The sequence below is a fragment of the Kitasatospora humi genome (assembly GCF_020907985.1).
GTDB lineage: Bacteria > Actinomycetota > Actinomycetes > Streptomycetales > Streptomycetaceae > Kitasatospora > Kitasatospora humi.
Genome location: NZ_JAJJPA010000041.1, coordinates 1 through 55739, shown reverse-complemented (window position 1 = coordinate 55739; position 55739 = coordinate 1). Strand labels below are relative to the sequence as shown.

Here is a 55739-nt window from a genome sequence, read left to right as displayed (position 1 = left end):
GGCTTCGCTGGCGGCCGGCCGGGTCCCGATGTACGAGCCCGGGCTGAGCGAGCTGCTGGTCAAGCACGTCGCCGGGCACCCCGGTTCGACGGGGCGGCTGCGCTTCACCTCCTCCTGGGAGGAGGTCGGCGAGTTCGCCGACGTCCACTTCATCTGCGTCAACACCCCGCAGCGCCGGGGCGAGTTCGCCGCCGACATGTCCCACGTGGACGCGGCCGTGGACGCCCTGGCCCCGCAACTGACCCGCCCGGTCCTGGTGGTCGGCAAGTCCACGGTGCCGGTCGGCAGCGCCCGCCGGCTGGCCGAGCGGCTGGCGGCACTGGCACCGGCGGGTGACGGTGTCGAGCTGGCCTGGAACCCGGAGTTCCTGCGCGAGGGCTTCGCGGTGGGCGACACCCTGCACCCGGACCGGATCGTGATCGGGGTGCGTCCGGGCGGCCGGGCCGAGGAGCTGCTGCGCCAGGTCTACGCGACGCCGCTGGCGGACGGCGTGCCGCTGGTGGTCACCGACTACCCGACCGCCGAGATGGTCAAGGCCGCCGCCAACTCCTTCCTGGCCACCAAGATCTCCTTCATCAACGCCATGGCCGAGGTCTGCGAGGCGTCCGGCGCGGACGTCACGATGCTCAGCAAGGCGCTCTCCTACGACGAGCGGATCGGCGGCCGGTTCCTCAACGCCGGCCTCGGCTTCGGCGGCGGCTGCCTGCCCAAGGACATCCGGGCGTTCATGGCACGGGCCGGCGAGCTCGGTGCCGACCAGGCGCTGACCTTCCTGCGCGAGGTCGACTCGATCAACATGCGCCGCCGCTCCAGGATGGTCGAGCTGGCCCGCGAGCAGTGCGACGGCGGCTTCCTGGACCGGCGGGTCGCGGTGCTCGGCGCCGCCTTCAAGCCGGACTCGGACGACATCCGGGACTCCCCCGCGCTCAACGTGGCCGCCCAGATCCAGCTGCAGGGCGCCCAGGTGACGGTCTACGACCCGCGCGCGATGGACAACGCCCGCAAGATGTTCCCCTCGCTGGGCTACGCCGACTCGGTCATCGAGGCGGTCACCGGCGCCCATGTGGTGCTGCACTTGACGGAGTGGCAGGAGTTCCGCGAGCTCGACCCGGCGGCGCTCGGCGAGGTGGTCGCCCGTCGGCGGCTGCTGGACGGGCGCAACGTGCTGGACGGCCCGCGCTGGCGGTCCGCGGGCTGGAGCTACCGCGCGATGGGGCGCCCGTTCAGCGAGTGACGCGGCGTCAGTCGAGCAACCGGCGCTTGTAGCCCTCGGCGACGGCCGCCGCGCGGTCCCGCACGCCGAGTTTGGCGTACAGGTGCAGCAGATGGGTCTTGACGGTGGCCTCGCTGATGAACAGCCGGCGCGCCGACTCCTTGTTGGTGCTGCCGGCCGCCACCAGCCGCAGCACCTCCAGCTCGCGCTCGGTCAGCGCCTCGGCCGGCCCGGGTGCGGGCTCGCGCATCCGCCCCATGAGCTTCTGCGCGACCGTCGGCGCCAGCACGGCCTGCCCGTCCCGCGCCGCCCGCACCGCGCGGACCAGTTCCTCGCGCGGCGCGTCCTTGAGCAGGTAGCCGGTGGCGCCGGCCTCGACCGCCGGCAGCACATCCGCGTCGCTGTCGTACGTGGTCAGCACCAGCACCCGCACGGCCGGCGCCCGGTCGCGCAGCCGCCGGATCGCCTCGACGCCGCCGACCTCGGGCATCCGCAGGTCCATCAGCACCACGTCCGGCGCCAGCGCCAGCGCCCGGTCGACCCCTTCGGCGCCGTTCCCCGCCTCGCCGACGACCTCGAAATCGGGATCCCCGTCGAAGACGCCGCGCAGGCCGTCGCGCACGATGGGGTGGTCGTCAACGATCAGCAGGCGAATGGTCACGGTGCATTCTCCAACGGCCCGTCGGCACCCGGCACCCGCAGGGCGGGCACACTGATGCTGAGCGCGGTGCCCTCGCCCGGGGCGCTCTCGATCGCCAGGCTGCCGCCGACCTGGCGCAACCGCTGCCGCATCGCCGTCAGACCGTAGCTCTCGCCACCCGCCGCCTCGTCGGGCGGTTCGAAGCCCACACCGTCGTCCAACACGTCCAGCAGCACCACCTCGTGGGTGTAGCTGAGGGTCAGTCCGACCCTGGAGGCCCGGGCGTGCTTGGCGATGTTGGCCAGTCCCTCCTGGGCGGCGCGGAACAGCACCACCTCCAGGGCCGGCGGCAGCGGGAACGCCGTGCCGGTGACCGTCACTCCGGCCGTCACCCCCGAGGTGGCCGCCCAGCGCTCAGCCAGCTCGTGCACGGCCTCGGGCAGTTGGGCCTGATCCAGCAAGCCGGGCCGCAGCGCCTGGACCGAGCGGCGGGCCTCCGCCAGGCTCTCCCTGGCCAGCATGCGGGCGGTGGCCACGTGGTGGAGCCGCCGCTCCGGGTCGGCGTCGAACCGCTCGGCGGCCTCCAGTTGGCGGACGATCCCGGTCAGCCCCTGGGCGATGGTGTCGTGGATCTCCCCGGCCATCCGCTGCCGTTCGTCCAGCACGCCCGCCTCGCGGGCCTGCACCACCAACTGCGCGTGCAGCCCGGCGTTCTCCGCCATGGTCTCCCGCAGGCGCCGGTTGGCCTCCGCCAACTCGTCGATGTGGGCGGCCCGTTGCCGACTGCGGTGGTCCTCCTCGATGGACCTGAGGGTGACCGTGCCGGCGATCAGCGCATTGACCACCACCAGGCCGAAGTAGATGCCGACCAGGCCACCGTGCACGTTCCACACGCCGCCCAGCTGACAGGCGGCCATCGCGGCGGCCGTGACCGCGATCCCCGCCCACCAGAACCGCCGCGGCAGCAGCGCCACCTTGAGGTAGCCGGTGAAGGCGAAGAAGCCGAAGTACGGGCTGACCGTCACCAGCGCGACGATCAGCACCAGCAGGCCGACGTAGAAGACGACCGCCTTGACCCGCCGCCGATCGCACTCCTGCGGCTCGACCTCCATCAGCCCGTACCAGGCGGCGGCGAGCACGGTCAGGACCGCCACCGGCACCCGGGCGCCGGTGCCGCCCGGGCCGAGGCCGACGGCCAGCCCCGCGGAGATGAGCAGGCCCACGTGGGGCATCCAGCCCTGGAGCCGGCCGAGGCGGCTCTCCGCCGGGGAAGTCGGTGCGTCCGTCGTCACACCGGCCATCATGGCGGTCCGGTCGCCGACCGGTGCCACCGCCCTCACTCCCAGCGGAAGGTGCGGGCCGCGAGCGGTCCGGCCACCGCCGTGTAGCCGGCCAGCACCAGCAGGTGCTGCCAGAGCTGCCCCTGACCGGACCAGGCCGCCGTCACCGCCCCGAACGGGATGAACTCGCAGACCCGCTGCAGCAGGTGGGGCATCTGGGCGACCGGGAAGTAGAGACCGCTGGCGAAGAAGTTGAGGATCATCAGCGGCACTCCCATCGCGGAGGCCGCGGGGCCGGTCCGGGCCCGGGCGGCGATCAGCAGGCCGAGCGCGAGCACCGCGGCGGCGCCCAGCACGAAGGAGGCGAGCACCGCACCGGGGTTGCCCGGGGTGGAGACGTCGAAGGCGAGCGCGCCGATCGCCACGATCACGGCCACCCCGGCGGTCGCCAGCGCGGCCATCACGGCGACCAGTGCGGCCAGCATCCCCGCCGCCGGCACGGGGCTGACCGAGAGCCGACGCAGCACGTCCTTCTCCCGCCAGCTGGCCATGGTCATCGGCAGCGCGGTGCAGGCCAGGAAGAGCGGCACCATCGCGGCCAGGGTCGGCACGTAGACGTCGATCACCCGCTTGCCGCCGAGGTCGGCCGCCGGGGTCAGGAAGGCCGGGATGTTGCCGAAGACCACCACCAGGACGATCGGCAGGCCGAGCCAGACCAGCGCGGCCGGCTCCCGCAGCAGCAGCTTGGCCTGGATGGCGGTCAGCGTGCGCAGACCTCGGCGGGGGAAGTGCAGAACAGTGGACATGACGGGCCGGCCCTTCGTGGGGAGGGATGGAGGGGGAGGGGGGACGGGTGGCGGGGTGTCAGTCGGTGTCGGGGTGGCCGGTCAGGGCGATGAAGGCGTCGTCCAGGCTGGCCTGTTCGACGCGCAGGTCGGCCGCGATGATCTGCGCGCGGGCCAGCTGGGCGGTGACCGCGTGCACCAGGTTGCCGGTGCCGCTGATCTCCACCACTGGTCCGTGCCAGGCGACTTCGGCCACCTCGGGCAGGGCGCGCAGCAGCTCCTCGTCCAGCGGGGCGGACGGCCTGAAGCGCATCCGCTGCCGCTGCCCGGCCCGGGCTGCCAGCCCGGCGGGCGTGTCCACCGCGACCACCTCGCCGCGGTCGATCAGCGCGACCCGGTCGCAGAGCCGCTCCGCCTCCTCCATGAAGTGGGTGACCAGCAGCACCGTGACCCCGGTGTCGCGGACCTGCTCGACCAACCCCCAGGTGGTGCGGCGGGCGTGCGGATCGAGGCCGGTGGTCAGCTCGTCCAGCACCACCGCGCGCGGCCGGCCGATCATCGCCAGCGCGATCGCCAGCCGCTGCTGCTGGCCGCCGGAGAGCTTCTTGTAGCGGGCGCCGGCCTTCTCGGCCAGGCCGAGGCGGTGCATCAGCTCCACCGGGTCGGCCGGCTGCCGGTGGAACGAGGCGTACAGCTCCAGCGCCTCGCGGACCCGCAGCTTGTCCGGCAGCCCGCTCGACTGCAGCTGCACCCCGAGCACCTGGCGCAGCTCGTCCCGCTGCCGGACCGGGTCGAGGCCGAGCACCGAGACCCGCCCGCCGTCGGCCTGCCGCAGCCCCGACAGGCACTCCACCGTGGTGGTCTTGCCCGCGCCGTTGGGGCCGAGGATGCCGAAGATCTCGCCCTGCTCGACCTGGAACGAGACGTCCCGCACCGCCGTCACGTGCCCGTACCGCTTGTGCAGGTGCTCGACTTCGATGACGGCCATGACCGGCTCCCCTTCGGTTGGTCCGCGGCGTTCTCGCCGTGACTCCAATCTCCCGCGCGGACCGGGTCGGCGGGATCGATCATCGGGTTGGCTCGCGATCGTCGAAACGATGGATGTCCGGCATCAACCGATCGGTTGATGCCGGGGCTGGAATGCGTCGCGGGCGGGGGCGGTTCCAGTGGTCATGACTGACTTCCGGGCTTCGGCGACCGTCCGCAGGATCCTCACCCAGAGCGGCGACACCTGGGCGGTCGTCGGGCTGTCCAACAACGAACGGCGTGCCGCCTTCGGGGTCGCCAAGGTGCTGCAGCGCTTCGGCAAGCGGATCGTGCCGATCCATCCCAGGGCGGAGGCGGTGCACGGCGAGCAGGGCTACCCGTCGCTGGCCGCCGTGCCGTTCCCCGTCGACGTGGTCGACGTGTTCGTCAACAGCGAGCTGGCCGGCCGGGTGGCCGACGAGGCGGTGGCGATCGGTGCCAAGGCGGTCTGGTTCCAGCTCGGCGTGGTGGACGAGGCGGCCTTCGAGCGCACCACGGCGGCCGGGCTGGACATGGTGATGGACAAGTGCCCGGCCATCGAGATCCCGCTGCTCGGCTGACCGCGCCCACCGCGGGAGGGCGGCCCCGCTGCGGGACGGCGCGCCCGGGGCGGGGCGCTCAGCCGTCCAGCTCCGCCAGGGTGGCGATGGAGGGGCGGCGGGTGGCCCGCAGGTCGCGGGCCACGTCCTCGGCGGCGCGCAGCACCCGAAGGGCGTTCTGCCAGGTCAGCTTGGAGAGGTCGGCCTCGGACCAGCCGCGGTCGAGCAGTTCGGCGACCAGGTTGGGGTAGCCGGAGACGTCGTCCAGACCGGCCGGGGTGTAGGCGGTGCCGTCGAAGTCGCCGCCGATGCCCAGGTGGTCGATGCCGGCCACCTCGCGCATGTGGTCCAGGTGGTCGGCGACGACGGCCGTCGTGGTGACCGGGCGCCGCTCGCGCTCCTCGAAGGCGTGCAGCACCTTCATCGCCTCGGGGGTGTGGTCCAGCGGGCGGAAGCCGTGCGCCTCCAGTTCCGCGGCGGCCCTGGCGGTCCACTCCCGGGTCCGGGCGTCGATGAAGTGGGGCACGAAGGTGGCCATCGCCACGCCCCCGTTGGCCGGCAACTGGGCGAGCACGTCGTCCGGGACGTTGCGCGGGTGGTCGCTGACCGCGCGGGAGGAGGAGTGCGAGAAGAGCACCGGTGCCGCGGTGACCCGCAGGGCCGCGCGCATGGTGTCGGGCGAGGTGTGCGAGAGGTCGACCAGCATGCCTAGCCGGTTCATCTCGCGGACCACCTCCTCACCGAACCGGGTCAGCCCGCCGGCTGACGGCTCGTCGGTCGCGGAGTCGGCCCACGGCGTGTTCGAGTTGTGGGTGAGCGTCAGGTAGCGCACCCCCAGCTCGTGGAGCGCCCGCAGCGTGGCCAGCGAGGAGTTGATGCTGTGGCCGCCCTCGGCGCCCAGCAGCGAGGCGATCCGCCCGTCCGCCCGGGCCGCCTCGACCTGGTCGGCGGTCAGCGCCAACCGCAGCCGCTCCGGGAACCGGTCCACCAGGGCCCGCACGAAGTCGATCTGTTCCAGGGTGGCGCTGACCGCCTGATCGCCGCTCAGTTCGCAGGGCACGTAGACCGACCAGAACTGCGCACCGACCCCGCCGGCGGTCAACCGGTCGAGGTCGGTGTGCAGGCGGTGCCGCTGGTCGGCCGCCAGGTCCACGGCGTCCAGGTCGTAGCCGGCCTGCGTGCGCATCGCCCAGGGCAGGTCGTTGTGACCGTCCACCACGGGCGCGGCGGCGAGCAGGGCTCGGGCCCGGGAGAGCTGTTCGGGAGAAGTCATCTCCCCATGTAACTACTTGGCGAAGCCGAAGGACGTGGAACCGGCCACCTTGGCGCGCAACTTCTTGCCCTTCTCGGTGGCCTGGGCGTTCAGGTCGTGCTGGAAGTCGACCATCTTCTCGGTCAGCTCCTGGTCGAAGGCGGCGACCATGCGCACCGCCAGCAGGCCGGCGTTGCGGGCCCCGGCCACCGAGACGGTGGCCACCGGCACGCCGGCCGGCATCTGCACGATGGAGAGCAGGCTGTCCATGCCGTCCAGGTAGCGCAGCGGCACCGGCACGCCGATCACCGGCAGCGGGGTGACCGAGGCCAGCATGCCCGGCAGGTGCGCGGCACCGCCGGCCCCGGCGATGATCGCCTTGAGGCCGCGGGTGTGCGCCTGCTCGCCGTAGGCGATCATCTCGCGGGGCATCCGGTGTGCGGAGAGCACGTTGACCTCGTAGGGCACCTCGAACTCGTCGAGCGCCTGGGCGGCGGCCTCCATGACGGACCAGTCGGAGTCGGAGCCCATGGCGATGCCGACGAGGGGGGTGTCGCTCACGCTCATTCGGTGATGGTGCCTCTCAGGTAGGCGGCCGCGTGCCGCGCCCGCTCGCGCACGTCGTCGAGGTCGTCCCCGAAGACGGTGACGTGACCGACCTTGCGGCCGGGCTTCACGTCCTTGCCGTACATGTGGATCCGCAGGCCCGGGTCGCGGGCCATGCAGTGCAGGAAGGCGTGGTACATGTCGGGGTAGTCGCCGCCGAGCACATTGACCATCACGGTCCACCGGGCGCGCGGGCGGGGGTCTCCGAGCGGCAGGTCCAGCACCGCGCGCAGGTGGTTCTCGAACTGCGAGGTGACCGCGCCGTCGATCGACCAGTGGCCGGAGTTGTGCGGGCGCATGGCGAGCTCGTTGACCAGGATCCGGCCGTCCCCGGTCTGGAACAGCTCGACCGCCAGGTGGCCGGTGATGTCCAGCTCGCCGGCGATCCGCAGGGCCAGCTCCTGGGCCTCGACGGCCAGCGCCGGGTCGAGCTCGGGGGCGGGCGCGGTGACCTCGGCGCAGACGCCGTCCTCCTGGACGCTCTCCACCACCGGGTAGGCGACCGCCTGGCCGCTGGGCGAGCGCACCACGTTGGCGGCCAGCTCGCGGACGAAGTCGACCTTCTCCTCGGCGAGCACCGGCACGCCGGCCAGGAACGGGGCCTTCGCCTGCTGCTCGTCGGCCACCACCCAGACGCCCTTGCCGTCGTAGCCGCCGCGGACGGTCTTCAGCACCACCGGGTACCCGGAGCCCTCGTGGGCGAAGGCGGTGACATCGGCCGGGTCGGCGACCAGGCGGTGCCGCGGACAGGGCACCCCGATGGAGTCCAGCCTGGCCCGCATCACACCCTTGTCCTGGGCGTTGACCAGCGCGTCGGGGCCGGGGCGGACCACCACGCCGTCGGCCTGCAGGGCCTTCAGGTGCTCGGTGGGCACGTGCTCGTGGTCGAAGGTGACCACGTCGCAGCCGGCCGCGAAGGCCCGCAGCGCCTCGAGGTCCCGGTAGTCCCCGAGGACGGTCTCGCCGACCACCTGGGCCGCGGAGTCCTGCGGGGTGTCGGCGAGGAGCTTGAAGCGGATGCCGAGCGGAATGCCGGCGTCGTGCGTCATGCGGGACAGCTGGCCGCCACCGACCATGCCCACCACTGGAAATTTCGCGCTGCCCGGAAAAGTCACGCTGCCAGGATATCCGGGCCGGTCGGGGCGGGTGCACCGGCGGGCGCGGGGGCGTGGCAGGGGCGCCCGGGGCGTCGTCCCGCGCTTGGGCCCTCATGGCGAGCCGGTAGCCTGGATCGCCCAGTGCCAGGAATCAGGAGACCTCCTCGGATGACCAAGACCGGTGCACATCGACGCCCCTCCCTCGTCCAGCGGCTGCGCGGCGCCTCCGGAGAGGTGCTCCAGTTCGCGATAGTGGGTCTGGGCGGCATCGCCGTGAACTTCGGGGTCTCCAACGCCGTGCTGCACGCCACCCACTGGGCTCCGGTGCGCTGCTCGGTGATCGGCACCATCGTGGCGATCGCGGCCAACTACGTCGGCTACCGCTACTGGGTCTACCGGGACAGCGACGCCGCCTCGCGCCGCCGCGAGATCACCCTCTTCCTGCTGTTCAGCGCCATCGGCCTGCTGATCGAGAACGGCACCGTCTGGTTCACCACCTACACGCTGGCGATGACCGGCACCGTCGCCTACAACGGCTCCAAGGTGGTCGGCACCGGGATCGCCACGCTGTTCCGCTTCTTCTCCTACCGCACCTGGGTGTTCAAGACGATGCCCGAGCTGACCGAGCCGACCGTGGTCGCCCAGGCCGAGCGGATCCTCGCCGACCAGCCGGTTCAGCAGTACAGCAACAGCTGATTCAGTCCGACTTCACCACCGCGCCGCCGCGCGGCAGGAAGAGCGCGAAGACCGGCGGCTTGAGCGAGAGCAGTTCCAGCCGCCCGCCGTCCGCCTCGGCCAGGTCGCGGGCCACCGCCAGGCCGATGCCGGTGGAGTTGCGCCCGCTGACGGCCCTTTCGAAGACCCGGTTGCCCAGCTCGGCCGGCACGCCCTGGCCCTCGTCCTGGACCTCCACCACCACCGAACTGCCCGACGGCCGCACCCGCAGGGTGACCGTGCCGCCGCCGTGCATCAGCGAGTTCTCGATCAACGTGGCCAGCACCTGGGAGACCGTGCCCGGGGTGCCCGTCGCGTGCACGTGGCTCAGCCCCTCGGTGACCAGCCGCCGCCCGGTGCCGCGCAGTGACGCCGACCACTCCTCGGCCTGCTGCTTGACCACCTCGTCGAGGTCGAAGCCGCCGGCCGACGGGCCGTGGGTGTCGCGCTGGTTGGTGAGCAGCCGCTGCACCACGTCGGTCAGCCGCTCCACCTGCTGCAGCGCGATGGTGGCCTCCTCGCGCACCGTCTCCGGCTGGTGGGCCAGCGTGGTGATCTCCTCCAGCCGCATCGACAGCGCGGTCAGCGGGGTGCGCAGCTGGTGCGAGGCGTCGGCGGCGAGCCGCCGCTCGGCGGTGAGCATCCGGCCGATCCGCTCGGCGCTGCCGTCCAGCACCTCCGCGACCCGGTCCAGTTCGGGCACCCCGTAGCGGCGGTCGCGCGGGCGCGGGTCGCCGGAGCCGAGCCGCTCGGCGGTCTCCGCCAGGTCGATCAGCGGTCGGGTCAGCCGGCGGGCCTGCCAGAGCGCCAGCGCCACCGCGGCCGCCACCGCCAGCAGCGCCACCAGGCCGATCAGCAGCAGCATGTTGGCGGTGTCGCGGTCGACGTCGCGGCGGGACTGCTCCACCGTCACCGACTCCCCGTGCGGGCCGGTCTCGGTGGCGTGCAGCGGGCGGCCGCCGGTCGGCTGGTCGCCGATGGCCACCGGCGGTCGGCCCGGCACGCTGATCTCGGCGTAGTCGCCCTCCACCACGCCGGTGCCGATCCGCTCACCGGTGACCGGTTCGCCGGCCGCCAGCCGGGCCTCCACCAGGCCGAGCAGCCGCACGGCGGCCGCGTCCACCCGGTTCTGCGCGGTGCTGGTGATGCTCTGCTTCTCGACCAGGGCGAGCGGCACGCAGAACACCGTGACCACCACGAGGACCACGCCGAGCAGCGAGTTGATCATTCGGCGCTTCACGCGGGTGGGTCCTGCTTCCCTTTCAACGGTCCGGCGCGGTGTGGGCGCGCCGGATCCAGCGGTGCGTCAGTTCTTCTCGAAGCGGAAGCCGACGCCGCGCACGGTGGCGATGTAGCGCGGGTTGGTGGCGTCGTCGCCGAGCTTCTTGCGCAGCCAGGAGATGTGCATGTCCAGCGTCTTGGTCGAGGTCCACCAGGTGGTGTCCCAGACCTGGCGCATGATGTCCTCCCGGGTCACCACCCGGCCGGCGTCCCGCACCAGCACCCGCAGCAGCTCGAACTCCTTGGCGGAGAGGGTGAGCTCCTCCTCGCCGACCCAGGCGCGGTGCGACTCGATGTCGATCCGCACGCCGTGCGCGCCGGTGGAGAGGGAGTCCACGTTGCCGCGCCGCAGCAGGGCCCGGACCCGGGCGAGCAGCTCGGCCAGCCGGAACGGCTTGGTCACGTAGTCGTCGGCGCCGGCGTCCAGGCCGACCACGGTGTCCACCTCGTCGGCCCGGGCGGTGAGGACCAGCACCGGGCAGCTGCGACCGTCGGCGCGCAGCCGGCGGCAGACCTCCAAGCCGTCCATCTCGGGCAGGCCGAGGTCGAGGACGATCAGGTCGACCTCCTCCTCCAGGCCCGCTTCCAGAGCGGCCGGGCCGTCCTCACGGACCAGTACCTCGTAGCCCTCGCGACGCAGCGCACGGGCCAGCGGTTCGGAGATTGCCGGATCGTCCTCAGCGAGCAGCACACAGGTCATGGGGGCGATGGTAGTCGGCCCACGGCCCCTCGATCAGTCCCCGGCCGCCTGGTGAACGGTGCACGCGCCCGGCGCGCGTCGCTCGAACGGCGCGAGGGCGACCCACCCGTTCAAACGTATGAACAGCCCCGGATGGCTGTGAACTAGTTCACAGTCGGTAGTCGCCAAACCAAGATCAGATAACGGTCGGCCTTCGGTGCCACACCCGCAGCGGACAGAGTTGCCTCTATTCGACCTTGTCTTCGAAGGAGCCAGCGCTGCATTACCATCGATTTCCGCACCCAGTCGGGGCCGCCTTGATCCTTCTGTTATTCACCCGGTGTCTTTTGTCCCGTCATGTCGTGGAATAGCGCGACGTACAGTGGCTAAGTCCCCGCGGCACGCACCGCGGTGCCCCTGCCCGAGCAGCGAGCAGGACTACACCGTGTGAGCACGTCCCCCGCCCACCATCCCCTTGGGGCGGGGGCGTCCCATACAGTCAGGCAAGGAACAACCACTGATGGCGTCAACCACCACCCTGGACGCCGGCCGCAAGCCGGGCGCTCCTTCTGGCGGCAAGACCTTCTTCGGGCACCCCCGAGGACTCGCCACGCTCTTCATGACCGAGACCTGGGAGCGCTTCAGCTTCTACGGCATGCGAGCCCTGCTGGTGCTCTACATGGTCGCCGGCACCAACCACGGCGGCCTGGGAATGAAGGTCGCTCTGGCGACCGCGATCTACAGCGTTTACAACGCCATGGTGTACCTGCTCGCCCTTCCGGGCGGCTGGATCGCCGACCGCTTCCTCGGCGCCCGCAAGACCGTGGCGCTGGGCGGCACGATCATCATGATCGGCCACTTCCTGCTGGCCGTGCCGGTCGAGGCGAGCTTCTTCGTCGGCCTGGTCTTCATCGCGGTCGGCTCCGGCCTGCTGAAGGCCAACATCTCCACGATGGTCGGCCACCTCTACGACGGGCCGAACGACCCGCGCCGGGACGGCGGCTTCACCATCTTCTACATGGGCATCAACCTCGGTGCCTTCGCCGCCCCGCTGGTCATCGGCACCGTCGGCCAGAGCGTGAACTGGCACCTGGGCTTCGCCCTGGCCGGTATCGGCATGGCCCTGGGTCTGACCCAGTACCTGCTGGGCAGCCGCCACCTGAGCGCGAAGAGCGACGAGGTCAGCTCGCCCCTCACCGCTGCCGAGAAGGGTGCCCTGCTGCGCAAGGGCGGCCTGTGGCTGGCCGCGGCCGCGGTCTTCTACGGCGTGCTGGCCGTCTCCGGCCAGTTCACCATCGACTGGGCGGTCTGGCCGCTGTCCATCGCCGGCATCGCGATCCCGGTGGCCGTCTTCGCCCGCTTCAAGCGGGACAAGGAGCTCACCGCCACCGAGCAGTCGAAGATCAGCGGTTACATCTGGTTCTTCGTGGTCGCCGCCGTGTTCTGGATGATCTACGACCAGTCCGGCTCCACGCTGAGCGTCTTCGCCGACGACAGCACCAACCTGTCGCTCTTCGGCCACCACTTCCCGTCCAGCTGGTTCCAGTCGCTGAACCCGCTCTACATCATGGCGCTGGCCCCGGTCTTCGCCTGGCTCTGGGTCTGGCTGTCCCGCCGGTCCAAGAACCCCAGCACCACGATGAAGTTCGCGATCGGTCTGCTGATGATCGGCGCCTCGTTCATCGTGATGATGCTGGCGATGGCCGCGGCCTCCGGTGGCGTGAAGGTGACGCCGCTCTGGCTGGCCTTCGTCTACCTGGTCCAGACGGTCGGCGAGCTGACCCTCTCCCCGGTCGGCCTCTCGGTCACCACCAAGCTGGCCCCGGCCAAGTACGCCAGCCAGATGATGGGCGTCTGGTTCCTCGCCGTCACCGCCGGTGACTGCGTGGCCGCCGTCCTCCAGCTCGGCCTCGGCAACGCCACCGGTTCCACCTGGTACTTCGCGATCCAGGGCGTCGCCGCCCTGATCGCCGGTGTGGCCCTGGTGATGTACCGCAAGAAGGTCATCCGGCTCATGGGCGACGTGCACTGACGCACCCCGCCCCAGGTGGCCCGGCACGCGATCCGCGTGCCGGGCCACCGGCGTGTCCGGGCGACTACGCTGAGCGGCGTGAACTACGCGCGGCTCCGGGCCGTCGCCGACGAGCTGATGGAGCAGTACGGCGACCTGGTCCGGAAGATCGAGATCCGGGATGGCGCGATCACCATGGTGATGTCGTCGTCCACGCCCCATGAGCTGAATGCCATGCGGTTGCGGCGCCAGCTGGACCACCAACTGACCGGCGACCTGGTGGCCCTCACCGGCGGCGACATCGAGGACCCGGCTCTGGGCATACTGCGCATGCCTGATCTGATCGTCGCCTCGGAGGCGGTCCTCGAAGAGTTCGACGACAAGATCGACCCTCGTGTGCTGCTGCTGGTCGCCGAGGTGGTCTCGCCGTCAAACCATTCCAACGACTACGTGGAGAAGATGCGGGACTACCCCGCGATGGGCATCCCGCTCTACCTCCTGATCGACCCCCGCAAGGGCACCGTCCGGGTGTGCAGCGACCCGGCGGACGGGCCGGACGGGCCGCGCTACCGGGCCACCCACGACTACGTCTTCGGCGACCAGGTGAAGGTCGGCGACTGGGTGATCGACTCGGGCGAGTTCAAGCGGTACGCGCCGCGCTGACGGTCACTCCGCCCGCCCCCGCCGATCGGCCCCGTCGATCGGCGGATGGTGCTGGGCGGCGATGGGCTGCAAGATCGTCTCCAGGTGATGGCCGGCACCCGCCCGGGGGGTGCCGGCCCACCTTGCGTTGACCGGCCGTCACACCTCCCGGACGCCCGCCCGCCACACGGCGGCGGTGAGCGGGACGCCGGGGCGGTAGGCGAGGTGCACCGGTGACGGCGCGTCCAGCAGCAGCAGGTCGGCGCGGGCGCCGGGGGCGATCCGGCCGACGTCGGTGCGGCGCAGCGCGCGGGCGCCGCCGGCGGTGGCGGCGTGCACGGCCTCGTCCGGGGTCATGCCCATCTCGCGCACGGCCACCGCGATGCAGAAGGCCATCGAGCTGGTGAAGCTGGAGCCCGGGTTGCAGTCGGTGGACAGCGCCACGGTGGCACCGGCGTCGAGCAGCCGGCGGGCGTCGGGGTAGGGCGCCCGGGTGGAGAACTCGGCACCGGGCAGCAGCGTGGCCACCGTGGTGGAGTCGGCCAGCGCGGCGACGTCGGCATCCGTCAGGTGGGTGCAGTGGTCCGCCGAGGCGGCCCCCAGTTCCACCGCCAGCTGCACGCCCGGCCCGTGGCCGAGCTGGTTGGCGTGCACCCGGGGCACCAGCCCGCGCTCCAGCCCGGCGGTCAGGACCGCCCGCGCCTGGTCGCCGTCGAAGGCGCCGCGCTCGCAGAAGACGTCCACCCAACGGGCGTGCGGGGCGCAGGCGTCCAGCATCTCGCCGGTGACCAGGTCGACGTAGCCCGCCGGGTCGTCGGCGAACTCCGGAGCCACCACGTGGGCACCGAGGTAGGTGGTCTCCGGGGTGTGCGCCCCGGCGATCCGCAGGGCGCGGGCCTCGTCGGCCACGGTCAGGCCGTAGCCGGACTTGCACTCCACCGTGGTGGTGCCCTGGCGCAGCGCCTCGGCGATGAACCGGCCCACGTTGGCGTCCAGTTCGGCGTCGGTCGCGGCCCGGGTGGCGGCCACCGTGGTGCGGATGCCGCCCGCGGTGTAGGCCTGGCCGGACATCCGGGCGTTGAACTCGGCGGTGCGGTCGCCGGCGAAGACCAGGTGGGCGTGCGAGTCCACGAAACCGGGCAGCAGCGCCCGCCCCGCCGCGTCGAACCGCTGGTCGGCGGCGGGTGCGTCGGCGGCCCGCCCGGTCCAGGTGACCACCGAGCCGTCCAGCACCACGGCGGCGTCCTCGACGAGGCCGAGCAGCCCGGGATGGGACGGGTCGTTGGTGACCAGGGTGCCGATGTTCGTGATGAGCGTGCTGGTCATGAAACCTTCAGAGCGGAGATGGAGGTCTGCAGTGCCGACGCGACGTCGGGCACCAGGGTGTGCACCCCGTCGATGACGATCTGCCGGCCGCCGACCACCACGTGCCGCACGTCGGCGGCCGAGGCGGCGAAGACGGCGGTCTCGACGCCGAGCCGCGGGGTTGGGCCGGCGGTGCGCACCGAGTCCAGTGCGAGCACGGTGAAGTCGGCCAGCGCCCCGGCCTCGATCCGCCCGGCCTCGGGCCAGCCGAGCGAGGCGTGCCCGTCCTCGGTGCCGGCCCGCAGCAGCGCGTTGGCGGTCCAGTGCCCTCGGGTGCGGGTGCGCAGCCGCTCGTTGAGCTCCAGCGCGCGGGCCTCCTCGAACGGGTCGATCACCGCATGGCTGTCGCTGCCCAGGGTCACCGGGCAGCCGGCGCGGGCCAGTTGGCGGGCCGGGCCGATGCCGTCGGCGAGGTCCCGCTCGGTGGTCGGGCACATGCAGATCACCGTGGAGGAGTCCGAGAGCAGCTTGATGTCCTCCTCGGTGAGGTGGGTGGCGTGCACCGCGCTGGTGCGCGGGCCGAGCACCCCGTGGTCGGCGAGCAACCGGGTCGGGGTGACGCCGTGCGCGGTGAGGCAGGCGTCGTTCTCGGCGGTCTGCTCGGACAGGTGGACGTGCAGCGGGGCCTTGCGCATCGCCGCCCAGTGCGCGACGGTGCCCAACTGCTCGGCCGGCACGGCGCGCACCGAGTGGATGGCCGCGCCGATCCGGGCGTGCTCGCGCGGGGTCAGCGCGCCGGCCCGCTGCGCCCAGGCCTCCGCGTCGCCGTCGCCGAACCGCTGTTGTGGCTTGGTCAGTTCGGCGCCGAAGCCGGACGAGAGGTAGCAGGTGTCCAGCAAGGTGATGCGGATGCCGGCCCGGGCGGCGGCCTCGATCAGCGCCTCGCCCATCGCGTTCGGGTCGGCGTAGCGGGTGCCGCCCGGGGCGTGGTGCAGGTAGTGGAACTCGCCGACCGCGGTGATCCCGGCCAGCGCCATCTCGGCGTAGACCGCGGTGGCCAGCGCCAGGTAGCTGTCCGGGTCGAGCGCGGCGGCGAACCGGTACATGGTGTCGCGCCAGGTCCAGAAGGTGCCGGAGCCCACCTGCACGGTGCCGCGCAGCGCCCGGTGGAAGGCGTGCGAGTGGGCGTTGGCCTGGCCGGGCACCAGCAGGCCGGCCAGCCGGACGGCGCCGGGCGGGCAGGGCCCGCTGTCCGGCACCACCCGGGCGATCCGGCCGTCGGCGGCCACCTCGACCAGCACGTCCGGCTCCACCACCGGCCCGTTGACGTGCGGCAGCCAGGCCTGCTCGGCCCAGTACGTCTTCGCTACTGACATGCCAGGTCCTCCAGGACGTCCGCCAGCGCCGACACGCCCGCCAGGCAGTCGGCGAGTTCGGCGTGCTCGGCCGGCGAGTGCGACACACCGCTCGGGTTACGTACGAACAGCATGGCGGTCGGAACGGCGGATGCCAGGATTCCGGCGTCGTGTCCCGCACCGGTGGGCAGCACCGGAGCGCCGTGCAGGGTGCGGGCCAGCCGGTCGCGCAGCGGTCCGTCGAACTCCACCACCGGGGTGTAGGACTCGCGGACCAGCTCGACCTTGACCCCGTCCCGCTCGCCGCGCTCGGCGGCCGCCCGGTGGATCTGCTCGACCAGCTCGGTGAGGGTGGCCTCGTCGGCGGCCCGGGAGTCCAGCCAGCCGCGCACCAGGGAGGCGATGGCGTTGGTGCCGTTGGGCTCCACCGCGATCTTGCCGAAGGTGGCCAGCGCGCCGGCCAGCCGGGCCTTCTTGCGGGCCGCGAGCACGGTGTTGGCGTAGGTGAGCATCGGGTCGTGGCGGTCGTCCAGCCGGGTGGTGCCGGCGTGGTTGGCCTCGCCGTGGAAGTCGAACCGCCAGCGGCCGTGCGGCCAGATCGCGGACGCCACGCCGACCGGCCGGTCCTCGGTCAGGTAGCGGCCCTGCTCGACGTGCAGCTCCACGAAGGCGCCGATCCGGGCGAGCCGCTCGGCGTCGGCGCCGATCGCGGTCGGGTCCTGACCGGCCCGCTCCATGGCGTCCGGCAGCCGGGTGCCGTCGGCGTCGCGCAGCTCGCGGGCCTGCTCGGGGGTGAGCACGCCGGCGCTCAGCCGGGAGCCGACGCAGGCCACCCCGAACCGGGCGCCCTCCTCGTCCCCGAAGTTGACGATCGCCAGCGGCTTGGTGAACCGCGCCCCGCGCTCCCGCAGCCGGTCCAGGGCGGCGAACGACGAGACCACGCCCAGCGGTCCGTCGAAGGCGCCGCCGTCCGGCACCGAGTCCAGGTGCGAGCCGGTGACGATCGCCCCCTCGCCCTGCGGATCGCCCAGCCAGGCCCACTGGTTGCCGTTGCGGTCCCGCTCGTACGTCAGGCCACGAGAACGGGCCTGCTGCTCGAACCAGGCCCGGCACTCGGCGTCGGCGGTGTTCCAGGCGTGCCGGCGGTAGCCGCCGGAGGCGGCGGAGCGGCCCACGGGGAGCAGCTCCGCCCACATCTCCTCGAAGCTCGGCAGCGTCACAGCTCGCCCATCGGGCTGTGCTGGTTCATGGGGATGTGGACGCCCCGCTCGGCGGCGACCTCACCCGCCCGGTCGTAGCCGGCGTCCACGTGCCGGATCACGCCCATGCCCGGGTCGTTGGTGAGCACCCGGCGGATCTTCTCGCCGGCCAGCGGGGTGCCGTCGGCCACCGTGACCTGGCCGGCGTGGATCGAGCGGCCGATGCCGACGCCGCCGCCGTGGTGGATCGACACCCAGGAGGCGCCGGACGCCACGTTGATCATGGCGTTGAGCAGCGGCCAGTCGGCGATCGCGTCGGAGCCGTCCAGCATGGCCTCGGTCTCGCGGTACGGGGAGGCGACCGAGCCGCAGTCCAGGTGGTCGCGGCCGATCACGATCGGGGCGGACAGCTCGCCGCCGGCCACCATGTCGTTGAACCGCTCGCCGGCCTTGTCGCGCTCGCCGTAGCCGAGCCAGCAGATCCGCGCCGGCAGGCCCTGGAAGTGCACCTTCTCCTGGGCCATCTTGATCCAGCGGGCCAGCGACTCGTTCTCCGGGAAGAGGTCGAGCACGGCCTTGTCGGTCTTGTGGATGTCCTGCGGGTCGCCGGAGAGCGCGGCCCAGCGGAACGGGCCCTTGCCCTCGCAGAACAGCGGGCGGATGTACGCCGGCACGAAGCCGGGGAAGGCGAACGCGCGGTCGTAGCCCGCCAGTTGGGCCTCACCGCGGATCGAGTTGCCGTAGTCGAAGACCTCGGCGCCGCGGTCCAGGAAGCCGACCATCGCCTCCACGTGCTTGGCCATCGACTCGCGCGAGCGCTGGGTGAACTCGGCCGGCTTGCTCGCCGCGTAGTCGGCCATGTCCTCGAAGGCCACGCCGAGCGGCAGGTAGGACAGCGGGTCGTGGGCGCTGGTCTGGTCGGTGACGATGTCGATCGGCGCGTCCATCGCCAGCAGCCGCGGGAACAGCTCGGCGGCGTTGCCCAGGAGGCCGATGGAGAGCGGCTGCTTCTTGTCCCGGGCGGCGGTGGCCAGCTCCAGGGCGTGCTCCAGGTTGTCCGCCTCGACGTCCAGGTAGCGGTGCTCGATCCGGCGGGAGATCCGGGACGGGTCGCAGTCGACGCAGATCGCCACGCCGCCGTTCATGGTGACGGCCAGCGGCTGGGCGCCGCCCATGCCGCCGAGGCCGGCGGTGAGGGTGATGGTGCCCTCCAGGCTGCCGCCGAAGCGCTTGTTGGCGACGGCGGCGAAGGTCTCGTAGGTGCCCTGGAGGATGCCCTGGGTGCCGATGTAGATCCAGGAGCCGGCGGTCATCTGGCCGTACATGGTGAGCCCGAGGCTCTCCAGGCGGCGGAACTCCTCCCAGTTGGCCCAGTCGCCGACCAGGTTGGAGTTGGCGAGGATCACCCGCGGCGCCCACTCGTGGGTCTGCATCACGCCGACCGGGCGGCCGGACTGCACCAGCATGGTCTCGTCCTGCTTCAGCCCGCGCAGGGTCTTCACCATCGCGTCGAAGGACCGCCAGTCCCGCGCCGCCTTGCCGGTGCCGCCGTAGACGACGAGCTTCGACGGGTGCTCGGCGACCTCGGGATCGAGGTTGTTCATGAGCATCCGCAGGGCGGCCTCCTGCTGCCAGCCCTGGGCGGTCAGGCCCGTCCCGCGCGCCGCACGCACCTCGCGCGCACCGCTGATCTGCTGCTCCGCCATGGCGGCCTCCTTGCGGATGGATTCATTCAGGATTGAGCAGTCTGAATATATCCAATCAGTCGAGGCTCGACCAGACCCGCGCGGGTCCGATCAGCACCCGATTCCCGTCACCCGTGAGCGATACCCTGAAATCGCCGAGCTTCAGCCCGCGACAGTGGAGGACACCGTGGCCACAGCGATCCCCGTGGTACCAGGTCGGCTTCGCGAGGCCGCCGAGCGGATCGAGGAGAGCACCGGTCTCCGTGTGCAGATCATCGGAGGAACCCTGGTGATGTCCCCCACGCCGCGCGGCAAGCACGCCGGAACCGTGCGCAGGCTGCGTGACCAGCTCGCACTCCGGTTGCCCAAGGGCTACGGCGCCTACGAGGTCTCCTCGCTGGCCATGCCCGACGACGATGAGGACTATGCGACTCCCGACCTCGTGGTCTTTCCGACCGACTGGGACGAGGACGACGAGTGGCTCGCCGATGCGCGCGACGCCGAACTGGCCGTGGAGGTGATCTCCAAGTCGGAGCGGGCGAAGGACATCACCAACAAGACCGAGTGGTACGCCACCGCCGGTGCTCCACTGCTACTCGCCGTCGATCCACGGCACGGCACGTGGACGCTCTACAGCCACCCTCGAGATGGCAGCTACCAGGGTGTCCTGCACGGCATCTACGGGGACCCGGTTCCCCTGCCGCCGCCGCTACCCGGCGAGCTGCAGACCGAGGGCCTTCCCCGCTACGCCTGACCCACCGTCAAGCAGCTTCCCCGTCACCCCAGTCGATGCCGATCTCGGCCAGCCACGCCCGGTCGGCGGCCTCTGTCCGGGCGGAGTCGGCGGGCAGCATCGGCAGGGTGGGCGGGCGCGGGATCTCCTGGACGGGGCCCAGGCCGTAGGGCTCGCCGGGATTGGCGGTGGCACGGCCGGGTGCGGTGACGCCGATGTGGACGGCGCTCTCGTCGCCCGGGTCCAGCACGGTGAGGGCGGGTGCCGGCGGATCGGCCAGCGCGACCCGCCGGCCGCAGCTGGGGCAGACCCACTCCTGGGCGCCGGAGGCGAGCCGGCCGACCTGTCTCATCTCATGGATCACGCGCACGGCGACACACCCCCGTTGGTTCCACCGAGGGGATGCCCGGTTTACTCCAGGAACAGTCCTCGGGCCGCCGCGGACTGCTCGATCGCCTCCAACCGGGCCTCGGCGCCCGGCAGTTCGTCGCACATCGTCTGCAGCAGCACCCGGCCGAGCACCATCGGCGCACAGGCGGTGTCGAAGACCAGGCCGGTGCCCACCTCGGCGGGCAGGATCAGGTCGGAGAGCTTGGCCACCGGCGCGAAGGCGCTGTCGGCCACGGTGAGCACCGTCAGGCCGCAGTCCCGGGCCACCGTGAGCGCGTCCATCAGCTCGCGCGGGTACCGCGGCAGGGCGAAGCAGAGCAGTGCACTGGCACCGGCCGCGGCGGCCTGCTCGATCCGGTCGGCGAGCATCGTGCCGCCCTCGTCGAGCAGCCGGATGTCGGGGTGCACCTTGGCCGCGAAGTAGGCGAAGCCCCGCGCCTGGGCGGAGGCGGCCCGCAGGCCCAGCACCGGCAGCGGGCGGGAGGCGGCCAGCAGCCGGGCGGCCCGGACGATCGGCTCCGGGTCGGCGAGCAGTTCGGCGAGCCGGCGCAGATGGGCGATCTCGGCGAGCACCGCCTGCTGGTGCTCGTTGCGCACCGCCTCGGTGGGGGTCTCCGGCGGGGCCGGCTCACCGCCGAGCTCGCGCAGCCGCCGGCGCAGCGCCGGGTAGCCGTCGTAGCCGAGCGCCACCGCGAACCGGGTGACCGAGGGCTGGCTGACCCCGGCCAACTCGGCCACCTCCACGCTGGACAGGAACGGCGCCTCGGCGGCGTGGCGGACCAGGGCGTGCGCGATCCGGCGCTGAGTGGGCGTCAGGCGGTGGCCGTCGAACAGTTCGAGGAGTCGGGCGGACGGGCCCAGGGACGGCTCGGTCATGGTGGGGTCCCTTCGGGCGGTGGGCGTCCGGTCGACTGTGCAGGAACGGATGCTCGGACGGCAATGATGTTCTCGTATACCGGAATGAGGCCGACGACGGGGTGCCCTCAGGGATGACCCTGATTTACCCCTGGGAGCCACCGGTCCCGCTGGACCGCCCGGCCGTGCGGGCACCAGCCTGGTGGCATGCAGCCCCAGCCTTCCGAGGTCCGCCGTGACCTCGACGCCGCCCTGGAAGCCCGCCGCGAGCTGGGCCCGGAGTACGAGTCCGAGCTGGTGGACTCGTTCCTGGCCCGGGTCGACGCCCGGTTGGACGCCCGGGTCGAGCAGCGGGTCGCCGAGCGGCTCGCGGCCCGCGACCGCGACGGCCTCCCGCAGCACCGCCCGTTCCGGGGCGGCCGCTCCAAGCTGCCGTACTTCTCGCTGGTGCTGGCGGTCCCGCTGACCGGGATCGGCATCACCGTGATGGACGGCTTCGGCGTGGTGATCGCCTGGGCCGGCATCGTCGGGGTCAACCTGGCGGCGGCGCTCGGCCACCGGCTGGAGCGCGAGGAGCGCCGGATGGGTGACGCCGCGCGGAGCGAGTGGGCCTGAACGGCCTTCACCCCGCGCGGCTGCCCCGGTCTCAGGCCAGCGGCCCGGTGACCGTCTCGACGGCGCGGACCAGCGCACCGGAGGCGACCAGGGCCTCGGCGGCGGCCAGGTCCGGCGCCAGGAAGCGGTCCCGGCCGGCCCCGCCGACCCCGGCCGCGCGGGCGGCGGCGAGCGCGGCGGCGGTGCCGGGCGCGAGGTGGGCCTCGGAGCCGGTGGCGCGGATCTCCAGCGCCCGGGCGGCGGCGGTCAGCTCCACGGCCAGGATCCGGCCGAGGTTGTCCACCGCCTGGCGGAGCTTGCGGGCGGCGGACCAGCCCATCGAGACGTGGTCCTCCTGCATCGCGGAGGACGGGATCGAGTCCACCGAGGCCGGGTTGGCGAGCCGCTTGTTCTCGCTGACCAGCGCGGCCTGGGTGTACTGGGCGATCATCAGCCCGGAGTCCACGCCCGGGTCGTCGGCCAGGAAGGCGGGCAGGCCGTGCGAGCGGGCCTTGTCCAGCAGCCGGTCGGTGCGGCGCTCGGCGATCGAGCCCAGGTCGGCGGCGGCGATGGCCAGGAAGTCCAGCACGTAGGCGACCGGGGCGCCGTGGAAGTTGCCGTTGGACTCCACCCGGCCGTCGGGCAGCACCACCGGGTTGTCGACCGAGGCGGCCAGCTCGCGCTCGGCCACCGTGCGGGCGTGGGCCAGGGTGTCGCGGCCGGCGCCGGCCACCTGCGGGGCGCAGCGGATCGAGTAGGCGTCCTGGACGCGCGGCGCGTCGTCCTGGTGGTGGCCGGTCAGCCCGGAGCCCTGCAGCACGGCGAGCATGTTGGCGGCGCTGAGCGCCTGGCCCGGGTGCGGGCGGATCGGCGCGTGCAGCTCGGGCGCCAGCACCTTCTCGGTGCCGAGCAGCGCCTCCAGGGTCATCGCGGCGGTGATGTCGGCGGTGGTGAACAGCCGGGAGAGGTCGGCGATGGCCATCACCAGCATGCCGAGCATCCCGTCGGTGCCGTTGATGAGGGCCAGGCCCTCCTTCTCCAGCAGCTCGACCGGGGCGATGCCGGCCTCTGCGAGCAGCTCGCCGGCCGGACGCTCGGCGCCGTCCGGGCCGTAGGCCAGGCCCTCGCCCATCAGCACCAGGGCGCAGTGGGACAGCGGCGCGAGGTCGCCGGAGCAGCCGAGCGAGCCGTACTCGCGGACCACCGGGGTGATCCCGGCGTTCAGGATCGCGGCCATGGTCTCGGCGACCAGCGGGCGCACCCCGGTGCGGCCGGAGGCCAGGGTCTTCAGGCGCAGGAACATCAGCGCCCGGGTGACCTCGCGCTCCACCGCCGGGCCCATGCCGGCCGCGTGCGAGCGGACCAGCGAACGCTGCAGCTGGGCCCGCAGCTCCGGGCTGATGTGGCGGACGGCGAGCGCGCCGAAGCCGGTGGAGACCCCGTAGACCGGGCGCGGCTCGGCGGCCAGCGCGTCGATCCGGGCCCGGGAGGCGGCCATCTCGGCGAGGGCGTCGGGGCCCAGCTCGATCCGGGCGTTGCCGCGTGCCACGGCGAGCACGTCCTCGGCGGTGACGTCGGCCTTGCCGACCTGAACAAGCGGCGCGTCGGCGGCCGGAGCACTGTGCATATCCATATGCACTATCAGATCAGCTGAATGAAGATATGACAACCAGGGGAAGGAAGGGATTCCCCTTCCGCGTCATGTCCGGCCCGGACGCCGATATGCTGGCACGGTCGGACCACACTGCTGGGGGGCTGATGGCGGACGAGGAAGCGGTCTCCAGGGAGCGGGCGGTGAGCACCGCCTGGTCGATCCACGCGTCACTGGCCGACTTCACCGGCAAGGTCGACAGCAAGGCCTCCTTCGCCCTCACCATCGAGTCGGCGGCCCTCGGCGGCATCATCGCACTCTCCGGCGCCGGCCAGCTCCCCGGCCGCGGCGACGGCACACTGCCGGTGGCCGCGCTCTGGGCCGGCGTGGCACTGCTCGGCACGGCGGCCGTGCTGGCCGTCCTGGTGGTGATGCCGCGCACGGCCAGCCGGGACAACCCGCAGAGCTGGCGGCAGGACTACATCCACTACGGCCACCTGCGCCACTGGTCCCCCGAGCAGCTGGCCGAGCGGCTGACCACGGCTGATCCGCTCCCGGTGCTCAGCCGGCAACTCGTGACGATGAGCCAGATCGCCTGGATCAAGCACCGGCGGGTGCAGCAGTCGCTCTACTGCGCGGTGCTCGGCACCCTGCTGGTGACCCTGGCGGGACTCATCAGATGACCACCGAACCGATCACCCCGTTCTGGTCCATGCTGGACGAGCCGGCCCGCCGGGAGCTGCGCCGGATCAGCCGGCCGGTGAGCTTCCGCCCGGGCGAGGCGATGCTCCGCCAGGACGACGCGAGCCAGCACCTCCTGGTGATCCGCCAGGGCTGTGCGAAGGTCCTGGTGGACTCGGAGCACGGCTACCGGGCGGTGCTGGCCATCCGCGGGCCGGGCGACCTGCTGGGCGAGCAGGCCGGTCTCAACGGCGGCACCCGCTCGGCGAGCCTCTACGCCCTGACCGCCGTCGAGGCGATGGTGATCCCGCTGAGCCGGTTCACCGCGGCCCGGCACGGCTACCCGGGCATCGCGCAGGCCGTACCGCGGATGCTGTCCGAGCGGCTGCGCGAGGCGGACGGCGGCCGGGCCGCCGCGGGCGCCCCGGTGCAGGCCCGTCTCGCCTCACTGGTACTGGAGTTGAGCGCGCGGTACGGCCAGCCGCTGGACGGCCCCGAACGCGGGCAGCTGGCCATCACGCTGCCGCTCTCCCAGGACGACCTGGCGGGCCTGGTGCTCAGCTCGCGGCGCACGGTCAGCCGGATCCTCGAACAGTGGCGCGACCAGGGCATGGTGGCCACCGGACGGCGGCTGATCCAGCTGGTCCGGCCGAACGAGCTGCGCGAACTCGCCCTGCGGGCGGGCCCGGTGGGGTCACCCGCGGCGGGCCCGGCGGCGCCCGCACCGGACCTCAGGTCGGCCTGACGCTCCGGGCCCGGCGCGCCGGGGCCGCCGCCCGCGCCGGGCCGGTCACAGCGCCGCCGGGTCACGGGTGGCCAGGCCGTAGCGGGCGGCCAGCGGGTTCCATCCGTCGGTGAACGACTGTTTGGCGGCCGTCGCCTGCCGGCTCGCCGCCATCGCCTGGTCCCAGTCGGCTGTGTGCGCCGCCGTCCCCGAGGAGCAGTCGGCGGTGCCGGCCGCGACCGCGTTGCCCCACCCGGCGAAGGAGGTGTCGGCCGCCGCGGAGAAGCGCAGCACGTCGCTCAACCGCTGTCCGAGGTCGGCGAGTTGCGAGGTGTCCGTGCTCGCCAGCCGCTGGGCCAGCGTCAGCCGCGCCTGCGCCGCGCTGTTCAACGTGCTCACCGCGGCGGAGACCGCGTCGGAGCCGGCACAGGAGTCGATCGTGCTGACGGCCTGGGTGACCGCGTCACGGTTGCCGGCGTTGCCGTTGAGCAGGGCGTCGACCGCGGCCGCCTGGGACCGCGCCTGACCGTCGTAGGCGGCGGGCGTGCCGGTGCGGCCCGCGCCGACGGCGTGCGAGGTGCCCTCGGTCGGCCCGCTGGAGGGCGGAGCGGACGGACCGGTGTGCTCGGCGTCGTAGGCGACGTACGCGCGGTAGCCGAAGAACGCCAGCACCGCGAGTGAGAGCAGCGCGGCCAGCCGCCCGCCGGCCCGCGACTTCTTCGGTGGCGCCGGAACCGTCCGGACCGGCGGCATGGGCGGGGTGGGCACCGTCACCTTGATGGTCGGCGCGGTGGGCGACTTCGGCGCGGCGGGCGGGGCGGCGGGTTTCGGTGGCTTCGGCGCGGTGGGCGGCTTGGGCGCAGCCGACGGCTTCGGCGCGGTGGGCGGGCTCGGCGCGGTGGGCGGGGCGGCGGGTTTCGGTGGCTTCGGCGCGGCCGGCGCGGCGATGGCCCGCCCGAGCGCCTCGGCCCACTGCCCGAGCCCCGGCCGCAGGTCAGGGCCGCTCTGGCTGAGCCGGGCCAGCCGCCCGAGCGCCGGCGAGACCCCCGCCAGGGCTCCGGCGTCCCGGGTGGCCTGGTCGCGAGCGAACAGCCGCAGCGCCAGCAGGCCGAACTTGTACCCGTCGGCGGCCACGGTGGCGAGCTCCTCGCCCGTCGGAACCGCCCAGTCGGGCGTCTCCCGCTGGACCAGCGCGTCCCGGCCCTCGACCCGCATCGCGTCGCAGTCGATCAGGAAGCACCCCGGAGCCGGAGCCAGCCGGAAGAGCACGTTCTTCGGCGAGAGGTCGCCCACCACCACGCCGAGCCCGTGCAGCCGGTCCAGGAGCCCCGCCAGGTCCAGCAGCAGCTGGAGTCGCTGGAGGTCGGTGACGTGGAGTCCGATCCGCCGCTGGTAGCTCTCGTTGTTGAGCAGGAACTCGAGGGCGGCGGGCTTGCGGTCGCCCGTGCTCAGGTCGAAGAAATACTCCTCGGGCAGCCGCCGCATCAGGAACCCGCAGTGCCCGTCGTCGTCCGCCACCGCGGCCGCCGGCCAGGCGGTGTGCTCGCTCAGCCACTGCCCGGTCCGCAGCGGCAGCCCCGGCAGGAACTCGACCTGCGCGTCCAGGGCGTCCCCGCGCAGTTCCGCGCGGCACTCGGCGGTGTACTCCTTGAAGACCACCTGCCACGTCCGGTTGATCAGGCGGCCGTTGACCTCCCAGACCGCGCCCTGCCCGCCCCGGCCGAGCCGGTCGCCCAGGGCCAGGTCCTGGCACCGCAGCGGCACGGTCACCGGGCACCGCCGTCGAGCCGTCGGCGGTGCCAGACGGCCAGCAGGGTCCGGTCGTCGTCGAAGGTCTCGCGCGAGAAGTCCAGCAGGTGGGCCAGCCCGCGCGGCTCGGGCGGCGTGGCCAGGTGCCGGGCGAAGGTCCGGCCCACCGGGCCGTCCCCACTGCCCAGCGGGTCGCCGAAGCCGTCGGTACCGACCAGCAGCACGTCGTCCGGCGCCAGGTAGAAGCCGTGCGGCTTGACCTCGTTCGGCAGCCGGGGCAGCGGGGAGACCGAGCTGGAGGCCACCTCCGGACGCGGTGCGCTCTGGCTGCGCAGCGGGGCGATGTACTGACCGTCGCGCAGCACCCAGGCGGCCGAGTCGCCGACCTGGATGACCGTCACCCTGGCGTCCCGATCGACGGGTTCCACCGTTCCCGCGACCAGCGTGGTGGCCAGCATCCGCTCGGCTTCGGCCGCATCGGGCTGGTCCGACTGGCGCACCCGCATGGCGTGCTCGACCAGTTGCCAGGCCGCGTGCTTGGCGACCGCCGTCCAGTCCAGCTCGGGCCGCCGCTCCGCCAGCTGCGCGAGCACCGTGTCCACGGCGGTCCGGCAGGCGAGGGTGGCGCCGAGGTGCGGCTGCTCGGCGCTGGAGACCCCGTCGGCGACGGCGAACACCAGCGTGCCGCTCGACGGGTGGACGGCCACCGCGATGTCGTCCTCGCGCGGACGGCCGCTGTGCCGGTGGCCGTAGCCGCGGACCGAGGCCAGCCGGACCGTCAGCCGGTCGGTCGACCAGCCGTCGAAGAGCGTGTCGGGCCGGTAGGAGGGCCCGGACGGCGGCCGGGGCTCGAAGGAGGCGGCCGGCCGGTCGATCACCAGCGGGGACCAGCGCTCCTCGAACCGCATCGCCGCCGACGGCACCGGCAGGGCCTGCGGCGACGGGGGCGGCACGGCCAGCGGGAGCGGCGACGCCGGCCCGGTCGGCTGCGGCGGCGGCAGCGGCTGCACCACCACGGGCTGCGGCGCCGGCTGCTCGTCCGCTTCCTGGTCGTAGACGCTGTCCGGCTGGGCGGCCGGCCGGCTGCTGCCGGCCCGGCTGACCGGTGGGAAGAAGGAGTGTTCGCGCATCAGGTCACACCACGTCGATCGCCATGCGGAAGCCCTCGGGCTTGTCGACGACCAGCTCGGCGCGGTCGGTGCCCAGCGAGAGCCCGGACTGGATGACACTGGTGGTCAGCGCCGTGCAGAACTTGGCGACCGTGGCGCCCAGCTCGACGCCCGGGACCGCCACGAACGCGTAGTCGTTGCTGGTGGCCACGTCCAGGATGGTGCGGGCCTCGGCGTCGCCGATGCCGCAGGCCACGATGTTCGGCGCCCCCAGGGTCAGCGAGCGGTCCGTCAGTCGGCGGTGCTCCTCCTCCCAGTCCTCCCCCGGGTTGGGCTGACCGTCGCTCAGGAAGAAGACCGCCGGCCGGTAGACCGCGTAGCCCTCCTGCTTGAGCGCCGTGACGTCCTGCGGGATCTGGTTGCGCAGCGCCGCGAACGCCTCGAGGTAGCTGGTGGCGCCGCCGTACGTGGTCAGCCTCGGGAGTTCGTTCTCCTGGCGCAGGTCGGCCAGCCGCATCCGGACCGACACCGAGTTGGAGAACCCCAGCACCGAGAACCGGACCTTGGCCGCCGCCATCGGCTCGCCCAGCAAGGCCCGGTGCAGCGAGGCGAGCCCGTCGTTCAGTTCGTCCAGGTGCGCGGTCATCGAGCCGGACTCGTCCGCGACGACGTACATGGGGATCAGGTGACCGCGGTTGTCGGCCATCACAAGCACTTCCTCTCGGGATCGTGGGTGGGGAGGAGCGGTGGCGGGTCAGCTCGGCCGCACCGCCGGCCGCAAGCCCGGCAGCTTGGCGAGTTCCAGGCCGGGGCGCCCGGCCGCCAGGTCGTCGCCCAGTCGGACGACGGTCCGCTGCAGCAGCTCCGCGAACCGCTCGACCGCTCCCGGCAGGTCGGCGCGGTCCTCGGCGACCAGCCCGAACTGCGGCTGCCGGGCGATCTCGGCGATGTCCGGCTCCGCGGCCCGGCCGACCCCGACCGCCACCAGGGTGGGGACGAAGCCGTTCACCGCCGGGTCGATCAGCCGCCGCAGCGCCTGCCGCCACCGCGCGCCGTCGTCGACCGTGCCGGCCAGCAGCAGGAAGGCAACGGGCCGCAGCACCGTGGGGTGCTCCGCCTTGAGCCGCCGGACGTCGGCGGGGACGACCTCCAGCAGTTTCTCGAAGGCACTCGCGTAGCTGGCGCCGCCGCGCGCCTCGGGCGCCGGCATCCCGGTGGTCCACTCGACCTGGCACATCGCCAGCCCGACCCTGGTCTCCTCGGCCATGCCCAGCACCGAGAGCCGCAGACCGTACTGAGCCCCCTGGTTCATCACCAGCGCGGTCTGCAGGGTGCGCAACGCGTTGCCGAGTGCCGGCAGGCAGCCGGCCATGGCCGCGGACTCGTCCAGCACCAGGTAGCACGGCAGCACGGGGCTGCCGGCCGCCGGCCGGTCCACCGGGGTCGGCGGGTTCGCCACCGTGACCGGCCGGCCGGCCAGCACGGTCGGTTGCACCTGGGCGGGCGCGGTGAGCGGGTCGGGCGCCGGCTGCCCGCTCGGCAGCGCCGCGCCGCCGCCCCAGACGACCGGGAGGGCCGAAGCGGCGCCGGGGGCGAGGGCCGGGCTGTGCACCCGGGCCAGCGCCTGGCGGCGGATCAGCTCGACGTCGGCCGGCTGGATCAGGTCCTTGGCCACCATGAACTGGAAGACGTCGACCGACCGCTGGTCGAAGACCTCCTGGCGGCCGGCCACCGCCTCGGCCCATTTGGACAGCATCTCGATCGCCGGCCCGGTGTCCTCCGGGTGCATCACCAGGTGGCGCTTGATCAGGCCATCGATGTCGACGCCGGTGCCGGCCAGCGCCCGCTCCCGCTCCCGCTGGCGGTTGAGCTCGGCCTGCTGCTCCAGGTCCTTGATCATTTCCCGGCTGCGGGTCTCCGCCACCGCCCGCTCATGGGCCGCCGTGCCGAGCGCCCGGTCGCGGACCGCCTTGGTCCGGGCCGCGATGAACGCGGCCGCCGCGGCGTCCGGGTCGAGCTTCACGCTGCACCGGTAGAGGGTGATCCCCTCGGGCAGCACCTGCTCGTGGGCCAGCTTGCCGTTGAGGTGCGCCTCGGCGGCGTCCGCCTGGTCGATGGCGAAGCCGCGCGCCAGCGGTCGCAGGTAGTCGGCCAGGAAGCCGTAGACCACGACCAGTGCGTCCTGGATGTTGCGCCGCACCACCTCGGTCGGATCAGTGACCCGGAAGCCGACGTCCACGGTCGCCTCGAACCGGTGCACCTGGTCCCGGGACGGCAGCGGGGTGCTGCGCAGCACCACGGTCCTGCGGTGGTCGCTGACGTCCACCTCGTAGCGGGTCCGGTACTTGGAGAAGAACTGCTGCGACCAGCTGAGCGGCCGGCCGTCGAACCAGGCCAGCTCGCCGGCGGCGGTGGCGTACACCACCGCCCGGCTCGGCGAGGTGGCCTTGACCGGCCCCAGCTGACCGCGCACCGGCTCCTGGCTGAGGATCAGCGGAACGGTCGGCGGTGTCATCGCAGTACCTTCTCTCGGTCGAGCAGCGCCACCACGTCAGCGGCGGTGCGTTTCAGCGCGGTCAGCGCGTCGGGTGCCACCCAGCCGGCCGCGTGGCGCCGCAGCACCGCCGCGGACCGCGGATCCCCGGTCGCCACTGCCGCGACCATCCGCAGGAACCGCTCACGCAGCGCCGGGTCGCCCTCGGCCAGCCCCGCCCAGATCTTCAGCACGCCCTCGGCCTCGTGGCGGTACACCGGCTCGTTGAGCGCCGCCCGCCAGAGCCGGACGAACGGTTCGCGCAGCCGCTCCTCGCGGTCCGCGCCGTACAGCAGCGCCGGCCAGTTCGGGACGGCGGCGTCGGTGACCCGGCCGGCGGTCTCCACCACCAGCTGGGCCGCCACGATCAGGAAGGCGAGCAGCACCGTCGGCCGGGCCGGCTGCTCGTCCAGTCCCGTCGCCAGCCGGACCAGCACCAGCCAGGTCAGCGACTCGTCGTCGGAGAGGACGTCGGTGACGCTGTCGCCGATCGCGATCGCCACCTGGCTGTGGTCCACCACCGAGAGCCGGATCAGCGCGTCGATCGCGGCCAGCGGCTCGACCGGACCGAGGCTGATCCCGTACACCCGGGCCGCGCAGGCCTGGCGCAGCGGCTCGGCCTCGGCGGCGAGCCAGCCGGCCGCCAGCCCCGTCACCTGCCCGCGCAGCGCGGGGTTCTTGGCGCAGACCGACAGCGCGTACGCCACCGCGCTGCGCAGCCGCCGGTCGGTGCTGCCCGCCCAGCGCGTGAACACCCGGGCGGCCAGGTAGTGGAAGGAGTCCTCGGCGATCACGCCGAGGGCCACCCCCGCGTAGATGCGCACCTGCTCGGAGGGGTCGAGGACCAGCTCGCCCAGCCAGTCGAGCAGCACCTGGTGGATCTGGAGCTCCGTCCAGGCGTGCCGGATCACCTTGACCGGGTAGGACGGGTCCTTGTAGCGCAGCCCCTCGGCCGGCACCGGGCCCGCGGGACTGAACAGCTCCACCCGCTCCGCGTGGGCGCGCAGCCGGGCCAGTCGGCGGCGGCGCAGCCCGCCGAACGGATCGGGCACCCGGGGCACCGTGCCGTCGGCGGCCACCAGCACGGCGTAGTCGGTGCGGACCAGCCGACGGTGCAGCGAGCGTGCCGCCGAGGCGATGTCCTCGTGCGGCAGTCCGCCGAGCACGGCGAGCGCGATCGCGTGGCTGCGCAGCCCCGGATCGTCCAGGCCCTCCGCCCAGATCTCGAAGTCGCCCTCGTCGCGGCGGAGCAGCCGGTCCCGGATCCGGTCCGGGTCCGGGACCGGCTCGCCGCCCGCCTCCACCTGCTCGACGATCGCCGCCGCCACCTCGGCGGCCAGCCGGCAGCTCGGGTCCGCGGTGAACTGCTCGGCCAGCACCGGGCGCACCCGCTCGTCGGCCAGCAGCCGGGCGGCGGCCGGATCGCCGAGCCGCCACCGCAGGTACCGGGCGACGATCCCGAGGTGATCGGCCGGCGCGGCCAACTCCACGATGTGGTCCAGCAGTTCGGTGTCAATCAGACCGGCCTGCTGGTCCACCGTCAGCACCAGGCGGGCATCCGCCCGCTCCAGCGCGCCGGCCAGCCCCTCCAGCATCCAGCCGCGCAGCGCGGTGACGTCGGCCGGCTGGTCGAGCAGCAGCCCGGCGCCGGTCTCGATGCCGCCCTCGGAGCGGTTCTCCAGCCGCTGGGCGAGCGAGTCCAGGGCGGTCTCCGGGTCCAGCCGGTAGATCGTCCGGCCGGCCCCGAGCAGCAGCCGGATGGCGGCGGTGGTCTTGCCGGTGCCGGCGGGACCGCGCAGCACGGTGATCCGGCGCCGACCGAACTCGGCGCGCAGCGCGGCCCAGCCGGGCGGCTCCTCGAAGGCGTGCTGGGCGCGCTCCAGCAGCAGCGGCGAGAGCAGCCGCAGCCGCTCCTGGCGGCCGCTCAGCAGGAAGACGTACTTGTCACCGCCCACGACGTCGCCGTCGACGTTGGCCAGCGCGCTGTGCACCGAATCGTGCCGCAGGGCGCCGTGACCGAAGCTGCGGGTGGCCTCGGCGGCGCCGTCGCCGACCCGGCCCGCCTCCGGTGCGGCGTCGGCCTCCGCACCCGGCGCGCCGGCGCCCGCCCCGTCCGCCGCGCCCTCGACCGGCGCCGGCCCGGCGTCCGGGACCAGCTGGTCGGCCGGTGGCGCTGCCGCGGGTGGGGGCGGGGCCGCCCCCGGGGTCGCCGCGGCCCCCGGCACTGCTGCGGGCACGGTCACCGCTGCTCCACGTCCTGGGCCGAGCCGTACTGATACTTGTCGCCGGCGATCTGGTCGCCGTGCACGTCGCCGTGGAACTCGAAGAGCACCGAGGCCGCCGGCCGCCGCCGACCCCCGGCCGCCGACGGGCCGGGCCGGACCGCCGGCTCGGGGTCCGGCTGGGGTTCCGGCTCGGTGGGCGCGGCGGTCACCCCGGGCGGGGCCGGGTAACCGGGCACGGTGATCCAGGCGTCCAGCACCACGCCGTGCTTGACCGTCAGCCGGACCGGCAGGTAGGCGGCGGCGTCGACGCTCTGGTAGGCGTGCCGCACCACCCCCTGGTAGACCTCCTGCGAGACCACGAAGACCAGGTTCGCCCCGGTGGCCGCAGCCAGTGCGGCCTTCACCGGATCGGCGTCGACCAGCCGGAACGCCGTGTTGACGGCGTCCCCCGACCAGCCCCGGTCGTCCTGGCCGGCCAGTCCCTGGTGCAGCGAGACGCGCAGCCGCAGCGCGTGCGCGGCACTGTGGACGGCCGCCTTCTGGCGCAGCCCGTCGTCCAGCGCCCGGATCAGCGGGCCGACCAGCAGCACCGGGGAGACGCCGGCCGGGACCAGCAGCAGCACGCCGTCGCCGCGGTCCTCGCTGACCACGCCCTCGGCCGGCACCCCGGCCCGGTCCAGCGACTCCTCGACGACCTGGTACAGCGCCGCGCGCAGCGACGCCTGAATCGGGTTCGGGCGGGAGCTGAAACCCTCGATGTCCACCACGACGATCCAGTGGTGCAGTGCCTCAGCAGGCATGCATGCCCCTCCACAGGCCGGTTGGAATCCTCTGGTCCTTGGTACGGCACTCGATGGACACGGTCTACGCCAATTGGCGCACAACATGCGAGGGCGTTCGGGACCACGGGCGATCGGAGGCGATCGGGGCCAGCGTACGGACGTCGACGGATCGCCAAACCACGTTGACCCGATCGTTATGAGACAGGGGGCCGCCAACGGTCATCGAACCTGAGTGAATTGACGCTCGATCAATCCACCGGTCCCGACCAGCGCGGTCAGGACGGCGGCGGCGAGCACGGCCCCGACAGCGCCACCGCCACCAGGGCCCGCAGCGCGGGCGCGACCTGACCCAGCGGCAGCGTGGCATCGTCGGCGAACAGCTCCACCAACCAGCCGCCGGCCGCGTTCGCCCCGCCCGCCGCCACCATCCCCCGGTAGCCGCCGACCACCAGCACCGCCTCCTCGGCCGGGTCGTTGCCCGCCGCCCCGGTGCGCAGCGCGAAGCCGCCGCCCCGCACGGCCCGCCGGGTGAGCGGGTAGTGGTCCAGGTCGAAGACGGCGTCCGGGGCTTCGATCCGGGCCCTCCCCCAGCCTTCGGCCGGGGGGACCCCCTCGCTCCCCGCCCGCCGGGCCGCCGCGGGGGAGGCCGGCGGCTCGCCCGCGGTGCCCGGGCGGCAGGTCAGCCGGAACACCGCGTGCCGCGCGGTGTGCATCCGCCGGGAGCCGGGCGGCACGTAGGAGATCCACCAGGCCACCGCGTCCAGCAGTCGGGCCGCCGTCTCGGCGACCGTGGCCAGCCGGCCCAGGGTGTCCGCGGGGTGCAGGGTGCGCGGCCCGCCCTCCTGGTCCAGGGCGGCCAGCACCGCGGTGAGCAGCTGGCCCGGGTCGGCGCTGTGCGCGGCGCCGCGGAACCTGCGCCGGTCCCCGTGCGGCCCGCGCGCCGGGCCGGCCCCGAAGCGCCCGCGCCCGTCGCGCTGCCGCGGCTCCGCCGAGTCGGCCAGCAGCACCGTCGGATCGGGGGCGAGGCCCGGACCGTGGCTGCGCCCGGCCACCACCGGATGCGCGGCGCGCGCCGCCTTGGCCCGGTACTGCGCGGCGTCCGCCAGCCGGAACAGCCGGTCGGGGGTGGAGACCGGGCCGATCGCGTCCCCGGTCGAGGCGACCCCGCAGGCCACCCCTTCGCCGTCGGCCAGCTGCAGCGCGCGGGTGCACAGCTCCTCGGCCACCGCGACCACCTCGTCGGCCTTCTGCCCCCGCGCCAGCAGGCAGAACTCGTCCCCGCCGAGCCGGGCGGCGAGCGAGCCGGGCAGCTTGGCACCGGCCATCGACAGCTGGTTGGCGAACCGCTGGAGCAGCCGGTCGCCCATCTCGTGCCCGTGCCGGTCGTTGATCCGCTTGAGGCCGTTGACGTCGCAGACCACCAGCGAGACCACCGTGCCGTCCTGGTTGTGGGCGGCCAGCGCTTCCTCCAGCTGGGCGTCCACCGCCCGCCGGTTGGCCAGGCCGGTCAGCGGATCGGTGAAGGCCAGCCGGCGCAGGTCGGCCAGCCGCTCGGTCTGCGCCAGGCCGGCCGAGAGCTGCGCGGCCAGCAGGGTCGCGTACTGCGCGTCGGCCTCGGTGAAGACCGGCAGCTCGGCGGTGCGCGCCAGGTACAGCTCGCCCCAGGCCTGCCCGTGCAGCACGATCGGCGCGACCAGGCAGCAGGAGCGGCCGCGCCGGCGCAGCCCGGCGGCTCGGGCCCGGGCGAACGCGCCGACCGCCGGGTGCGTGTCGGCGCCGAAGCCGGTCGTCCCCGGGCCTCCGGCCGGGGGCACCCCCATGGCGGGCACCACGTCCTCGGCGGTCTGCACCCAGGCCCGGGGCAGCCGACCGGTCGTCCAGTGCTCGTCGAGCTGGGTGACGATCTCCGGGAAGTCCGCGACCGGGTAGGACTCGTCCTCCGGGATCTCCTCTTCGCCGGCCGCCAGTGCGCCGTGGTTGACCAGCACCCGCAGCCGCCCCGACTCGCGGTCCCAGACCGAGACGGCGCCCATGGTGGCGCCGAGTGCCGCGGTGGCCCCGGCCGCCGCGGCCCGCACCGCCTCCAGCGCGCTCTGCGCCCCCGCCATGTCCTGGGCCAGCTCCACCACCGCCTGCAGGCGCCGGTCGAGCCCACTCGCCGTCACCGGAGCGGAAGCGCTATCGGGGTGTTCCAGGTCCGCCATCACGGGACCAGAGTAGGGCGAAATGATCGAAATCGGCCCGAAATCCAGCAGACTGCCGGTTCGCTCCGGCGCCGCGTCGCCGCCGCCGATCCGATCCGCGGTCGCCACCCCGCCGCCGATCCGATCCGCGGCCGCCACCCCGCCGCCGATCCGATCCGCGGTCGCCACCCCGCCGCCGATCCGATCCGCGGTCGCTACCCCGCCGCCGATCTGATCCAGCGGGTGAGCAGCCAGGGCTCGACCAGGCCGAGCCCGCGCACCGGGCGGCGCCACATCGCCTGCAGGTGGTAGCGGGGCCGGCCGCCGCCCGGCTGCTGCGGGCCGACCAGGCCCAGCGGCGCACCGGAGGTGGCCGCCAGCGCCTCGGCCAGCTGCGACTGGGTGGACCCGGAGCCGTCCGTCGCCCCGGTGGCGGCCGCCCCGGCCTGCTCCAGCGCGGCGGCGAACTCGCCGTCTATCAGCACCGCGTCCCGCTGCGCGATCGAGGTGAGCCGGCTGGCCAGGTTGACCGTGGTGCCGAAGACGTCGCCCATCCGGGAGGTCACGGTGCCGAAGGCCATGCCGACCCGCAGCGCCGGGATGGAGTCGTCCTGGGTCAGCGTCTCCACCAGGCTGAGCGCGATCTCCGCCGCGGTCACCGGATCCTCTGAGACGAACAGGATCTCGTCGCCCAGCGTCTTGATCAGCCGGCCGCCCTGGCCCGCGATCAGATCGGCGCAGGTGGACTCGAAGGTCTCCACCAGCGAGCCGAGCTCCTCCTCCTCCAGCCGCCGGGAGAGCCGGGTGAACCCGACCAGGTCGGCGAAGCCCACCGCCAGCCGGCCGCTGGTGATCTCGGTGTCCTCGGCCGCCTGCACCACCCGGCCGGTGACCGCGGCCAGCTGTCGCCGCCAGACGTAGATGAGGAACTGCTCCAGTTCCGGCAGCAGCAGCTCGACCAGCGGATAGGCCACCTCGGCCCGGGTCAGACCGGGCTCGGCGGCCTGGGTCAGGTTCTCCAGGAAGGTGTCCATCTGCCAGCCGGCCAGCCGGGCGGTGGTCTGGCCGGTGGAGCGGGCCACCTGGATCGCCATCGACTCGTTGATCAGGCCGGACTCCACCAGCCCGGCGAGGCGGCGCAGCGCGATCACGTCGCCGTCGTTGAGCGCCCGGGACTGGCCGATGTCGGGGAAGCCCATGGCCCGCCAGAACCGGGTGGCCAGTTCCATCGGCACCTCGGCGGTGCGGGCCGCCTGATAGGGGGTGTAGCGGCGCGGCGCCCCCAGGATCAGCCGCTCCAGGTCGAGCGCCACATGGGCGTCCTCGCCCTCCGGGCCGCCGTTGTCGCGCGCGCCCTCCTGCGACGCGTGCCCGTCGTCGTCTGCCACCGGTCCGTCCCCGTGCGGTCGCACTTGCCGTAGATCCCATCCGCGGTGAGCCGGCCGCCGCCCGGCGGACAGTGGCGCGCCTCACACCGTGCCAACGGGAATCGTCGCACGGAATTCCCGGATCCGGGGCATCCGGGCTCCGCGACTAGCGCGGTTCGGGCCGCACGTGCACCACGTCGCCGGCGCCGACCGCCTGCCGGGTGCCGTCCGCGGTCCGCACCACCAGCCGGCCGTCACCGTCCAACGCCACGGCCTCGCCGAGCAGTTCGCGATCGCCGGGGAGCTGCACCCGCACCTGTCGGCCGAGCGTGGTGCAGCGCGCGGTGTAGGCCGGCAGCAGTCCGCTGGCCTGCGGATCGCCGTGCGCCGCCTGCCACTCGCCGTACAGCTCGGCGAACTCGCGCAGCAGGGCGCGCAGCAGGATGGCCCGGTCGGTGACCTCGGCGCCGGCCAGCGCCAGCGAGGCGGCGGTGGGGACCGGCAGCTCGTCGGCGCGCAGCGAGACGTTCAGGCCGAGGCCGACCACCACGGCCTCGCCGGTCAGCTCGGTGAGGATGCCGCCCAGCTTGCGCTCGGCGCCGTCGATCTCCACCTGGAGGTCGTTGGGCCACTTCAGGCCGGCCTGCACTCCGGCGACCCGGCTCAGGGTGGAGGCCACCGAGACGCCGACCAGGATCGGCAGCCAGCCGAGCCGCTCCCGCGGCGCGGTGGGGCGCAGCAGCAGGGACATGAAGAGGCCGGACCGGGCCGGCGCCGACCAGCGGCGGTCCAGCCGGCCGCGCGCCGCGTCCTGCTGCTCCGCGATCAGCACCGTGCCGTCGGCGGCGCCGGCCCGGGCCCGCTCGGTGAGGTCGGTGTTGGTGGAGCCGGTCAGTTCGACCACGTCCAGTGCCGTCCACAGGCCGCCGGGGACCAGCAGGTCGTGGCGCAGCGCGGCGGCGTCCAGCGGGGGGCGGTCCAGATCGGTCCAGGGGGAGGGCCCTTCGTGGCCGAAGCCACGCAGCCCGCTGCGGCGGGGACGGTCTTCGGTCATGGGGCCAGCCTAACCACGCCCAGGCCGCCCCATCGTGCCGCAGAACGGCCGGTTGACACACTGTGTCGCTGGCCATAACACCGATGGCGGGCGGCTGGCTAGGCTACCCAGCGGTAGTCCACGGCACCGCGCTGCCCTTGCCCGGGCTCCGCCACCCTCCACCGCGTCGCTCACGTGAGGAACTCCCCCGGATGACCGACCTGTCCACCTCGCCGGACCCGCACACCACCGCCGGAAAGCTCGCCGATCTGCGCCGCCGGATCGACGAGGCGGTGCACTCAGGCTCCGCCGCGGCGGTCGAGAAGCAGCACGCCAAGGGCAAGTTGACGGCCCGGGAGCGCGTGCTGGAGCTGCTGGACGAGGACTCCTTCGTGGAGTTCGACGAGTTCGCCAGGCACCGCTCCACCAACTTCGGCCAGCAGAAGAACCGGCCCTACGGCGACGGCGTGGTGACCGGCTACGGCACCGTGGACGGCCGTCAGGTCGCGGTCTTCGCCCAGGACTTCACGGTCTTCGGCGGCTCGCTCGGCGAGGTCTTCGGCGAGAAGATCGTCAAGGTGATGGACTTCGCGCTGAAGACCGGCTGCCCGGTGATCGGCATCAACGACTCCGGTGGCGCCCGGATCCAGGAGGGCGTGGTCTCGCTCGGCCTGTACGGCGAGATCTTCCGCCGCAACGTGCACGCCTCCGGCGTGATCCCGCAGATCTCGCTGATCATGGGCCCGTGCGCGGGCGGCGCGGTCTACTCCCCCGCGATCACCGACTTCGTGGTGATGGCCGACCAGACCTCGCACATGTTCATCACCGGCCCCGACGTCATCAAGACGGTCACCGGTGAGGACGTCGGCATGGAGGAGCTGGGCGGCGCCCGGACCCACAACACCAAGTCCGGCAACGCGCACTACCTCGCCTCGGACGAGAAGGAGGCGATCGAGTACGTCAAGAGCCTGCTCTCGTACCTGCCCTCCAACAACCTGAGCGACCCGCCGGCCTACCCGGAGGAGGCCGACCTGGAGGTGTCCGAGCTGGACCTGGAGCTCGACACCATCGTGCCGGACTCGGCCAACCAGCCGTACGACATGCGCAAGGTGATCGAGCACGTCCTCGACGACGGCGAGTTCCTGGAGACCCAGCCGCTCTACGCCGGGAACATCATCACCGGCTTCGGCCGGGTCGAGGGCCACCCGGTCGGCGTGGTCGGCAACCAGCCGATGGACCTGGCCGGCTGCCTGGACATCGCGGCCAGCGAGAAGGCCGCCCGGTTCGTGCGGACCTGCGACAGCTTCAACATCCCGGTGCTGACCTTCGTCGACGTGCCCGGCTTCCTGCCCGGCACCGGCCAGGAGTGGGACGGCATCATCCGCCGCGGCGCCAAGCTGATCTACGCGTACGCCGAGGCCACCGTGCCGCTGATCACCGTGATCACCCGCAAGGCCTTCGGCGGCGCCTACGACGTGATGGGCTCCAAGCACCTGGGCGCCGACCTCAACCTGGCCTGGCCGACCGCGCAGATCGCCGTGATGGGCGCCCAGGGCGCGGCCAACATCGTCTACCGGCGGGAACTGGCCGACGCCGCCGCCGCGGGCCAGGACGTCGAGGCCCGGCGCGCCGAGCTGGTCGCCGAGTACGAGGACACCCTGCTCAACCCCTACCTGGCGGCCGAGCGCGGCTACGTGGACGCGGTGATCGCGCCCTCCGAGACCCGCAAGCACATCGTCCGGGGCCTGCGGGCGCTGCGCGGCAAGCGCGAGGTGCTGCCGCCCAAGAAGCACGGCAACATCCCCCTGTAGGCCCAGGAAGGACGGGAAGGACTCGACGATGTCCGAGATCCATGTGCTGCACGGGCAGCCGACCCCCGAGGAGTTGGCCACCGTCCTGGCGGTGGTCCAATCCCGGGCCGCCGCCGCACAGGCCGCCCGCGGGGCGGCGGCCCGGGTGGCGAGCGGCCCGGCCTCCCCGTGGACCGACCGGTCCCGGGCCATGCGGTCGGCGCCGCACCCCGGCCCGAACGTCTGGCGCACCTCCGGCTGGGCGCGCTGAGCCGCATCTGAGTACGCGTACTCAGGCATTTCGGGACGGACCGGGCCAGGATGGCTTGGTGCTCTGGTCCGATCCGTCCCACGAACCGTCCCCCGAGGCCCGGCGCGCCGCCGAGATGCTGCGCCGGGCCGGCCGGCTGCTGGCCTTCGCCGTACTGCTGATGGCGGTCGTGCTGATCCTCTGCTGAGCCGCCTGCCGTCGGCCGCGAGCGTCTCCCCCGGGCCGCCTGCCGTCCGCCGCGAGCGTCTCCGCCGAGCCGCCTGCCGTCCGCCGCGAGCGTCTCCGCCGAGCCCGCCTCCTCCGGTTCCGAGCCGCCTTCCCGGCCCGGCGGCAGGCCCTAGGCTGGGCGCCATGACTGATCGCCGCACCCTGGTCCTCGCCTCCGCCTCCCCCGCCCGGCTGGGTCTGCTCCGGCAGGCCGGCCTCGACCCCGAGGTGGTCGTCAGCGGGGTGGACGAGGAGGCGCTCAGTGCCCCCACCCCCGGTGAGCTGGCCCTGGTGCTGGCCGAGGCCAAGGCCGCCGCGGTGGCCGCCCGGCTGGCCGACGGCGAACTGGTGATCGGCTGCGACTCGGTGCTGGAGCTGGACGGCCGGGCGCTCGGCAAGCCGGCCGACGCCGCCGACGCGCGCCGACGCTGGCAGTCGATGCGGGGGCGCAGCGGGGTGCTGCGGACCGGGCACTGCGTGATCGACACGGCGAACGGCCGCCGGGCCTCGGCGACCGCCTCCACCACCGTCCACTTCGGCGAGCCGGACGACGCCGAGATCGAGGCGTACCTGGCCAGCGGCGAACCGCTGCACGTGGCCGGGGCGTTCACCCTGGACGGCCGCTCGGCACCGTTCATCACCGGCATCGAGGGCGACCACGGCAATGTGATCGGCCTGTCGCTGCCGCTGCTGCGCTCGCTGCTGGGCGAGTTGGACGTGCGGATCACCGATCTCTGGACCGCCTGAACCGCGCGGACCTAGGCTGGCCCGCCGCGAGCGGGGAGGGGGAGCGGATGACGGACGCGGTGCTCAACGTCGTACTGGGCCTGCTGACCAGTGCCATCGGCGCTGCGGCGGGCTGGCTGCTGCAGACCCTGCGGCGGCGGCGACGGATGGTCAGGCGGCAGGCGTTCTTCGGGCTGCCGGGCGGCTCGGAGTGCCTGCTGGTGGTTCCGCGGCACATGAAGAGCCCGAGCCAGCACAGCGTGCACCGGGACGACGTCAGCGCCCTGATGGAGCTGGCCGTGCTGGTCAACTCCTGCGGCGCCCGGCCGGACATCGTGGCGCACGACCAGGTGCGCCAGGGCCTCGGCCGGCAGGCCGAGTTCTGCCTGGGCGGCCCGAGCAGCAACGAGCGCACCGCGGCCCACCTGAACTGGCGGCTGCCCGCCGTGCGGTTCGACGGCGGCTCGGCGATCACGGTGGGCGGCCGGGAGTTCCGCATGGAGATCGCCACCGCGGACTCACCCGGCGACTGCTACGCCCTGCTGGCCCGCCTCGACCCGGGCGACGGCGGCCGCCCGGTCTTCGTGGTCTCCGGCCTGACCGCGATCGCCAACCACGCGGCGGTCCGCTACCTGAGCGCCCACCAGCGGGAGTTGGCCCGCCGGCACGGCGAGCACGGCACCTTCGCCCTGGTGCTGCGGGTCGTCGGCCCGCTCGCCTACGGACCGGACGTGGTCGAGCTGGTGGCCGACGTGACCGATGCCGCGACCGCACCGGTCGCGACCGCCGCACCGGCCGGAACGAGCTGACGTGACCAAGACCACGACGGCGCCGCCCCCGGTGGAGCAGGACGCGGGGCGGCGGGCGTACGGTTGCCACCTGCGGGCTTGCCGGTGCGTGCGCGCATGATCACGATCCGCGTCACGCTCCGTGTGGGCAAGCTCACCACCAGGGGCTACTCGCCGGTACTACCTCGTCATCCCTAAACTCCATCGAGGTTCAAGAAGGGAGCCACAGTGCGCAAGGTGCTCATCGCCAACCGCGGAGAAATCGCCGTCCGCGTCGCCAGGGCCTGCTCGGACGCCGGCATCGCCAGCGTCGCCGTCTACGCCGAGCCGGACCGGGACGCGCTGCACGTCCGCGCGGCCGACGAGGCCTACGCGCTCGGCGGCGACACCCCGGCCACCAGCTACCTGGACATCGCCAAGGTCCTCAAGGCTGCCGCCGACTCGGGCGCGGACGCCGTCCACCCCGGCTACGGCTTTCTCTCCGAGAACGCCGAGTTCGCCCAGGCGGTGCTCGACGCCGGGCTGATCTGGATCGGCCCGCCGCCGCAGGCCATCCGCGACCTCGGCGACAAGGTCACCGCCCGGCACGTGGCCCAGCGGGCCGGTGCGCCGCTGGTGGCCGGCACCCCGGACCCGGTCTCCGGGCCGGACGAGGTGGTCGAGTTCGCCCGCGAGCACGGCCTGCCGGTCGCCATCAAGGCCGCCTTCGGTGGTGGCGGGCGCGGGCTGAAGGTGGCCCGCACCCTGGAGGAGATCCCGGAGCTGTACGAGTCCGCGGTGCGCGAGGCGGTCGCCGCCTTCGGTCGCGGTGAGTGCTTCGTTGAGCGCTACCTCGACAACCCGCGGCACGTCGAGACCCAGTGCCTGGCCGACCAGCACGGCAACGTGGTGGTCGTCTCCACCCGTGACTGCTCGCTGCAGCGCCGGCACCAGAAGCTGGTCGAGGAGGCCCCGGCGCCGTTCCTGACCGAGGAGCAGAACGCCGAGCTGTACCGCGCCTCCAAGGCGATCCTCAAGGAGGCCGGCTACGTCGGCGCCGGCACCTGCGAGTTCCTGGTCGCCTCGGACGGCACCATCTCCTTCCTCGAGGTCAACACCCGCCTCCAGGTCGAGCACCCGGTGACCGAGGAGGTCACCGGCATCGACCTGGTCCGCGAGATGTTCCGGATCGCCGACGGCGAGGAGCTGGGCTACGACGACCCGAAGATCCGCGCCCACTCCTTCGAGTTCCGGATCAACGGCGAGGACCCGGGCCGCAACTTCCTGCCGGCCCCCGGCACGGTGACGCTGTTCGCGCCGCCGGCCGGCCCCGGTGTCCGGCTGGACTCGGGCGTGGAGAGCGGCTCGGTGATCGGCCCCGCCTGGGACTCGCTGCTGGCCAAGCTGATCGTCACCGGCCGGGACCGCAAGCAGGCCCTGGAGCGGGCCAGGCGCGCGCTGGCCGAGTTCAAGGTGGAGGGCATGGCGACCGCCCTCCCGTTCCACCAGGCGGTCGTCGTCGACCCGGCCTTCGCGCCCGAGGTGCACGGCTCCGACGGCCCGTTCAGCGTCTACACCCGCTGGATCGAGACCGACTTCGACAACACCATCCCGCCGTTCGCCGGTGGTGCGGCCGAGGGTGAGGAGCCGGACGGCCGGGAGACCGTGGTGGTCGAGGTCGGCGGCAAGCGGATCGAGGTCTCGCTGCCCGCCTCGCTGGGCGTGGGCAGCGCTCCGGCCGCCGCCGGCCCGGCCGGCAAGGCCAAGCGCCGGGTGGGCCCGAAGAAGGCCGGTTCGGCCGTCTCCGGCGACACCCTGGCCTCGCCGATGCAGGGCACCATCGTCAAGGTCGCCGTCGAGGAGGGCCAGACGGTCGCCGAGGGCGACCTGATCGTGGTCCTGGAGGCGATGAAGATGGAGCAGCCGCTCAACGCCCACAAGGCCGGCACCGTGACCGGTCTCAAGGCCGAGGTCGGCGGCAGCGTCAGCAGCGGCGCCGCGCTCTGCGAGATCAAGGACTGAACGCCCGACGGTCGAGCGGTCGTCGACCGACGCGAGATCGAGGACTGACGAGCCGTCAGCAGCGACTGCACGGCTCGTCGGCCCCCGCCTCCCGAGTGGCCCCGCCTTCCGAGTGGCCCGCTGACGCCCGGCCCGCAGGCTGGGAGCGGCGGGCCACCGTCGTCAGCGCGCCCCGGCGAGCCTCGTGGGCAGCAGGCCCGGCGGTGGGCCGCCGGCCATCCCGGGGCGGCGCTGGCCGGGCAGCGGGGCCCCGGGGCCCGGGCCGCCCCCCGGCCCCCGGCGCATCCCGGGCTGCTGGACCTGCTGGGGGTGGCGCTCCGGCCCCGCCGGATGGCCCGGCGCCTCGGCGGTCAGGCCGAGCGGGGCCACGGAGATCTGCACCCCGCAGTCGGCCAGCGCGTCGAGCTCGCGGGCGGTCGGGTCGTTGCCGGCGGCCTGCTCGTCCGTGACCAGCCGGGTGATGGCGTCGGTCGGGACGGTCTGGAACATGCTGTCCGCGCCGAGCTTGGTGTGGTCGGCGAGGACGATCACCTCGGTGGCCGACTGCACCAGTGCCCGGTCCACGCTCGCGGAGAGCATGTTGGCGGTGGACAGGCCGCGCTCGGCGGTCAGGCCACTGCCGGAGAGGAAGGCCTTGGTCACCCGCAGCCCGTTGAGCGACTGCTCGGCACCGCTGCCGACCAGGGCGTAGTTGGAACCGCGCAGCGTGCCGCCGGTCATCACCACCTCCACCCGGTTGGCGTGGGCGAGGGCCTGGGCGACCAGCAGCGAGTTGGTGACCACCGTCAGGCCCGGCACCCGGGCCAGGCGGCGGGCCAGCTCCTGGTTGGTGGTGCCGGCGCCGATCACCACCTGGTCGCCCTCGTCGACCATGGTGGCCGCGAGGTCGGCGATGGCGCTCTTCTCGGCGGCCGCGAGATGGGTCTTCTGCGGGTACCCGGGCTCGCGGCTGAAGCCTCCGGGGAGCACCGCGCCGCCGTGCCGGCGGTCGAGCAGCCCTTCGGCCTCCAGCGCCCGCACGTCCCGCCGGACGGTGACTTCGGAGGTCTGGACGACACGGGCGAGTTCGCGGAGCGACACGGCTCCGTTGGCCCGCACCATTTCGAGGATCAACTGGCGACGTTCTGCAGCAAACACAGAACCGACGGTAACTCTCCCGACGCTCCGCTTTCAGGCGTTTCCGGCTAGTAACAGGAACTGCTCACCAATGCACGGCGCGCACCCGTACAATGCGCGCCGACATGCTCCGCTGCACCCCGGCCGTTCGGACGACACGTCCGCGCAAGCGGGTGAAACGGTCAGGATTCGCTCTCGGCCCGCTTGCGAATGTGCAGCTGACGCGCCGCCTCCGCGGTGGAACCGGACAGCGACGGGTAGACGGTGAAAGCGCTCGCGACCTGCTCGACCGTCAAGCTGTTGTCCACCGCGAGCGAGATCGAGTGAATCAGTTCGCTCGCGCGCGGCGCGACCACCACACCGCCGACCACGATGCCGGTGCCGGGGCGGCAGAACAGCTTCACGAAGCCGTCCCGGATGCCCTGCATCTTGGCCCGCGGGTTGCCGCGCAGCGGCAGCTTGATCTCGACGGCGTCCATCTTTCCGCAGGAGACGTCGGCCGCGGTGTAGCCCACCGTGGCGATCTCCGGGTCGGTGAAGATGTTGGAGGCGATGGTCTTCAGGTTGAGCGGCTGCACCGCGTCGCCCAGCGCGTGGTACATCGCGATCCGGCCCTGCATGGCCGCCACCGAGGCGAGCATGAAGACGCCGGTGCAGTCGCCGGCCGCGTAGACGCCCGGGGCGGAGGTGCGGGAGACCCGGTCCACCACGATCTGGCCCCAGTCGTTCAGCTTGACGCCGGCCTCCTCCAGGCCCATGTCCGCGGTGTTGGGGATGGAGCCGATGGCGATCAGGCAGTGGGTGCCGCTGATCACCTCGCCGGTGTTCAGGGCCACCTCCACCCGGTCGCCCACCCGCTTGGCGCTCTCGGCGCGCCGCCGGCTCATCACGTTCATGCCGCGCCGCCGGAAGACGTCCTCCAGCACCTCGGCGGCGTCCGGGTCCTCGCCCGGCAGCACCCGGTCGCGGCTGGAGACCAGGGTGACCTTGGAGCCGAGCGCCTGGTAGGCGCCGGCGAACTCGGCACCGGTGACGCCGGAACCGACCACGATCAGCTCGGCCGGCAGCTCCTCGATGTCGTACATCTGGGTCCAGTTGAGGATCCGCTCGCCGTCCGGCAGGGCGTCCGGCGCCTCCCGGGGGTGCACCCCGGTGGAGATCAGCACGGTGTCGGCGCGCAGCGACTGGGTGCTGCCGTCCGGCCCCTCGACGACCACCTCGCGGGAGCCGTCCGCCGCCTGGCCGCCGGCGCCGAGCCGGCCCTTGCCGCGCAGCACGGTGACACCGGCCCGGGTGACCGACTGGGTGATGTCGTGCGACTGGGCGATCGCCAGCCGTTTCACCCGTCGGTTGACCTTGCCGAGGTCCACGCTGATCGCACGCTCCGCACGGTCCTCGGCCTCGCCGTCCAGGGTGATGCCGAGCTCCTGGTAGGAGGAGTCGAAGTTGGTCAGCACCTCGGCGGTCGCGATCAGGGTCTTGGACGGCACGCAGTCGGTCAGCACCGATGCTCCGCCCAGGCCGTCGCGGTCGACGACGGTCACCTCCGCGCCGAGCTGAGCCGCCACCAGGGCCGCCTCGTAGCCGCCGGGTCCACCACCGATGATCACGATCCGAGTCACGTCACCCATTGTCCCGCACGGTGCCCGGGGCGCGAACAGCGGGCTCACGGTTCGGACGGGCCGGCTGCCGCCTCCGCCGCGACTGTGACCGAACACACGCCCGCACCCCGGCGCGGCCGCGGACCGGCCGCGCACCGGTCGGTCCGCCAACTCCCGTAGGCTGGCGCCCATGTCGCTGTATGCCGCGTATGCCACCAACCTCGACTCCCGGCAGATGAGCCGGCGGGCTCCGCACTCCCCGCTGCGCGGAACCGGCTGGCTGGACGGCTGGCGGCTGACCTTCGGCGGCGAGCAGCTGGGCTGGGAGGGCTCGCTGGCCACCGTGGTGGAGGACGAGAAGGAGCAGGTCTTCGTCTCGCTCTACGACGTGGCGCCGATGGACGAGGAGGGCCTGGACCGCTGGGAGGGCGTGCAGCTCGGCATCTACCGCAAGGTCCGGCTGCGGGCGCACACCCTCGACGGCGAGCTGCCGGTCTGGACGTACGTGCTCAACGACTACGAGGGCGGCCTGCCCGCGGCCCGCTACCTCGGGCTGATCGCGGACGCCGCGGAGAGCGCCGGCGCGCCCGACGACTACGTCCGCGAGCTGCGCCGCCGTCCCTGCTGAGGACGCCGTCGCCGCTGCTGTCGCCGCTGCGGGGGCGCCGGCCTCCCCGCTGAGGGCGCCGCCCCCCTGTGAAGGGCGTCGGCGGTGCCGCCGGAGCGCGGGCGGCCACTCCGGGACGAATGCGGCTCTTTGGGTCAACCGGGTAACGATCCGGCATGCTCCACCCGATCTGTCTACGCGCGTAGGCATTTCTTTGTCTATCCTCGCGGTGTGAACGCTTCTCCTCAGACCGCCGTGTCCGCCGACCCCTATGCCGCCGCTCAGGCCGCCGCAGCCAAGCTGCGCGAGCTGACCGGCGCCGAGCGCCACGACGTCGCCCTCGTGATGGGCTCCGGCTGGGTGCCGGCCGCCGACGCCCTGGGTGAGACGGTGGCGGAATTCCCCGTCACCGAGCTGCCCGGATTCCCCGCCCCCGCCGTGGCCGGCCACGCGGGCAAGATCCGCTCCGTGAAGATCGGCGACAAGCGCGCGCTGATCTTCCTGGGCCGCAACCACTACTACGAGGGCCACGGCGTGGCCACCGTGGTGCACGGCGTCCGCACCGCCGCCGCGGCGGGCTGCCGGACCATCGTGCTGACCAACGGCTGCGGCGGCCTGCGCCAGGGCTGGCAGCCCGGCCAGCCGGTGCTGATCAGCGACCACATCAACCTGACCGGGGACTCCCCGATCGTCGGCGCCAACTTCGTCGACCTCACCGACCTGTACTCCAAGCGGCTGCGCGCCCTCTGCAAGGAGGTCGACCCGAGCCTGGACGAGGCCGTCTACGTGCAGTTCCGCGGCCCGCACTACGAGACCCCGGCCGAGGTCAACATGGCCAGGGTGATCGGCGGCGAGCTGGTCGGCATGTCCACCACCCTGGAGGCCATCGCCGCCCGCGAGGCCGGCGCCGAGGTGCTGGGCATCTCGCTGGTCACCAACCTGGCCGCCGGCATGACCGGCGAGCCGCTCAACCACGAAGAGGTGCTGGAGGCCGGCAAGGCCTCCGCCGAGCGGATGGGCGAGCTGCTGGCCAAGGTCCTGGAGCGGATCTGACGTTCCGACTCGGCCCGGGTGCGGACACGCGCCCGGGCCGCTTCCTGTTCTTCCGACGATCCTCTTGATGATCCTCCGAACTATTGACGATCCTCTGACTCCGGAGTGAGCGATGGCCGACACCACCAACCTCCAGGCCCGGGTCCAGCAGTGGCTGGCCGAGGACCCCGACCCCCAGACCCGCGACGAGCTGGCCGCCCTGCTGGCCGCCGCCGAGGCGGGCGACGACTGGCAGCAGCTGGCCGAGCGGTTCGCCGACCGGCTGCAGTTCGGCACCGCCGGCCTGCGCGGTGAACTCGGCGCCGGCCCGATGCGGATGAACCGCGCCGTGGTGATCCGGGCCGCCGCCGGCCTGGCCGGCCACCTGCGCGCCACCGGGGCCGGCGACCTGGTGGTGATCGGCTACGACGCCCGGCACAAGTCCTACGACTTCGCCCGGGACACCGCCGCGGTGATGGTCGGCGCCGGCCTGCGCGCCGCGCTGCTGCCCCGCCCGCTGCCCACCCCGGTGCTCGCCTTCGCGATCCGCCACCTGGGCGCGGCCGCCGGCGTGATGGTGACGGCCAGCCACAACCCGCCGCAGGACAACGGCTACAAGGTCTACCTGGGCGACGGCTCGCAGATCGTGCCGCCGGCCGATGCCGCGATCGCCGCCGAGATCGACGCCATCGGCTCGCTGACCGGCGTTCCGCTCGCCGCCGACGGCTGGCAGCTGCTCGGCGACGAGGTGGTCGACGCCTACCTGGCCCGCGCCGCGACCGTGCTGGACCCGGGCGGCCCGCGCGGCCTGGACGTGGTCTACACCCCGCTGCACGGCGTCGGCCGGGACACCCTGCTCGCCGCCTGGCAGCAGGCCGGCTTCCCGGCGCCGACCGTGGTCGCCGCCCAGGCCGACCCGGATCCGGAGTTCCCCACCGTGGCCTTCCCCAACCCGGAGGAGCCCGGCGCGATGGACCTCGCCTTCGCCACCGCCGCCGAGGCCGGCCCGGACCTGGTGATCGCCAACGACCCGGACGCCGACCGCTGCGCGGTGGCCGTGCCGGACGCCGCCGCCCCCACCGGCTGGCGGATGCTGCGCGGCGACGAGGTGGGCGCGCTGCTCGGTGCCGCGTTGGCCGCCAAGCAGGCCAAGGGCACCTTCGCCACCACCATCGTCTCGTCCACCCTGCTCGGCCGGATCGCCGAGGCGGCCGGCCTGGCCTACGCCGAGACGCTCACCGGCTTCAAGTGGATCTCCCGCACCGACGACCTGCGGTACGGCTACGAGGAGGCGCTCGGCTACTGCGTCGACCCCGAGGGCGTCCGGGACAAGGACGGCATCACGGCCGCGCTGCTGGTCGCCGAGCTGGCCGCCGGCCTCAAGCGGGACGGGCGCACCCTGACCGACCTGCTGGACGAGCTGGCGCTGACCCACGGTCTGCACGCCACCGACCAGCTGTCGGTGCGGGTCCAGGACCTGTCGCTGATCGCCGCCGCGATGCGCACGCTGCGCGAGCAGCCGCCGACCGCGCTGGCCGGCCTCGACGTCGCCAGGGCGGACGACCTGACGGCGGGTAGCGCCGACCTGCCGCCCACCGACGGGCTGCGCTACTACCTGGCGGGCGGGGAGGTGCGCGGCGCCCGGATCGTGGTCCGGCCGTCCGGGACCGAGCCCAAGCTCAAGTGCTACCTGGAGGTCGTGCTGCCGGTGGGCTCGGCCGCGGAACTGGGCGCCGCCCGGGAGCGGGCCGCGGAGCTGCTGGGCGCGCTCAAGCGGGACCTCGCGGTGGCCGCGGGGATCTGACCTCAGGCGCGACGGCGCGCAACGGCGCGTGACGGCTGCGGCCCGCGCCCCCAGGATTCCGGGGGCGCGGGCCGCAGCCGTTCGTTCATGCGCCGTCCGTCAGACGGTTCACGCGCCGTCCGCCAGACGGTTCGCGCGCCGTCCGTGCGGCGGTTCGCGCACCGTCCGTCAGACGGAGAGCAGGATGATCAGGGCCGCCAGACCGACCAGGGTGGGGGCGATCACCCACCAGCACCACGCCACGGCGACCTCGCCCTTGGCGCTCGGGCGGACGGCGTTCCGCTCGGCGAGCTCGCGCAGCATGTCGACCACCTGGTCGGACCAGGCGCGGGTGGGGTCCGGCGCGCCCGGGACGGCACCGCGGCGGGCGCGGGCCTCAGCCACCAGCTTGGCGCGCGGGTCGCGTTCCGCGCTGCTCAGCGCCGCCCGCCGGTTGGCCTTCTTGCGCTGGCGCAGCGAGACCGGGACGGCCCACATCTGGAAGGTCCGGCCGGCCGCCAGCACCTCCGCCGAGTAGCCGGCGCGCAGCCCCTCCACCTCGGCCCACGGCACGGTGACGGTGCGCAGCGGGTTGCGGACCACCATCCGGTCGGGCCCGGCCGTGACGGCGGGGCGCAGCGTGTAGGCGATCACCGGGAAGGCGAACACGGGAGCGGCGGCCAGCGCGACCCACGGGGTCTTGCCGGTGCTGCTCACCATCGCGTCGATGATCAGCCAGCCGGCGACGAGCAGCAGCAGGACTCCGGAGATGATGCCGGGCATCGAGCGGAAGACCTGGTCGGCGTACTTCGGCTCGTCGGCGGGGGCGGCAGAGCCCGGGTCGGGCGTGCCGTCTGATTCGGTCATGGTGACGATTCTGCCCCATGGTTCCCGCCCTGCTCGGGGGCGCACTGGTCACCGTTCGGCCGCAACCCGGCAACCTTCCGGTCAGCCCCGCGGGCGCCGGACCAGCACGACGGCCCCGTAGAGCGCCAGCACGAGCACCCCGGCGCACGCGATCCTGGCGAGTTCGCCGGCCACCGCCAGCACCGTGCCGTCGGCCCGCAGCACCCGCGGTCCGTCGTCCACCACCGCGATCAGGCCGGCCAGGCCCGGCAGCCACTCCAGATGGCTGGGCCGCCGTTCCGACCGCAGCCGTCGGTGCCGGTGCGCCCGCACCGTCACCGACAGCCGAACGCTCACGGCGATCAGCAGGAACCCGGCCCAGACCAACGGCCACTGCGCCGACTCGAACATGCCACCTCCCCGGCGGGCGGTCCTCCCCTTGAAGTGGACGCTACCCGCGTCAAGCAGCTGGTTATCCGCCCTTCCGCAGGATCTGTGCGGGATTTGAGCTTTCCTGAGCGTTTTGCTGACAAGCATCCGATACCGCTGGCATATTCACCTGCCGACACACGGGGAACGGGAGTGGAGGCATGCGCTGGAAAGACGCCAAGGGCGTCCGGTGGCGGATCCGGCGGCACCGGCTGGCCGGCGTGCGGCGGGTCCGGCCGGAGTGGGCCTTCGAGATCATGCCCGGCGGCCTCGGTGACGACCCGGTCTCCCTGCTGCTGGCCCTGCCCGCGCTGCTCTGCCTGGCGGTCCTGCTCCCGCTCTGGCTGGTGGAGTGGCTGGTCCGCCTGCTGCTCACCCCGTTCGTGGTGCTGCTGAGGCTCACCGGCCAGGTGCCCTTCCGGGTGACCGTGCTGCGCAACGGCCGGGAGGCGGCCTGCCACACGCCGCGGGGGTACGGCGAGCTGCGGCGCACCCTGGCGGGGCTGCGCGGCTGACGTCGGCGCCCGCCCGCTCGACCGGCGCGACGACCGGCTGACGCCGACACCCGCTCGACCGACGCCAGGACCGGATGGCGCTGACACCCGCTTGACCGGCGCGACGACCGGCTGACGCCGACACCCGCTCGACCGACGCCAGGACCGGCTGACGCCGACACCCGCTTGACCGGCGCATGTGGATCATGTGGATCCTTGAGCCATGCGTGCCGCCCGTCTGATCCGCATGGCGCTCCTCGTCCAGTCCAGCCCCGGCCTGACCGCCGCCGCCCTGGCCCGCGAGTTGGGCGTCTCGGCGCGCACGGTGAAGCGGGACGCCCGAGCACTGCAGGAGGCCGGGGTGCCCATCCGGGCCGAGCGCGGCCGGGCGGGCGGCTACCACCTGGCACCGGGCTACCGGACCCGGCTCACCACGCTGCGGCCCACCGAGGCGGAGACGCTCTACCTCTCCGGACTGCCCGCGGCCCTGCGTGACCTCGGGCTGTCGGACGCGGCGGACAACGCCCGGCTGAAGCTGTCGGCCACCCTCCTCCCGTCGCTGCGTGCGGCGGCCGAGTCGTCGGCGCGCCGCTTCCACCTCGACGCCCCGGCCTGGTTCCGCGAGCCGTCGGCGCCCCAGCTGCTGCCGGAGCTGGCCCGTGCCGTGTGGTCCGACCGCCCGGTCGAACTGGCCTATGCGCGGCCGGGCCGGGACGGCACGCCACCCCGCACGGTGACCCGCCTGCTGGAGCCGTACGGGCTCGTGCTGAAGGCGGGGGTGTGGTACGTCGTGTGCCGGCTCCCGGGCGGCGCCTGGCGGACGTACCGCGTCGACCGCGTCACGGCGCTCTCCCCTGCTCCCGGCGAACCGTTCGCCCGCGACCCGTCCTTCGACCTGGCCGCGCACTGGCAGGCCCAGGCCGCCGTCTTCGCCCGAGCGCTGCTGCGCGCGACCGCCACCGTGCGACTGACGGAGCAGGGCTTGCGCCGCCTGCCCGCCGTGGTCGACCCGGCGGGCGTGACCGAGGCGCTGGCCTCCGCGACCGCGCCGGACGCCACCGGGCGGGTCACGCTCGAGCTGCCGGTGGAGTCGGAGGAGGTCGCGTTCGCCCAACTGGTCGGGCTGGGCGGGGAGGTGGAGGTGCTGGCCCCGGCGGGCCTGCGCGGCCGCTTCCGCGAGCACGCGCAGGCCCTCGCCGCCTTGTACGGCGGGGACCGTCCCCAGGCGGTTCAGCGGTAGTCGTCCGCGGTGCCCTCCTTCCGGCCGGCCGCGAAGTAGGCCCAGACGTCCGGTCGGCTGCCGTCCACGTCCCGCACGCCGTAGGTCTTGGCCAGTTCCGCGCTGGAGGTGGACTTGCCGTTCCAGCGGGCCGCCCGGTCCGGGTCCGCGGCGAGCGCGGCGACCCCGCGGGCCAGGTAGTAGGGCGACTCGGCGATGGCGAAGTCCGGCTCGCGGGCGACGGCGTCGCGCCAGTTCCGCTCCGTGACGCCGAAGTGGGTGAGCATCTGCTCCGAGCGCAGGAAGCCCGGCGTGACGGCGACCGCGGTGCCTCCGTAGGCCGCGAGCTCCTCGCCCAGCCCGAAGGCGATCCGGATCGGAGCGTTCTTCGCGAGGTCGTAGTAGAGGTTGCCGCGGTAGTCGCGGTTGAAGTCCGCCGTACCGTCGGTGACCTCCACGTGCAGCGGCGCTTCCGACCGCACCAGGAGCGGGAGGGCGAGCGCCGCGGTGATCACGTGCGAGCGCACCCCGAGTTCCAGGATGCGCAGACCGTCGGCCAGCGGCATCTCCCAACTCTTCTTGTTGAAGCCGGCGTTGCCGAGCAGGTGTTCACCGCCCCAGAGGTCGTTGACGAGGATGTCGAGCCGCCCGCAGTCGCGCTCGATCCGCTCGACGAGGGCGCGCACCTGCCCCTCGTCCAGGTGGTCGGTGGGAACGGCGATCCCGGTGCCGCCGGCCGCGGTGACCAGCTCTGCGGTCTCCTCGATGGTCTCGGTGGCCCGGCCGACCTCACTGGTGTGCGCGCGGGTGGTGCGCCCGGTGACGTACACGACGGCGCCCGCCCGTCCGAGTTCCACGGCGAGCGCCCGCCCGGCGCCCCGGGTGGCCCCGGCGACGAGCGCGATCCGGTCGGCGAGGGGTGTGTTGGTGTTCTGGTCCATGCCATCCACGGTGCACGCCAAAGGGGACAGGGCGTGTCACCGTTGGGCGCCTGTTTCCTCAACGGCCTGGAGCGCCGCGCCCGCCCGGCACCGGCAGCACTCCCCTTCACTGGTCCACCGGCGCCCCGATCACCTCGACTGGACAGCGCACCTGCGACGCCGCACCCAGCCGAGCGTCACAGGTGATCAGCGAAGCCTCGAGCGACTCCGCGAGAGCCACATGAGCGGCGTCATAGGCACTGCAGTTGTGCCGCAGCTGCCAGATGCGTGGTAGCAGCGAATCCGCGCGCATACGTCGCACCGGGAGGTCCTGGAGATCGGCCAAGGCATTCGCGATGACATCGTCCGTAAGCCGCGAATCGCTCCTGGCGATCCCGCGCAGCGCGCTCAGAACCTCATAGTCGAGCAGCGTCGGCGCGAAGAAGGCATCGCCCTTGCGAAGTCGCGCCTCGACTGCCGCTGCCCTCGGGTCGTCGTAGACCAGAACGGTCACGAGGGCCGAGGAATCGATGACAGCCAGGCTCATGAGGAGTCCCGCTGTTCCCGGATCACCTCGATAGCGCGGTCACTGCCGTCCGCGAGCCGCCGCCGGGCAGCCACCCGGTCCAGCACCTCGTCCATGGACGGCGTCTGGGCTTCCCGATCCAATATGTCCGCGACATAGCTGCTCAGTGACTGCCGCTTGCGCTTGGCGCGGGCGGCCAGGATGTCGCGCGTCCGCGCAGGAACGTCCCTGATGGTCAGCTTCGTGTCCATGCCGGCAGTATGACGGCACTGGCTCCGGGCACAACGCGAAGTGCCGGCGTTCACCCGACCGTGGACGCGGCAAGTACGGCCGATTCACCGCTCTCCGTCGTCCCCCAGGATCGCCCGGAGCCGCGCCAGGCACTCCTCGACGAACTCCGGGTACGTGTCCCAGTAGTACGACACCCCGCTGACCCCGATCGCGATGGCCCACGCGCGGGCCCGCAGCCACGTCGTCCCGTCGAGGTCCAGCGCGTCCCGGTACGTCCGCCGGGCTGCCGCCGGCAGGTCCCACACCGCCGCGTGCTCGGCATCCGGGAAGCCGACCGAGAGGCCGCCGAAGTCGATGACCGCGTGCAGCTTGCCGCGTTGGACCAGCAGGTTGGTCGGCTTGAGGTCACCGTGGAGCCACACCTGGCGGCCGGACGGCTCGGGCAGGGCGAGCGCGCTCCGCCACAGGTGCCGCAGGTGGGTGATGTCCAGGTCCAGGCCCTCGATCGCCCGGCACTTCTCGAAGGCTCGGCCGACCCACCCGTCGCAAGGGGTCGGGCTGCCGCCGCGGTACCAGCTGAGCCCGCCCTCGCGCGTGGCCCCCATCAGCGGGACGGCGTGCAGGCTCCGCACGACCCCGGCCAGGTCCTCACCGAAGGCGGACCAGTCGGTGACCGAGCCCGGGCCGGCCACCTCGCCGTCGATCCAGCGGTACACCGACCAGGCCAGCGGGAACGCGGCACCCGGCGTGCCGCGGTGCGCCGGCTCCGGAATGCGGCAGGGCAGACGCGGCGCCAACCGGGGCAGCCAGGCCTGCTCCTTCTGCACCGCTTCCGCATTGCCGGGGGTGCGCGGCAGCCGCACCAGCAGTTCCTCGCCGAGCCGGTACATCCTGTTGTCCGTCCCCGCGCCCGCCGGCGAGACGGGGAGGTCCGCCCAGTCCGGCCGCTGCTCTCGCAGCAGCGCCCGGACGACCGTCTCATCAACACGGATCTCGTTCTCGTGGAGTGTCACGCCGTGAGCCTTCTGCTCAGGCTCCGCCGCCGCCAGTGGTTTTTCTAACTCCCCGGACCGATCGTGGCCCACACCATCTTCCCGATCCCCTGGCGCGGCCCGCACCCCCACTCCCGAGCGAGCCGCTCGACCAGCAGCAGACCGCGCCCGCACTCGTCCTCGACTCCTGCCGACACCGGGGCCGGCAGCTTGTCGGAGGCGGCATCGTGCACCTCGACGCGCAGCAGCCCGTGGGTCCACGCGAGCTTCACGTGGACCAACTTGTCAGGTGCCACCGGCCG

General features: G+C 73.4%; 53 protein-coding genes and 1 pseudogene (1 of these 54 running past the window's edge). 20 read left to right on the top strand and 34 right to left on the bottom strand.

All coding sequences use genetic code 11. The annotated features are described in order from the left end of the window. A protein-coding gene (locus LN042_RS28490) for a UDP-glucose dehydrogenase family protein (protein WP_230054273.1) crosses the window boundary here: on the top strand, positions 1 to 1234 show its 3' portion. The gene continues 113 nt to the left of window position 1, outside the view; the window shows 1234 of its 1347 coding nt (coding positions 114-1347); its start codon lies off the left edge, out of view; its stop codon occupies positions 1232 to 1234. Between the two features lie 7 nt (positions 1235 to 1241). Here LN042_RS28490 and LN042_RS28485 read toward each other — a convergent pair whose 3' ends face one another. From LN042_RS28485 to LN042_RS28470, 4 genes are read right to left on the bottom strand one after another with little or no spacing between them, the layout of a single operon-like run. Continuing rightward, entirely contained in the window at positions 1242 to 1874 is a 633-nt protein-coding gene (locus LN042_RS28485) for a response regulator (protein WP_230054272.1), read from the bottom strand. Further along, a complete protein-coding gene (locus tag LN042_RS28480) occupies positions 1871 to 3154 on the bottom strand; it encodes a sensor histidine kinase (protein ID WP_372495836.1) in 1284 nt (427 codons plus the stop codon). Before LN042_RS28480 ends, LN042_RS28485 begins: the two co-directional genes overlap by 4 nt. 35 nt (positions 3155 to 3189) lie before the next feature. Further along, positions 3190 to 3939 carry an ABC transporter permease gene (locus LN042_RS28475; protein ID WP_230054270.1) on the bottom strand — a complete coding sequence of 250 codons (750 nt, stop codon included), beginning with the start codon at positions 3937 to 3939 and terminating at the stop codon, positions 3190 to 3192. A 58-nt stretch (positions 3940 to 3997) separates the two neighbouring features. Continuing rightward, on the bottom strand, positions 3998 to 4906 hold the full coding sequence (locus LN042_RS28470) for an ABC transporter ATP-binding protein (protein ID WP_230054269.1): 909 nt from the start codon (positions 4904 to 4906) through the stop codon (positions 3998 to 4000). A 184-nt stretch (positions 4907 to 5090) separates the two neighbouring features. Between LN042_RS28470 and LN042_RS28465 the strand changes: the two genes are divergently transcribed. Beyond that, positions 5091 to 5504: a CoA-binding protein gene (locus LN042_RS28465; protein WP_230054268.1), complete on the top strand. Its 414-nt coding sequence runs from the start codon at positions 5091 to 5093 to the stop codon at positions 5502 to 5504. A gap of 58 nt (positions 5505 to 5562) precedes the next feature. On the opposite strand, the gene LN042_RS28460 is transcribed toward LN042_RS28465, so the two are convergent. Genes LN042_RS28460 through LN042_RS28450 form a run of 3 tightly spaced genes read right to left on the bottom strand, consistent with a single transcriptional unit; the run spans position 5563 to position 8456 of the window. Then, complete coding sequence (locus LN042_RS28460; protein ID WP_230054267.1) at positions 5563 to 6756, bottom strand: dipeptidase; 1194 nt, start codon at positions 6754 to 6756, stop codon at positions 5563 to 5565. Positions 6757 to 6768: 12 nt separating this feature from the next. Next, positions 6769 to 7302 (bottom strand): 5-(carboxyamino)imidazole ribonucleotide mutase, encoded by a 534-nt coding sequence (gene purE, locus LN042_RS28455; protein WP_230054266.1) that lies wholly within the window; start codon positions 7300 to 7302, stop codon positions 6769 to 6771. After that, entirely contained in the window at positions 7299 to 8456 is a 1158-nt protein-coding gene (locus LN042_RS28450) for a 5-(carboxyamino)imidazole ribonucleotide synthase (protein ID WP_308191879.1), read from the bottom strand. Before LN042_RS28450 ends, purE begins: the two co-directional genes overlap by 4 nt. A 150-nt stretch (positions 8457 to 8606) precedes the next feature. On the opposite strand from LN042_RS28450, the gene LN042_RS28445 reads away from it, so the two are divergent. Next, entirely contained in the window at positions 8607 to 9134 is a 528-nt protein-coding gene (locus LN042_RS28445) for a GtrA family protein (protein WP_230054265.1), read from the top strand. 1 nt (position 9135) lies between these two features. On the opposite strand, the gene LN042_RS28440 is transcribed toward LN042_RS28445, so the two are convergent. Both LN042_RS28440 and LN042_RS28435 read right to left on the bottom strand, forming a co-directional pair. After that, entirely contained in the window at positions 9136 to 10392 is a 1257-nt protein-coding gene (locus LN042_RS28440; protein WP_230054264.1) for a sensor histidine kinase, read from the bottom strand. Positions 10393 to 10458: 66 nt separating this feature from the next. Further along, the gene (locus LN042_RS28435) at positions 10459 to 11133 is read right to left on the bottom strand and encodes a response regulator transcription factor (RefSeq protein ID WP_230054263.1); all 675 of its coding nucleotides are present in this window, start codon (positions 11131 to 11133) and stop codon (positions 10459 to 10461) included. 499 nt (positions 11134 to 11632) lie between these two features. Between LN042_RS28435 and LN042_RS28430 the strand changes: the two genes are divergently transcribed. Together LN042_RS28430 and LN042_RS28425 are read left to right on the top strand one after the other, a co-directional pair. Beyond that, on the top strand, positions 11633 to 13144 hold the full coding sequence (locus LN042_RS28430) for a peptide MFS transporter (protein ID WP_230054262.1): 1512 nt from the start codon (positions 11633 to 11635) through the stop codon (positions 13142 to 13144). Positions 13145 to 13222: 78 nt separating this feature from the next. Next, positions 13223 to 13786: a Uma2 family endonuclease gene (locus LN042_RS28425; protein WP_230054261.1), complete on the top strand. Its 564-nt coding sequence runs from the start codon at positions 13223 to 13225 to the stop codon at positions 13784 to 13786. Between the two features lie 138 nt (positions 13787 to 13924). Here LN042_RS28425 and hutI read toward each other — a convergent pair whose 3' ends face one another. From hutI to hutU, 4 genes are read right to left on the bottom strand one after another with little or no spacing between them, the layout of a single operon-like run. Further along, on the bottom strand, positions 13925 to 15091 hold the full coding sequence (gene hutI / locus LN042_RS28420) for an imidazolonepropionase (RefSeq protein ID WP_230054260.1): 1167 nt from the start codon (positions 15089 to 15091) through the stop codon (positions 13925 to 13927). Further along, a complete protein-coding gene (locus LN042_RS28415; protein WP_230054259.1) occupies positions 15088 to 16446 on the bottom strand; it encodes a formimidoylglutamate deiminase in 1359 nt (452 codons plus the stop codon). The genes hutI and LN042_RS28415 overlap by 4 nt, the downstream gene beginning before the upstream one ends. After that, positions 16437 to 17621 (bottom strand): allantoate amidohydrolase, encoded by a 1185-nt coding sequence (locus tag LN042_RS28410; RefSeq protein WP_230054283.1) that lies wholly within the window; start codon positions 17619 to 17621, stop codon positions 16437 to 16439. The genes LN042_RS28415 and LN042_RS28410 overlap by 10 nt, the downstream gene beginning before the upstream one ends. Before the next feature lie 20 nt (positions 17622 to 17641). After that, positions 17642 to 19315 (bottom strand): urocanate hydratase, encoded by a 1674-nt coding sequence (gene hutU, locus LN042_RS28405; RefSeq protein ID WP_230054282.1) that lies wholly within the window; start codon positions 19313 to 19315, stop codon positions 17642 to 17644. Positions 19316 to 19496: 181 nt separating this feature from the next. On the opposite strand from hutU, the gene LN042_RS37415 reads away from it, so the two are divergent. Then, on the top strand, positions 19497 to 20063 hold the full coding sequence (locus tag LN042_RS37415; RefSeq protein ID WP_230054258.1) for a Uma2 family endonuclease: 567 nt from the start codon (positions 19497 to 19499) through the stop codon (positions 20061 to 20063). A gap of 7 nt (positions 20064 to 20070) precedes the next feature. Here the strand turns inward: LN042_RS37415 and LN042_RS28395 are convergent, their stop codons facing one another. Together LN042_RS28395 and LN042_RS28390 are read right to left on the bottom strand one after the other, a co-directional pair. Next, complete coding sequence (locus LN042_RS28395; protein ID WP_230054257.1) at positions 20071 to 20412, bottom strand: hypothetical protein; 342 nt, start codon at positions 20410 to 20412, stop codon at positions 20071 to 20073. A gap of 41 nt (positions 20413 to 20453) precedes the next feature. Continuing rightward, complete coding sequence (locus LN042_RS28390) at positions 20454 to 21308, bottom strand: MurR/RpiR family transcriptional regulator (protein ID WP_230054256.1); 855 nt, start codon at positions 21306 to 21308, stop codon at positions 20454 to 20456. Positions 21309 to 21494: 186 nt separating this feature from the next. On the opposite strand from LN042_RS28390, the gene LN042_RS28385 reads away from it, so the two are divergent. Next, on the top strand, positions 21495 to 21902 hold the full coding sequence (locus LN042_RS28385) for a hypothetical protein (RefSeq protein ID WP_230054255.1): 408 nt from the start codon (positions 21495 to 21497) through the stop codon (positions 21900 to 21902). A gap of 31 nt (positions 21903 to 21933) precedes the next feature. Here the strand turns inward: LN042_RS28385 and hutH are convergent, their stop codons facing one another. Beyond that, complete coding sequence (gene hutH, locus LN042_RS28380; protein WP_230054281.1) at positions 21934 to 23508, bottom strand: histidine ammonia-lyase; 1575 nt, start codon at positions 23506 to 23508, stop codon at positions 21934 to 21936. A 131-nt stretch (positions 23509 to 23639) separates the two neighbouring features. Between hutH and LN042_RS28375 the strand changes: the two genes are divergently transcribed. Both LN042_RS28375 and LN042_RS28370 read left to right on the top strand, forming a co-directional pair. Further along, entirely contained in the window at positions 23640 to 24155 is a 516-nt protein-coding gene (locus LN042_RS28375) for a Pycsar system effector family protein (RefSeq protein ID WP_230054254.1), read from the top strand. After that, positions 24152 to 24898 carry a Crp/Fnr family transcriptional regulator gene (locus LN042_RS28370; RefSeq protein WP_230054253.1) on the top strand — a complete coding sequence of 249 codons (747 nt, stop codon included), beginning with the start codon at positions 24152 to 24154 and terminating at the stop codon, positions 24896 to 24898. The genes LN042_RS28375 and LN042_RS28370 overlap by 4 nt, the downstream gene beginning before the upstream one ends. Before the next feature lie 45 nt (positions 24899 to 24943). Here the strand turns inward: LN042_RS28370 and LN042_RS28365 are convergent, their stop codons facing one another. The 9 genes and pseudogenes from LN042_RS28365 to LN042_RS28325 form a co-directional block, all read right to left on the bottom strand. Further along, positions 24944 to 26647, bottom strand: a complete 1704-nt coding sequence (locus LN042_RS28365; protein ID WP_230054252.1) for a hypothetical protein — start codon at positions 26645 to 26647, stop codon at positions 24944 to 24946. Further along, on the bottom strand, positions 26644 to 27756 hold the full coding sequence (locus tag LN042_RS28360; RefSeq protein WP_230054251.1) for a protein phosphatase 2C domain-containing protein: 1113 nt from the start codon (positions 27754 to 27756) through the stop codon (positions 26644 to 26646). The genes LN042_RS28365 and LN042_RS28360 overlap by 4 nt, the downstream gene beginning before the upstream one ends. 4 nt (positions 27757 to 27760) lie before the next feature. Beyond that, positions 27761 to 28441, bottom strand: coding sequence for a vWA domain-containing protein (locus LN042_RS28355; protein WP_230054250.1), 681 nt, complete (start codon positions 28439 to 28441; stop codon positions 27761 to 27763). 48 nt (positions 28442 to 28489) lie between these two features. Next, complete coding sequence (locus tag LN042_RS28350) at positions 28490 to 30250, bottom strand: hypothetical protein (protein WP_230054249.1); 1761 nt, start codon at positions 30248 to 30250, stop codon at positions 28490 to 28492. Next, positions 30247 to 32511, bottom strand: coding sequence for an ATP-binding protein (locus LN042_RS28345; RefSeq protein ID WP_230054248.1), 2265 nt, complete (start codon positions 32509 to 32511; stop codon positions 30247 to 30249). Before LN042_RS28345 ends, LN042_RS28350 begins: the two co-directional genes overlap by 4 nt. Continuing rightward, complete coding sequence (locus LN042_RS28340; RefSeq protein WP_230054247.1) at positions 32508 to 33293, bottom strand: nucleotidyl cyclase domain-containing protein; 786 nt, start codon at positions 33291 to 33293, stop codon at positions 32508 to 32510. Before LN042_RS28340 ends, LN042_RS28345 begins: the two co-directional genes overlap by 4 nt. Positions 33294 to 34177: 884 nt before the next feature. Next, positions 34178 to 35383, bottom strand: a pseudogene (locus LN042_RS28335) (GGDEF domain-containing protein); the annotation flags it as partial. 290 nt (positions 35384 to 35673) lie between these two features. Next, a complete protein-coding gene (locus LN042_RS28330) occupies positions 35674 to 36846 on the bottom strand; it encodes an adenylate/guanylate cyclase domain-containing protein (RefSeq protein WP_372495835.1) in 1173 nt (390 codons plus the stop codon). Positions 36847 to 36991: 145 nt separating this feature from the next. Then, on the bottom strand, positions 36992 to 37879 hold the full coding sequence (locus tag LN042_RS28325; RefSeq protein ID WP_230054246.1) for a biotin--[acetyl-CoA-carboxylase] ligase: 888 nt from the start codon (positions 37877 to 37879) through the stop codon (positions 36992 to 36994). Between the two features lie 191 nt (positions 37880 to 38070). Here LN042_RS28325 and LN042_RS28320 point away from each other — a divergent pair, with 191 nt between their 5' ends. The 6 genes from LN042_RS28320 to LN042_RS28300 all read left to right on the top strand — a co-directional run bounded on the left by LN042_RS28320 (position 38071) and on the right by LN042_RS28300 (position 43641). Next, on the top strand, positions 38071 to 39669 hold the full coding sequence (locus LN042_RS28320; RefSeq protein ID WP_230054245.1) for an acyl-CoA carboxylase subunit beta: 1599 nt from the start codon (positions 38071 to 38073) through the stop codon (positions 39667 to 39669). A 28-nt stretch (positions 39670 to 39697) separates the two neighbouring features. After that, the gene (locus LN042_RS28315; RefSeq protein WP_230054244.1) at positions 39698 to 39919 is read left to right on the top strand and encodes an acyl-CoA carboxylase subunit epsilon; all 222 of its coding nucleotides are present in this window, start codon (positions 39698 to 39700) and stop codon (positions 39917 to 39919) included. 58 nt (positions 39920 to 39977) lie between these two features. Beyond that, positions 39978 to 40106 carry a morphogenic membrane protein MmpB gene (gene mmpB, locus LN042_RS37410; protein ID WP_283843935.1) on the top strand — a complete coding sequence of 43 codons (129 nt, stop codon included), beginning with the start codon at positions 39978 to 39980 and terminating at the stop codon, positions 40104 to 40106. Positions 40107 to 40270: 164 nt separating this feature from the next. Next, positions 40271 to 40873, top strand: coding sequence for a nucleoside triphosphate pyrophosphatase (locus tag LN042_RS28310; protein ID WP_230054243.1), 603 nt, complete (start codon positions 40271 to 40273; stop codon positions 40871 to 40873). A 47-nt stretch (positions 40874 to 40920) separates the two neighbouring features. Further along, complete coding sequence (locus tag LN042_RS28305) at positions 40921 to 41661, top strand: hypothetical protein (protein WP_230054242.1); 741 nt, start codon at positions 40921 to 40923, stop codon at positions 41659 to 41661. Between the two features lie 207 nt (positions 41662 to 41868). Next, the gene (locus LN042_RS28300; RefSeq protein WP_230054241.1) at positions 41869 to 43641 is read left to right on the top strand and encodes an acetyl/propionyl/methylcrotonyl-CoA carboxylase subunit alpha; all 1773 of its coding nucleotides are present in this window, start codon (positions 41869 to 41871) and stop codon (positions 43639 to 43641) included. Between the two features lie 162 nt (positions 43642 to 43803). Here LN042_RS28300 and LN042_RS28295 read toward each other — a convergent pair whose 3' ends face one another. Further along, the gene (locus tag LN042_RS28295; protein ID WP_230054279.1) at positions 43804 to 44742 is read right to left on the bottom strand and encodes a DeoR/GlpR family DNA-binding transcription regulator; all 939 of its coding nucleotides are present in this window, start codon (positions 44740 to 44742) and stop codon (positions 43804 to 43806) included. 197 nt (positions 44743 to 44939) lie between these two features. Beyond that, entirely contained in the window at positions 44940 to 46388 is a 1449-nt protein-coding gene (locus LN042_RS28290) for an NAD(P)H-quinone dehydrogenase (RefSeq protein ID WP_230054240.1), read from the bottom strand. 160 nt (positions 46389 to 46548) lie between these two features. Here LN042_RS28290 and LN042_RS28285 point away from each other — a divergent pair, with 160 nt between their 5' ends. The 3 genes from LN042_RS28285 to LN042_RS28275 all read left to right on the top strand — a co-directional run bounded on the left by LN042_RS28285 (position 46549) and on the right by LN042_RS28275 (position 49801). Continuing rightward, positions 46549 to 46986, top strand: coding sequence for a gamma-glutamylcyclotransferase family protein (locus LN042_RS28285; RefSeq protein ID WP_230054239.1), 438 nt, complete (start codon positions 46549 to 46551; stop codon positions 46984 to 46986). Positions 46987 to 47196: 210 nt separating this feature from the next. Further along, a complete protein-coding gene (locus LN042_RS28280) occupies positions 47197 to 48018 on the top strand; it encodes a purine-nucleoside phosphorylase (RefSeq protein WP_230054238.1) in 822 nt (273 codons plus the stop codon). 112 nt (positions 48019 to 48130) lie between these two features. After that, the gene (locus LN042_RS28275) at positions 48131 to 49801 is read left to right on the top strand and encodes a phospho-sugar mutase (RefSeq protein WP_230054237.1); all 1671 of its coding nucleotides are present in this window, start codon (positions 48131 to 48133) and stop codon (positions 49799 to 49801) included. A gap of 168 nt (positions 49802 to 49969) precedes the next feature. Here the strand turns inward: LN042_RS28275 and LN042_RS28270 are convergent, their stop codons facing one another. After that, entirely contained in the window at positions 49970 to 50647 is a 678-nt protein-coding gene (locus LN042_RS28270) for a PH domain-containing protein (protein ID WP_230054236.1), read from the bottom strand. A gap of 81 nt (positions 50648 to 50728) precedes the next feature. Beyond that, positions 50729 to 51037 (bottom strand): hypothetical protein, encoded by a 309-nt coding sequence (locus LN042_RS28265; RefSeq protein WP_230054235.1) that lies wholly within the window; start codon positions 51035 to 51037, stop codon positions 50729 to 50731. 179 nt (positions 51038 to 51216) lie between these two features. On the opposite strand from LN042_RS28265, the gene LN042_RS28260 reads away from it, so the two are divergent. Both LN042_RS28260 and LN042_RS28255 read left to right on the top strand, forming a co-directional pair. Continuing rightward, entirely contained in the window at positions 51217 to 51570 is a 354-nt protein-coding gene (locus LN042_RS28260) for a hypothetical protein (protein ID WP_230054234.1), read from the top strand. 202 nt (positions 51571 to 51772) lie between these two features. Continuing rightward, positions 51773 to 52789 (top strand): helix-turn-helix transcriptional regulator, encoded by a 1017-nt coding sequence (locus LN042_RS28255; protein ID WP_230054233.1) that lies wholly within the window; start codon positions 51773 to 51775, stop codon positions 52787 to 52789. Here the strand turns inward: LN042_RS28255 and LN042_RS28250 are convergent. The 5 genes from LN042_RS28250 to LN042_RS28230 form a co-directional block, all read right to left on the bottom strand. Further along, positions 52780 to 53709: an SDR family oxidoreductase gene (locus LN042_RS28250; protein ID WP_230054232.1), complete on the bottom strand. Its 930-nt coding sequence runs from the start codon at positions 53707 to 53709 to the stop codon at positions 52780 to 52782. The genes LN042_RS28255 and LN042_RS28250 overlap by 10 nt on opposite strands. A gap of 106 nt (positions 53710 to 53815) precedes the next feature. Continuing rightward, complete coding sequence (locus tag LN042_RS28245; RefSeq protein ID WP_230054231.1) at positions 53816 to 54235, bottom strand: type II toxin-antitoxin system VapC family toxin; 420 nt, start codon at positions 54233 to 54235, stop codon at positions 53816 to 53818. Continuing rightward, positions 54232 to 54465 carry a hypothetical protein gene (locus LN042_RS28240; protein ID WP_230054230.1) on the bottom strand — a complete coding sequence of 78 codons (234 nt, stop codon included), beginning with the start codon at positions 54463 to 54465 and terminating at the stop codon, positions 54232 to 54234. The genes LN042_RS28245 and LN042_RS28240 overlap by 4 nt, the downstream gene beginning before the upstream one ends. A gap of 84 nt (positions 54466 to 54549) precedes the next feature. Then, positions 54550 to 55458, bottom strand: coding sequence for an aminoglycoside phosphotransferase family protein (locus LN042_RS28235; RefSeq protein WP_230054229.1), 909 nt, complete (start codon positions 55456 to 55458; stop codon positions 54550 to 54552). Between the two features lie 44 nt (positions 55459 to 55502). Continuing rightward, positions 55503 to 55739, bottom strand: a 237-nt coding sequence (locus LN042_RS28230; RefSeq protein ID WP_230054228.1) for an ATP-binding protein, incomplete at its 5' end; no start/stop codon positions are given.

What these genes read in the sequence shown, in the direction of transcription:
- LN042_RS28480 (WP_372495836.1), bottom strand. Translation starts at nt 3,154, where the DNA reads ATGGCCGGTGTGACGACGGACGCACCGACTTCCCCGGCGGAGAGCCGC.
- LN042_RS28475 (WP_230054270.1), bottom strand. Translation starts at nt 3,939, where the DNA reads ATGTCCACTGTTCTGCACTTCCCCCGCCGAGGTCTGCGCACGCTGACC.
- LN042_RS28470 (WP_230054269.1), bottom strand. Translation starts at nt 4,906, where the DNA reads ATGGCCGTCATCGAAGTCGAGCACCTGCACAAGCGGTACGGGCACGTG.
- LN042_RS28465 (WP_230054268.1), top strand. Translation starts at nt 5,091, where the DNA reads ATGACTGACTTCCGGGCTTCGGCGACCGTCCGCAGGATCCTCACCCAG.
- LN042_RS28460 (WP_230054267.1), bottom strand. Translation starts at nt 6,756, where the DNA reads ATGACTTCTCCCGAACAGCTCTCCCGGGCCCGAGCCCTGCTCGCCGCC.
- purE (WP_230054266.1), bottom strand. Translation starts at nt 7,302, where the DNA reads ATGAGCGTGAGCGACACCCCCCTCGTCGGCATCGCCATGGGCTCCGAC.
- LN042_RS28445 (WP_230054265.1), top strand. Translation starts at nt 8,607, where the DNA reads ATGACCAAGACCGGTGCACATCGACGCCCCTCCCTCGTCCAGCGGCTG.
- LN042_RS28435 (WP_230054263.1), bottom strand. Translation starts at nt 11,133, where the DNA reads ATGACCTGTGTGCTGCTCGCTGAGGACGATCCGGCAATCTCCGAACCG.
- LN042_RS28430 (WP_230054262.1), top strand. Translation starts at nt 11,633, where the DNA reads ATGGCGTCAACCACCACCCTGGACGCCGGCCGCAAGCCGGGCGCTCCT.
- hutI (WP_230054260.1), bottom strand. Translation starts at nt 15,091, where the DNA reads ATGACCAGCACGCTCATCACGAACATCGGCACCCTGGTCACCAACGAC.
- LN042_RS28415 (WP_230054259.1), bottom strand. Translation starts at nt 16,446, where the DNA reads ATGTCAGTAGCGAAGACGTACTGGGCCGAGCAGGCCTGGCTGCCGCAC.
- LN042_RS28410 (WP_230054283.1), bottom strand. Translation starts at nt 17,621, where the DNA reads ATGTGGGCGGAGCTGCTCCCCGTGGGCCGCTCCGCCGCCTCCGGCGGC.
- LN042_RS28390 (WP_230054256.1), bottom strand. Translation starts at nt 21,308, where the DNA reads ATGACCGAGCCGTCCCTGGGCCCGTCCGCCCGACTCCTCGAACTGTTC.
- LN042_RS28385 (WP_230054255.1), top strand. Translation starts at nt 21,495, where the DNA reads ATGCAGCCCCAGCCTTCCGAGGTCCGCCGTGACCTCGACGCCGCCCTG.
- hutH (WP_230054281.1), bottom strand. Translation starts at nt 23,508, where the DNA reads ATGCACAGTGCTCCGGCCGCCGACGCGCCGCTTGTTCAGGTCGGCAAG.
- LN042_RS28375 (WP_230054254.1), top strand. Translation starts at nt 23,640, where the DNA reads ATGGCGGACGAGGAAGCGGTCTCCAGGGAGCGGGCGGTGAGCACCGCC.
- LN042_RS28370 (WP_230054253.1), top strand. Translation starts at nt 24,152, where the DNA reads ATGACCACCGAACCGATCACCCCGTTCTGGTCCATGCTGGACGAGCCG.
- LN042_RS28360 (WP_230054251.1), bottom strand. Translation starts at nt 27,756, where the DNA reads ATGCGCGAACACTCCTTCTTCCCACCGGTCAGCCGGGCCGGCAGCAGC.
- LN042_RS28355 (WP_230054250.1), bottom strand. Translation starts at nt 28,441, where the DNA reads ATGGCCGACAACCGCGGTCACCTGATCCCCATGTACGTCGTCGCGGAC.
- LN042_RS28350 (WP_230054249.1), bottom strand. Translation starts at nt 30,250, where the DNA reads ATGACACCGCCGACCGTTCCGCTGATCCTCAGCCAGGAGCCGGTGCGC.
- LN042_RS28340 (WP_230054247.1), bottom strand. Translation starts at nt 33,293, where the DNA reads ATGCCTGCTGAGGCACTGCACCACTGGATCGTCGTGGTGGACATCGAG.
- LN042_RS28325 (WP_230054246.1), bottom strand. Translation starts at nt 37,879, where the DNA reads ATGACCGAAGACCGTCCCCGCCGCAGCGGGCTGCGTGGCTTCGGCCAC.
- LN042_RS28320 (WP_230054245.1), top strand. Translation starts at nt 38,071, where the DNA reads ATGACCGACCTGTCCACCTCGCCGGACCCGCACACCACCGCCGGAAAG.
- LN042_RS28315 (WP_230054244.1), top strand. Translation starts at nt 39,698, where the DNA reads ATGTCCGAGATCCATGTGCTGCACGGGCAGCCGACCCCCGAGGAGTTG.
- LN042_RS28310 (WP_230054243.1), top strand. Translation starts at nt 40,271, where the DNA reads ATGACTGATCGCCGCACCCTGGTCCTCGCCTCCGCCTCCCCCGCCCGG.
- LN042_RS28305 (WP_230054242.1), top strand. Translation starts at nt 40,921, where the DNA reads ATGACGGACGCGGTGCTCAACGTCGTACTGGGCCTGCTGACCAGTGCC.
- LN042_RS28295 (WP_230054279.1), bottom strand. Translation starts at nt 44,742, where the DNA reads ATGGTGCGGGCCAACGGAGCCGTGTCGCTCCGCGAACTCGCCCGTGTC.
- LN042_RS28290 (WP_230054240.1), bottom strand. Translation starts at nt 46,388, where the DNA reads ATGGGTGACGTGACTCGGATCGTGATCATCGGTGGTGGACCCGGCGGC.
- LN042_RS28285 (WP_230054239.1), top strand. Translation starts at nt 46,549, where the DNA reads ATGTCGCTGTATGCCGCGTATGCCACCAACCTCGACTCCCGGCAGATG.
- LN042_RS28275 (WP_230054237.1), top strand. Translation starts at nt 48,131, where the DNA reads ATGGCCGACACCACCAACCTCCAGGCCCGGGTCCAGCAGTGGCTGGCC.
- LN042_RS28270 (WP_230054236.1), bottom strand. Translation starts at nt 50,647, where the DNA reads ATGACCGAATCAGACGGCACGCCCGACCCGGGCTCTGCCGCCCCCGCC.
- LN042_RS28265 (WP_230054235.1), bottom strand. Translation starts at nt 51,037, where the DNA reads ATGTTCGAGTCGGCGCAGTGGCCGTTGGTCTGGGCCGGGTTCCTGCTG.
- LN042_RS28260 (WP_230054234.1), top strand. Translation starts at nt 51,217, where the DNA reads ATGCGCTGGAAAGACGCCAAGGGCGTCCGGTGGCGGATCCGGCGGCAC.
- LN042_RS28255 (WP_230054233.1), top strand. Translation starts at nt 51,773, where the DNA reads ATGCGTGCCGCCCGTCTGATCCGCATGGCGCTCCTCGTCCAGTCCAGC.
- LN042_RS28250 (WP_230054232.1), bottom strand. Translation starts at nt 53,709, where the DNA reads ATGGACCAGAACACCAACACACCCCTCGCCGACCGGATCGCGCTCGTC.
- LN042_RS28245 (WP_230054231.1), bottom strand. Translation starts at nt 54,235, where the DNA reads ATGAGCCTGGCTGTCATCGATTCCTCGGCCCTCGTGACCGTTCTGGTC.
- LN042_RS28240 (WP_230054230.1), bottom strand. Translation starts at nt 54,465, where the DNA reads ATGGACACGAAGCTGACCATCAGGGACGTTCCTGCGCGGACGCGCGAC.